This is a genomic window from Roseimicrobium gellanilyticum, from assembly GCF_003315205.1.
Lineage (GTDB): Bacteria > Verrucomicrobiota > Verrucomicrobiia > Verrucomicrobiales > Verrucomicrobiaceae > Roseimicrobium > Roseimicrobium gellanilyticum.
In genome coordinates this window covers 1-57671 of sequence record NZ_QNRR01000002.1, presented here as the reverse complement: position 1 = coordinate 57671, position 57671 = coordinate 1, and the positions used below count along the sequence as shown (strand labels likewise).

At 60.2% G+C, this 57671-nt stretch carries 45 protein-coding genes (1 of these 45 running past the window's edge); 30 read left to right on the top strand and 15 right to left on the bottom strand.

Features of this window, described 5'->3' with window-relative positions; all coding sequences use genetic code 11:
- Window positions 1-1014, bottom strand: the 5' portion of a protein-coding gene (locus DES53_RS05530; RefSeq protein WP_170156880.1) for a glycoside hydrolase family 10-like protein. 156 nt of this gene lie to the left of the window's left edge; the window shows 1014 of its 1170 coding nt (coding positions 1-1014); it begins with the start codon at window positions 1012-1014; the stop codon falls past the left edge of the window.
- A 225-nt stretch (window positions 1015-1239) separates the two neighbouring features.
- Between DES53_RS05530 and DES53_RS05525 the strand changes: the two genes are divergently transcribed.
- Complete coding sequence (locus DES53_RS05525) at window positions 1240-3612, top strand: FdhF/YdeP family oxidoreductase (RefSeq protein ID WP_113957243.1); 2373 nt, start codon at window positions 1240-1242, stop codon at window positions 3610-3612.
- 42 nt (window positions 3613-3654) lie between these two features.
- Window positions 3655-4521, top strand: a complete 867-nt coding sequence (locus DES53_RS05520) for a hypothetical protein (protein WP_113957242.1) — start codon at window positions 3655-3657, stop codon at window positions 4519-4521.
- Between the two features lie 80 nt (window positions 4522-4601).
- Here the strand turns inward: DES53_RS05520 and DES53_RS05515 are convergent, their stop codons facing one another.
- Window positions 4602-5693: a hypothetical protein gene (locus DES53_RS05515; RefSeq protein WP_113957241.1), complete on the bottom strand. Its 1092-nt coding sequence runs from the start codon at window positions 5691-5693 to the stop codon at window positions 4602-4604.
- 302 nt (window positions 5694-5995) lie between these two features.
- Between DES53_RS05515 and DES53_RS05510 the strand changes: the two genes are divergently transcribed.
- A complete protein-coding gene (locus DES53_RS05510) occupies window positions 5996-6451 on the top strand; it encodes a transposase (RefSeq protein ID WP_113957240.1) in 456 nt (151 codons plus the stop codon).
- A gap of 383 nt (window positions 6452-6834) precedes the next feature.
- Here the strand turns inward: DES53_RS05510 and DES53_RS33825 are convergent, their stop codons facing one another.
- The 6 genes from DES53_RS33825 to clpB form a co-directional block, all read right to left on the bottom strand.
- Window positions 6835-6969 (bottom strand): hypothetical protein, encoded by a 135-nt coding sequence (locus DES53_RS33825; protein WP_281270130.1) that lies wholly within the window; start codon window positions 6967-6969, stop codon window positions 6835-6837.
- Between the two features lie 3 nt (window positions 6970-6972).
- Window positions 6973-7830, bottom strand: a complete 858-nt coding sequence (locus DES53_RS05505) for a glycerophosphodiester phosphodiesterase (protein ID WP_113957239.1) — start codon at window positions 7828-7830, stop codon at window positions 6973-6975.
- 622 nt (window positions 7831-8452) lie between these two features.
- On the bottom strand, window positions 8453-10351 hold the full coding sequence (locus DES53_RS05500) for a hypothetical protein (RefSeq protein WP_113957238.1): 1899 nt from the start codon (window positions 10349-10351) through the stop codon (window positions 8453-8455).
- A 215-nt stretch (window positions 10352-10566) separates the two neighbouring features.
- Window positions 10567-10986, bottom strand: coding sequence for a hypothetical protein (locus DES53_RS05495; protein ID WP_113957237.1), 420 nt, complete (start codon window positions 10984-10986; stop codon window positions 10567-10569).
- Window positions 10987-11104: 118 nt separating this feature from the next.
- Complete coding sequence (locus tag DES53_RS05490; protein WP_170156879.1) at window positions 11105-12100, bottom strand: glycosyl hydrolase; 996 nt, start codon at window positions 12098-12100, stop codon at window positions 11105-11107.
- A gap of 470 nt (window positions 12101-12570) precedes the next feature.
- A complete protein-coding gene (gene clpB, locus DES53_RS05485) occupies window positions 12571-15144 on the bottom strand; it encodes an ATP-dependent chaperone ClpB (RefSeq protein WP_113957235.1) in 2574 nt (857 codons plus the stop codon).
- Between the two features lie 471 nt (window positions 15145-15615).
- On the opposite strand from clpB, the gene fabF reads away from it, so the two are divergent.
- The 23 genes from fabF (at window position 15616) to DES53_RS05375 (ending at window position 45533) form a co-directional block, all read left to right on the top strand.
- Window positions 15616-16860 carry a beta-ketoacyl-ACP synthase II gene (gene fabF / locus DES53_RS05480; protein WP_113957234.1) on the top strand — a complete coding sequence of 415 codons (1245 nt, stop codon included), beginning with the start codon at window positions 15616-15618 and terminating at the stop codon, window positions 16858-16860.
- A gap of 106 nt (window positions 16861-16966) precedes the next feature.
- Window positions 16967-17578, top strand: coding sequence for a hypothetical protein (locus DES53_RS05475; protein WP_113957233.1), 612 nt, complete (start codon window positions 16967-16969; stop codon window positions 17576-17578).
- 84 nt (window positions 17579-17662) lie between these two features.
- A complete protein-coding gene (locus tag DES53_RS05470) occupies window positions 17663-19090 on the top strand; it encodes a phytoene desaturase family protein (protein WP_113957232.1) in 1428 nt (475 codons plus the stop codon).
- A 232-nt stretch (window positions 19091-19322) separates the two neighbouring features.
- On the top strand, window positions 19323-19976 hold the full coding sequence (locus DES53_RS05465; protein WP_113957231.1) for a carboxypeptidase regulatory-like domain-containing protein: 654 nt from the start codon (window positions 19323-19325) through the stop codon (window positions 19974-19976).
- A gap of 50 nt (window positions 19977-20026) precedes the next feature.
- Entirely contained in the window at window positions 20027-21988 is a 1962-nt protein-coding gene (locus tag DES53_RS05460) for an adenylate/guanylate cyclase domain-containing protein (protein ID WP_113957230.1), read from the top strand.
- A 22-nt stretch (window positions 21989-22010) separates the two neighbouring features.
- Window positions 22011-23219 carry a transporter gene (locus DES53_RS05455; RefSeq protein ID WP_113957229.1) on the top strand — a complete coding sequence of 403 codons (1209 nt, stop codon included), beginning with the start codon at window positions 22011-22013 and terminating at the stop codon, window positions 23217-23219.
- A gap of 539 nt (window positions 23220-23758) precedes the next feature.
- Window positions 23759-24796 (top strand): LLM class flavin-dependent oxidoreductase, encoded by a 1038-nt coding sequence (locus DES53_RS05450; RefSeq protein ID WP_113957228.1) that lies wholly within the window; start codon window positions 23759-23761, stop codon window positions 24794-24796.
- A gap of 91 nt (window positions 24797-24887) precedes the next feature.
- Window positions 24888-26153 carry an epoxide hydrolase family protein gene (locus tag DES53_RS05445; RefSeq protein WP_211325456.1) on the top strand — a complete coding sequence of 422 codons (1266 nt, stop codon included), beginning with the start codon at window positions 24888-24890 and terminating at the stop codon, window positions 26151-26153.
- Window positions 26154-26214: 61 nt separating this feature from the next.
- Window positions 26215-27420, top strand: coding sequence for a hypothetical protein (locus DES53_RS05440; RefSeq protein WP_113957227.1), 1206 nt, complete (start codon window positions 26215-26217; stop codon window positions 27418-27420).
- Between the two features lie 36 nt (window positions 27421-27456).
- A complete protein-coding gene (locus DES53_RS05435; RefSeq protein ID WP_113957226.1) occupies window positions 27457-27840 on the top strand; it encodes a hypothetical protein in 384 nt (127 codons plus the stop codon).
- A 43-nt stretch (window positions 27841-27883) separates the two neighbouring features.
- Window positions 27884-28348 (top strand): hypothetical protein, encoded by a 465-nt coding sequence (locus DES53_RS32410; RefSeq protein ID WP_147263227.1) that lies wholly within the window; start codon window positions 27884-27886, stop codon window positions 28346-28348.
- Window positions 28287-28997: a phytanoyl-CoA dioxygenase family protein gene (locus DES53_RS05430; RefSeq protein ID WP_113957225.1), complete on the top strand. Its 711-nt coding sequence runs from the start codon at window positions 28287-28289 to the stop codon at window positions 28995-28997. The genes DES53_RS32410 and DES53_RS05430 overlap by 62 nt, the downstream gene beginning before the upstream one ends.
- A 44-nt stretch (window positions 28998-29041) precedes the next feature.
- A complete protein-coding gene (locus DES53_RS05425) occupies window positions 29042-29485 on the top strand; it encodes a hypothetical protein (RefSeq protein WP_113957224.1) in 444 nt (147 codons plus the stop codon).
- A gap of 93 nt (window positions 29486-29578) precedes the next feature.
- Complete coding sequence (locus DES53_RS05420) at window positions 29579-30082, top strand: hypothetical protein (RefSeq protein WP_113957223.1); 504 nt, start codon at window positions 29579-29581, stop codon at window positions 30080-30082.
- Between the two features lie 53 nt (window positions 30083-30135).
- Window positions 30136-30717 (top strand): GNAT family N-acetyltransferase, encoded by a 582-nt coding sequence (locus tag DES53_RS05415; RefSeq protein ID WP_113957222.1) that lies wholly within the window; start codon window positions 30136-30138, stop codon window positions 30715-30717.
- Window positions 30718-30769: 52 nt separating this feature from the next.
- The gene (locus DES53_RS05410; RefSeq protein ID WP_113957221.1) at window positions 30770-32200 is read left to right on the top strand and encodes an FAD-dependent oxidoreductase; all 1431 of its coding nucleotides are present in this window, start codon (window positions 30770-30772) and stop codon (window positions 32198-32200) included.
- A gap of 219 nt (window positions 32201-32419) precedes the next feature.
- Window positions 32420-34114, top strand: coding sequence for a tetratricopeptide repeat protein (locus tag DES53_RS05405; protein ID WP_113957220.1), 1695 nt, complete (start codon window positions 32420-32422; stop codon window positions 34112-34114).
- 119 nt (window positions 34115-34233) lie between these two features.
- Window positions 34234-36894, top strand: a complete 2661-nt coding sequence (locus DES53_RS05400; RefSeq protein ID WP_113957219.1) for a ligand-binding sensor domain-containing protein — start codon at window positions 34234-34236, stop codon at window positions 36892-36894.
- Between the two features lie 170 nt (window positions 36895-37064).
- Window positions 37065-39053, top strand: coding sequence for a metallophosphoesterase family protein (locus tag DES53_RS05395; protein ID WP_113957218.1), 1989 nt, complete (start codon window positions 37065-37067; stop codon window positions 39051-39053).
- A gap of 49 nt (window positions 39054-39102) precedes the next feature.
- Window positions 39103-40590, top strand: a complete 1488-nt coding sequence (locus tag DES53_RS05390; protein ID WP_113957217.1) for a sulfatase family protein — start codon at window positions 39103-39105, stop codon at window positions 40588-40590.
- A gap of 54 nt (window positions 40591-40644) precedes the next feature.
- Entirely contained in the window at window positions 40645-42498 is a 1854-nt protein-coding gene (locus DES53_RS05385; protein ID WP_113957216.1) for an arylsulfatase, read from the top strand.
- Between the two features lie 36 nt (window positions 42499-42534).
- Window positions 42535-44049: a sulfatase family protein gene (locus tag DES53_RS05380; RefSeq protein WP_113957215.1), complete on the top strand. Its 1515-nt coding sequence runs from the start codon at window positions 42535-42537 to the stop codon at window positions 44047-44049.
- Window positions 44046-45533 (top strand): arylsulfatase, encoded by a 1488-nt coding sequence (locus DES53_RS05375; protein ID WP_113957214.1) that lies wholly within the window; start codon window positions 44046-44048, stop codon window positions 45531-45533. The genes DES53_RS05380 and DES53_RS05375 overlap by 4 nt, the downstream gene beginning before the upstream one ends.
- A 9-nt stretch (window positions 45534-45542) precedes the next feature.
- Here the strand turns inward: DES53_RS05375 and DES53_RS05370 are convergent, their stop codons facing one another.
- The gene (locus DES53_RS05370; RefSeq protein WP_113958105.1) at window positions 45543-45980 is read right to left on the bottom strand and encodes an HIT family protein; all 438 of its coding nucleotides are present in this window, start codon (window positions 45978-45980) and stop codon (window positions 45543-45545) included.
- Between the two features lie 98 nt (window positions 45981-46078).
- Between DES53_RS05370 and DES53_RS05365 the strand changes: the two genes are divergently transcribed.
- Complete coding sequence (locus DES53_RS05365) at window positions 46079-46498, top strand: DUF2721 domain-containing protein (protein ID WP_113958104.1); 420 nt, start codon at window positions 46079-46081, stop codon at window positions 46496-46498.
- 62 nt (window positions 46499-46560) lie between these two features.
- Here the strand turns inward: DES53_RS05365 and DES53_RS05360 are convergent, their stop codons facing one another.
- Window positions 46561-48084 (bottom strand): sulfatase, encoded by a 1524-nt coding sequence (locus DES53_RS05360; protein WP_113957213.1) that lies wholly within the window; start codon window positions 48082-48084, stop codon window positions 46561-46563.
- Window positions 48085-48320: 236 nt separating this feature from the next.
- Window positions 48321-50021: a sulfatase family protein gene (locus tag DES53_RS05355; protein WP_113957212.1), complete on the bottom strand. Its 1701-nt coding sequence runs from the start codon at window positions 50019-50021 to the stop codon at window positions 48321-48323.
- A gap of 148 nt (window positions 50022-50169) precedes the next feature.
- Here DES53_RS05355 and DES53_RS32810 point away from each other — a divergent pair, with 148 nt between their 5' ends.
- Entirely contained in the window at window positions 50170-50316 is a 147-nt protein-coding gene (locus tag DES53_RS32810; RefSeq protein ID WP_170156878.1) for a hypothetical protein, read from the top strand.
- A gap of 12 nt (window positions 50317-50328) precedes the next feature.
- Here the strand turns inward: DES53_RS32810 and DES53_RS05345 are convergent, their stop codons facing one another.
- Entirely contained in the window at window positions 50329-51717 is a 1389-nt protein-coding gene (locus DES53_RS05345) for a sulfatase family protein (protein WP_113957210.1), read from the bottom strand.
- A 400-nt stretch (window positions 51718-52117) separates the two neighbouring features.
- On the opposite strand from DES53_RS05345, the gene DES53_RS05340 reads away from it, so the two are divergent.
- A complete protein-coding gene (locus tag DES53_RS05340) occupies window positions 52118-52456 on the top strand; it encodes a hypothetical protein (protein WP_113957209.1) in 339 nt (112 codons plus the stop codon).
- Between the two features lie 364 nt (window positions 52457-52820).
- Here the strand turns inward: DES53_RS05340 and gatA are convergent, their stop codons facing one another.
- The 3 genes from gatA to DES53_RS05325 all read right to left on the bottom strand — a co-directional run bounded on the left by gatA (window position 52821) and on the right by DES53_RS05325 (window position 55847).
- Complete coding sequence (gatA, locus tag DES53_RS05335; protein ID WP_113957208.1) at window positions 52821-54293, bottom strand: Asp-tRNA(Asn)/Glu-tRNA(Gln) amidotransferase subunit GatA; 1473 nt, start codon at window positions 54291-54293, stop codon at window positions 52821-52823.
- A 61-nt stretch (window positions 54294-54354) separates the two neighbouring features.
- Window positions 54355-54648, bottom strand: coding sequence for an Asp-tRNA(Asn)/Glu-tRNA(Gln) amidotransferase subunit GatC (gene gatC / locus DES53_RS05330; protein WP_113957207.1), 294 nt, complete (start codon window positions 54646-54648; stop codon window positions 54355-54357).
- Between the two features lie 194 nt (window positions 54649-54842).
- Complete coding sequence (locus tag DES53_RS05325) at window positions 54843-55847, bottom strand: M20/M25/M40 family metallo-hydrolase (RefSeq protein WP_113957206.1); 1005 nt, start codon at window positions 55845-55847, stop codon at window positions 54843-54845.
- Window positions 55848-55888: 41 nt separating this feature from the next.
- Between DES53_RS05325 and DES53_RS05320 the strand changes: the two genes are divergently transcribed.
- On the top strand, window positions 55889-56851 hold the full coding sequence (locus tag DES53_RS05320; protein ID WP_170156877.1) for a lysophospholipid acyltransferase family protein: 963 nt from the start codon (window positions 55889-55891) through the stop codon (window positions 56849-56851).
- The last annotated feature ends 820 nt before the right edge of the window (window positions 56852-57671 follow it).

Here is a 57671-nt window from a genome sequence, read left to right as displayed (position 1 = left end):
GCTGCCGCCCATGCGGTCGGCGGCGATGCTGGGGATGATGGGCACGCCGCGGGGATTGGCCTGCGGGCTACGCCACCACCGCAGGAGGGCGGAGTAGCTCTGCGGACCGGCATCGGCCCAGTAGAGCTGCGGGGAGAGGTAATCAATCCAGCCCTCGCGCATCCACACGAGCGGGTCGGAGTAGATTTCCATCACCTGGTCGAGCTGGGCATCCACGCCGGGGGGCACATTCGGACGCCAGATGCCGAAGGGACTCACGCCAAAACGTTTGCCCGAGCCGGAGACCACCCCGTGCAGATCGCGCACGAGGGAGTGCACGTTGTTACGACGCCAGTCGCCGCGGCTCTGGCCCTTGCCATACTTCGCATAGGTCGCGTCATCGGGGAAGGTGCCACGCGGGATGCCGCTGCCGGGGTAGGGATAGAAATAGTCATCAATCACCACGCCGGCCACGTCGTAGCGATTCACGATGTCCTGCACCACGCGCACCACATGCTGGCGCACGGCGGGCTCGCCGGGGTCCATCCAGAGCATGGAGCCCACGCGGCGCACCGCGCCGGGCATGGTATTCGTGATGTGATTGCGCGCACGCGTCACTTTGCTGCTGGTCGCTGCGCGGTAGGGATTGATCCACGCGTGAATGGCGATGCCCTTCGCACGTCCCTCGGCGATGAAGGTGGCGAGTGGGTCATAACCCGGATCCACCCCTTGGGCTCCCGAGACGAAGCGGCTCCACGGCTCAAGGCGCGAACGATACAACGCATCCCCTTCTGGCCGCACCTGGACCATGAGGGCATTCAACCCGCTCGCCTCCGCCAGGCTCACAATGCGGCGAATCTGCATCTGCTGGGCTTCGGCGGGAAGTGCAGCCTCGGAGGGGAAGTTCAAGTTGTGTACGGAGGCGACCCAGGCGGAACGCATCTCGGCGTGGAGGGATGCGGAGGGTGCAGCTACCGCGAGGAGCAGCGTGGCAACCAGGGCGCGGACGGGGTTGGGAAGGGTTCGGGCGAGCATAGGGGGTGGGACGCAATGCGGTGTCCAAGTATTCGCGGTTCGGGCTATCCTGCCAGCAAGACCTTGCAAAGAAACACCATCTCCCCGCGCATTCCCGCCCCTTCTTCCCTGCATGCTCCCCCGTTGCCAAGCGTATCTCTTTCTGCGAGACTAGACTGTAGCGGCAGGCCCGATTCCCGCTCTTTGCCACTGACCCACCGCTCACCGTCGCACCGCTCACCGAAAATGTCTTCCCGCACGCCAGCCGAATCCGAGACCACCAGCGAGCCAGCGCCCGCTTCGCCGACGCCACCCGCTGAGGGACTGCCGAACGCGCTGACGCCGGAGGAGCACACGGGCATTCGCGTCGGCTCGCCCTCGCATGCGGCGGCAGGGGTACCGGCGGTGCTGTCCTCGCTGAATCATGTCTTCACCCAGGCGGGCGTGGTGCGTGGCACGCAGGCCATGCTGAAGCTGAACCAGAAGAACGGCTTCGACTGCCCCTCCTGCGCCTGGCCGGACCCGGATGACCATCGTGCGCCCACCGAGTTCTGTGAGAATGGGGCCAAGGCCATCGCCGCCGAGACCACGCTGAAGCGCGTGACGCCGGAGTTCTGCGCGCAGTACAGCGTGCGTGAACTCGCGGAGCAGTCCGACTACTGGCTGGAGCAGCAGGGCCGACTCACCCACCCCATGCTGCTGGAAGCTGGCGAGGGCGCCACGCATTACAAGCAGGTGTCCTGGGACGAGGCCTTCAACATCATGGCGGCCGAGCTGAACAAACTCGCCTCGCCGGATGAGGCCGTCTTCTACACCAGCGGACGCGCCAGCAATGAGGCAGCGTTCCTCTACCAGCTCTTCGTCCGCCAGTACGGCACGAACAACCTGCCCGACTGCTCCAACATGTGCCACGAGTCGAGCGGCGCTGCGCTGAAGGAAACGCTCGGCGTGGGCAAGGGCACCGTGAAGCTTGCCGATTTCGACAAGGCGGACACCATCATCGTGGTCGGCCAGAATCCCGGCACGAACCACCCACGCATGCTCAGCGCCCTGCAGAGCGCCGTGCGTCACGGGGCGAAGATCATCTCCGTGAATCCCCTGCGCGAGGCGGGCCTGCTGGGCTTCAAGCATCCGCAGGAAGTCATCGGCATGATGGGCCTCGCCACGAAGCTCACCAGCCAGTATCTCCAGGTGCGCATCAATGGCGACATGGCCCTCTTCCGCGGCATCGCGAAGGCGCTGCTCGGCATGGAACGGGAGAACCCCGGCAAGGTGCTCGACCAGACCTTCATCAAGGATCGCACCATCGGCTACGAAGCCTATCGCAAGCAGGTGGAAGCCACGAAGTGGGAGGAGATTGAAAAACACAGCGGCATTGAGCGCGCGGAGATCAAGAAGGCCGCACAGCAGATTGCCTCCGGCTCGCGGAAGTTCATTTCCTGCTGGGCCATGGGCCTCACGCAGCATCGCAATGCCGTCGCCACCATCCAGGAGGTCGTGCACGTGCATCTCATGCTCGGCGCCGTGGCACGCGAGGGCGCAGGCCTCTGCCCCGTGCGCGGCCACAGCAATGTGCAGGGCGACCGCACCATGGGCATCTTCGAAAAGATGCCGGACTCGTTCCTGGATAGTCTCGGGAAAGTCTTCGGCTTCACCCCGCCGCGGCACCACGGCTGGGACACCTGCATGGCCATCAAGGCGATGCATGAGGGGCAGGGAAAGTTTTTCCTCGGCCTCGGTGGGAACTTCCTCTCCGCCACGCCGGACACCGAGTTCACCGCTGCTGCGTTGCGGAACTGCAATCTCACCGCGCACATCTCCACGAAGCTGAACCGCAGCCACCTCATCACCGGGAAGCGCGCCCTCATCCTCCCCTGCCTCGGCCGCTCGGAAGTGGACCTGCAGAATGGCATGGAGCAGTTCGTCACCGTGGAGAATTCCATGGGCATCGTGCACATGAGCCAGGGCCGCCTCACGCCGCCCAGCGACCAGTGCCTGAGCGAGACCGCCATCGTCGCCCGCCTCGCCGAGGCCACGTTGAAAGGCCGCAGCACCGTGCCCTGGCGCGAGCTCTACGGAAACTACGACCTCATCCGCGACAAGGTGGAGGCCGTGATCCCCGGCTTCGAGAACTTCAACGAACGCGTGCGCACGCCCGGCGGCTTCTATTTGTATAACGCCGCCCGCGAAGGTGTCTTCAACACGCCCACTGGCAACGGACGCGCCGTCTTCACGTCCCATCCCCTCACCTCCCTGGAGGCTGGCCCCGGTCAGTTGGTGCTGCAAACCTTCCGCAGCCACGACCAATTCAACACCACCGTCTACGGCCTGCACGACCGCTACCGCGGCATCAGCAACGAACGCCGCATTGTGTTCTTGAATCCGGAGGATATGAAGGCCCGCGGTATCGGCCCCGTAAAGCCCGTGGACATCACGAGCCACTGGAACGGCGAGACCCGAGTCGCGCGGAACTTCTTGGCGATTCCGTATGATATTCCGGCGGGCACAGCGGCGGCCTATTTCCCGGAGGCGAATGTGCTGGTGCCGGTGGATAGCACGGCGGAGGTGAGCAATACGCCGACGTCGAAGGGGGTGTTGGTGACGGTGGAGAGGGTGTAAATAACGCGCATCAAGACAAAAAGCACACTATCACCTCCGCTGATGACCCCACTAGGATTGGCAAAGCGCAGCGAGAACCCGGGCAGGGTCTTTGTCGTGATCCGGTCCTATCTTTTAGAAGCCACAGCAGGACAGGGCACGGTTATTCTCCAGTTACTGTCCGATCACTTTGATAAAACGTTTGGAAAGACGGGCCGCATCCCAACACCATTGTTTCTCAATGACCTTCACTATTTCTTTTGTGGCACAGGAAGGATGAAGGCCAATGCGACGGCACAACGGAATGCACTTCTCGTTCCATATCAGGCGCCCGCTGATTCTAAAGAGCTACGACTTCGAGAATGCGACAAGAATGTCGAAACCATTACCCAGCATATGAGAGAAGACATTCGTGAAATTGCTGAAGAGTGCCTAGCCGACATGGTCCATGAAAATCTGCGAGAACAGACACAGTCATTCTTCCGGTCTTGCCTCGCGGAGTTTTTCAAGGAGGGCCCCGTTCAATTGCTGCAACACACCTTAATTCGAGAAATAAAAGACTCAGTCAGCTCCGACTTCCGCACCCTACTGGCTGAGACCGCGAAGGACGAAAGAATTCGAATCCAAGAAGCACTCACCCAACAAACGGTCCAATCCCTTCGCGAAGATCTACAAGCAGGCATATCCGCCATGTTCAAAGGGGCAATGCCTACAGACCTACGAGAGACTGTGCGAGTCGAGTTTAGAGATTGGCTGATGCGTGCGCTTCAAGAAGAGCGCGACACAATTCGTGAACACTACATGGAAGAGGTTCGACAAGAATTGCGGGAGGAGATCCGTGAAGAAGTTAGAAACGAAGTAAAACAAGAACTCATACAGCGTCTACTTGCGAATCCCGACTCCATTAAACAGTTACTTGCCCCTTCTTGAGTATACCCGCCAGAACTCAGGCCAAGCCCATCGAGATCAGATGGTTCAAGAAGAGATTTTGCCCTCACCATTCGCACTTCCTACTGCCGCTCGAGCACTCTAGGCAAGATTGCCTCGTCCGGATTTTTGAGAGCTGACAGAATATTCTCCGATATCTTCTCGACGAGCTTTTGCCCCCAAAATGGGTCAGTCATGTCATAATAGATGACTCTAATATGCCTTAGGTCGAACGGCACGTCCTGGTCTGAACAGGCCACCAAAACGACTGGTTTTTGCAAAGCATGAGCAAGCCCTAGCTCATAAAAGACATTGGGATTTCGGTTGGTTAACTCGGCTACCAATACGCGCGCCTTGTTGATTCCACTCCAAATCTGCTCAATGATTTTACCCGTACCAAAAATATCATTGTCTGCACGAACGGGAGTCAGTCCAGCCTTGCGAATCGCTGGATCATAAATCTTCTCGTAATAACTTCCGATGGGCGGGGCGAACGGCATCATTACGAAGCAACTGTCCGAAGTTGAGACATGGACCTCACGACCCAATTTCTTTAAACGTCCCGCTTCATCGCCGATTGTCGCTGTATCACTCACATCCAACAGCCGTATCCTGTCATCAACTCGTTGAAGTAATCGGGCAGATTCTAGCGTCTGCTCAAAAATTGTAATAAAATCCAGCGTTTTATCCGATGGAATCCTGAACTTATCCTGCAAGGCATTTTCGAAAAACTTGGGTTCGGGCAGATTCTCACCTCTGTAGTGTTGATAGACCTCCGAAATTTGAGGTGCTTTTAGCACAGACTCTTGAAGAGCCCGAACATCATCACCAGGACTTTGCGGCCTTATCGCCCTGCGAGCAAGCTCCGTGATCCCTACTTGACTTGGACCTGGGCGCTCCAGAAGTCCGAATTTCAAACATGAACTGATCTCAAGTCGAAATGGACCTCCAAATCCAACTCCGACAAAAGTTGCGGCCTCCTTTTCGCTACATGGCTTCCCCGCATTTTGTTCTAGGATGGCGGTTGGAATCCGCAGTGACTTTGACAGGCTGTGGCGCGGATAAGCGGCTGTGCCTCCACCCTCTGATATATTCTTAGGCTTCTTACGACCCTTTTTCTTGGACTTTGGTCGCTTGGCCGCAGTCGCTTTTTGAGGTTGTTCAGACTCAGACATTGAATGGAAAAGGTGCTGATGCCTCAACCCATGCTTCTAACCAAGACTGGATGCTGAAACACAGGCACTTTATCAATTGTTCAGTTACAAGGAGAAAAGTCAACCTCCAAACAGCCATCGTTTCCTGACCTAGGAGGATGATGTTTCGGGTCTACACAGCAATGAATCAACCGTGTCATCCTCTACGCCGAAGGCGTTGCACATTGTGCAGCCCAGGGTAAGCACGCGAAGCGGGCGCCACCTTGGGTTTGGTCGAGAAATTAATTGAACTCTGAAAGAGTTCCACAAAAAGTCGGCTCAAGATGTCCCAATCCATCAGCCGCGATTTCCAGCATTTCGTGTTCTCCACGAAGGAGCGTGCCACCTTCCTCACGGACGCCACGTTCCGGCGCGAGACGCATGCGTACATGGCCGGGGCGTGTGAGAACATGGAGTCACCGTCGGTGGTCATCGGCGGGGTGGCGGATCATGTGCATGTATTTTGCCGGTTGTCCAGGAACCTGTCCCAGGCGGCGTTCGTGCGGGATTTGAAACGCGAGACCACCAAGTGGATCAAGGTCACCAACCGGAACCTCCGGGATTTCCGGTGGCAGGCGGGTTATGGGGCGTTTTCCGTGAGCCCGTCCCACATCGATGCGCTGGCCAAGTACATCCGGAATCAAGAGGAGCATCACCGGAAGGTCGGATTCCAGGATGAGTTCCGCCGCTTGTGCAAGAAGTACGGCGCGGAGTTAGATGAACGGTATGCGTGGGATTGAAGCGGGTGGGCCGCCCGGGAACGTTGCGCAACGATGCCGGTGAATGGCAGCCGTTTGTGGAACACCTACGGCGTTCAAGTTTCATTATCAGCTACCCAAGGTGGCGCTTGCTTCGCAAGCTGACCGTTGGGCTGGACGATGTGCAACGCCTTCGGCGTAAGGGCGTCTTCTTGGTTATGGTGTTGGGAGTATGGTGAATCAGGGATACTGCCACGGTTCACGCTGAGGGCAGCGTGAGCCACTTTGGCAAAGCCTCGTCTCTCCCACAATCACCCATCGCCATCTCACAACGGCACTACCAAAGCTCAACCTCTGCGAACCCTATGACCACCTCCGGATCGAAGCTCCTACACCGAAGGTGTTGAACATTGTCCAGCCTGGGGTCAGTCCGCGAAGCGGACGCCACCCCAGGTGGCTGCAAAAGAAGCTTGAACGCCGTAGGTGTTCCACAAGTGGGTGGCCGTCACGCTGAGGGATGAAATGTGCCATCGTGACGCCACGGCCACACGGTCGCTCATTCCTTACGGCACCGCATCCTTGCTCTTCACATTCGCATTCCCACTCTCCTTCCCCACCAAATCCCCCGGCACGTCCGTGCACAAAATATTCGCTCCCATCATCACGGCCAAATCCGCGTCGGCTTTGCTTTTGATGGGCCAGAGGGACACCTGAAGGCCGGCGTCTTTGACTTCGCGGGCCATCTTGCGTGAGGTGGCGTCGAGGGAGACGGAGAGGCGGGCGCAGTTGAGGGCTTTAGCTTCGGTGATGAGTTCGGGTGTGGGGAAGGTGCTGGTGAGGAGGCCGGTGGGGACGTCGGGCTGGAGGCGCTTCATGATGGTGAGGGAGCGCTTGTCGAAGGAGGTGAAATGGTAGGTGCCGCTGGGGAGGAGGTTGCGCGTGGCTTCGTCCAGCAGGCGGCAGTAGATGGCGAGGCGGTCTTCGGTGTAGACCTTTTCCTCCTTGGTCTTCATCTCGAGGAGGAAGAGGACCTCGGGCTTGTCCTTGAACCAGGTGAAGAGGTCGGTGACGGAGGGCACCGGAACGCCGCTGCGGGTGGTGCGCAGGGCCTGGATCTCGGCAAGGGTGAGGTCTTCGATCTTGCCCTTGCCGTTCGTGGTGCGGGCGGTGTCCGCGTCGTGCATGAGGACGAGGTGGTTGTCCTTGGTGAGGCGGATGTCCACCTCGTAGCCGCGGATGCCTTTGGCATAGCTGTGCTTGCAGGCTTCGACGGTGTTTTCATCGAACTCGAAGCCGGCACCGCGATGGGCGATGATGCGGACGCCCTGGTAGAGGCCGGTGACGGTAGTGGGCTCGGAGGCCGGGGCAGTGAGGTGGCTGGCTGCCAGGGTGAGGAGGGAGAGGAAGGCGAGGCGGAGCATGGGGGAAGGCGTGAGGCGTGAGGTGGATGAGAACGCGGTGGGAAGGCGGGTTGGATCAGGGGAGTTGGGGAGATTTGGTGAGGTTGTGTGGCCGGAACCTACGGGTGCGAGGCGAGGTGCATTGGATTCAACACGGAGACACGGAGACACAGAGGAACTTCGGAGACTGAGGGGGAGCAAGGCCCAGGAACCAGCCACGTTTTCTCCATACTCGCACACTTACGTGGCGAGCGCCTGTATCTGGTAGGGTGCTGCTGCGTCGGCACCCTAGTCAGGTGGGGCTTGGGGAGGCGCGGAGCTGGTGGGTGGGTGGCAAGGCCTGTAAGACGCACGCAACAAAGTTCCACGCCGCTTCCGCCCACGGAAATTTGGGTGCCGACGCAGCAGCACCCTACCGAAATCTTCGAATGGGCGCGCGAAGCGCAGGAACTTACCGGGCAGGGAACGTGCAACGTCCAAATGGGGGCAAGAATGCCCCACTCCTTGAGGATACGCTGTGCGCTGAAGGCGTGTCGCGTCAGGAGACGTGCTCGCGTGAGAGGTTTCTGGAGAAGCCTTCTACACTAGGTTCCTTGGCTGCTTCGCTGCTTTGCGTTGCCCCCTTCACAGCGGTGCCGACGCCTCACGGCACCGTATCACCACTACCACCGTTCAGCTTGGTCACCTGGCGGGTGATGCCTTCGCGGGCGAATTGGCTCGGGGGATATTGGGTGCGGGCCTTGAGGTACCAGGCGAGGGCGGAGCCGGTTTGCTGGCGGTCCTCGTGTTGCTTCGCCTTTTGCAGGGCGCCAACAAAGTCGGTGGCCTTCACACTGAAATCAGAACGCAGGCGGGCGACTTCGGGATCTTCGGGAAACTCAACGTAAGCCTGCTCGATGGACTCCCAAGCGCCCGCCATATCACCACCTTGGGAGCGGCTCGTCGCGCCGGCGATGATGAGGTTCACCTTGTTCATGTCGGTGAGCACCTTCTTCAAAGATTCCTGGCGGATGGGGTCATCGATCACCGCAGCGAGATAGCGGCCTTGGTCGTTATAGATCTGGCGGTAGTTTCGCTGGCTGAGCAGGCGATCCAGGTCGAGCGCGGTCTGTGTTTTAATATCGGCGTTGTTGCCGATCATGTTGGTGAATTCCTTCAGCTTCGGATTCGTGGGCCAGATGGTGGCGGCCTGGGTGAGCGAATCCGTGCTGCCCTTTTGATCGCCCTGCATGGCGGCGACCTTGGCCTTGTTCAGATGCATGTCGCTCACGGTCCGCGCCGTCTCGATCATGGCGGTGGGCTTGCTGTAGTCGAAGTCCTTTGCGAGCGTACGCAGCTTCGTGACCAGCGTCTCCGCAAGCGTGTAGTCCTTCATCTCCATGGCAGACACGAGCTGGTTCGAGTCGCGGGTGAAGTCGAGCACCATCATCTTCCGCTGAATGGGCACGCGGCGCACGCGAGGAAGGTATTCGCCGACCATGAAGGCCTCGGAGATGCGCTGGGAGGCGCTGGCCATATCGCCACGCTCCACGAGATAATCGAAGGCCTGCACCGCCTCATCCACATCGCGAATGGCTTCGTTCGCGAACGAATCGAGCGCGCTGATGGTGGGTGACGTGCCGAGGCTGGAGGCGAACATCTTCTCCGCATCCGATCCTTCCTTGAGGTTCAGGATGCCGGAGGGATCCGCGAAGATATGACGGTAGAAGCGGCACGCGAGCACCACATGCTCGAAGCGACGCTGGATGGCGAACTGGATGATGATGGCCTGGAACTCCGCCTTCGCCGTGACCTGCGCCGTGGCCATGGAGAGCTCGGCAGCCTTCATCTTGGCTTCGAGCTCCACGATGTCCTTGGTGTACTGGGCTACATCACCGAGCTGGGCCACCGCCTGCTGGGGTGTATTCTGCTGCTGACCACCGCGATTCGTGGTGCTGCCGGCGGCGGGGCGCTGGACAGACATGGGATCCGACGCGTGCTTGCCAAAGAAGTGGCGGTTGTTCCGCTGGCGTCCCATCTCTTCCGTGGTGGCGCGAAGGCTGGCCACATTCTTCTGGGAGAGCCACACACCGTAGATGGCGTTCGCGAGCGTATCGCACAGCTTCGCGTCAATCTTGTGCTGCGCGGCAATGGGCAGGAGCGCCACCGCGCCGGGGAGGCTGGGCTTGCCACCGTTGTGGGTGGGGGCAAGCAGCGTGGTGATTTCGTCCAGAATCTTCCGGTACTCTTCATCCTCCGGTGTATTGGCCTCGGGGGAAGCGAGGTACTTCTCCAGGCGCGCGCGGAACATGCGATTGTTCGTCACGTTCCACATCTTGCCATCCCAGGCCACGGTCTCATTGCCCACGTCCATGAAAGGCAACGTGTTGCCCAGCATGGAGTTCTGCTGCTGCGATTGATTGGACTGCGTGGGCGGCGGGGCACTGCTCTGCTGGCTCGCGGGAGCGCCGCCGCCTCCACTGGCCGGCAGCACCTGGCCGTGCGAAAGCGCCAGGGGAGAAATGAGGCACGCGGCGGGAAGCAGAAGCAGCTTGGTCTTCATTAGAAAAAAGCATAGTCGCTGCCCCTTAATTGACAAGAAAGGGATGAGACACGGCGAAAATAGCCCGTGACATGGCAGAGAGCGGGCGTGGCAAATCTCCGTCCCACCCGGACCATGATGGACTCCATGCCTCCGAAGTCACAGCAGCACCAGCAGCACCCTTTTCCCTTCCTTTGCCAAGGCCACGCACTCTCCCCTCTCTTTCGACGAAAAGCCTACGCCTTCGTCAGGTCCATCACTTCCAGCATGCCGGTGCCGGACTGGACGGTGACCTTGAACTTGAAGCGCTGACCGCGCTGGATGTTGGTGCCATTGAACTTCGCAGGCACCACCACGCCCACGGAGCCACGCTCCGGGCCATCATCCACCATGACTTCGAAGAGCCTGCCACGACTGGAGGGCCAGTTGTTATCAAGACGGTCCGCGATGGTGCCCTCAATGCGGTAGGTATTGTTGGAGAGGGCATTGGAATTTTCCATGTACTCACGAATGTCCAGGTCCGTGGCATCCGCAAAGCCGGTGCTGGCGCCGGTACCCTGCAACACCTTGAACCCGATGAAGGCAATGAGGCCAAAACCCGCAAGAACGGCGATGAGATGAAGGGGAGTGAACTGGGATTTTGCGCGACGGGCCATGCAATTTCGGGGGAGCGGAAATTCGTGCTGACGGGATTTAATTACAGGTGGGACATGCGGGGAACGCAAGCGCCTTTGTGGTCAGACAGGAGGAAAGTGCAAGCCTCCGCGCAGGCCCTCACTTCGCGGCTTCCTGCTTTACCCCGGAGGCTTTGCCAAAGGCTGCCTTGAAAGCGGCCGTGGTCGCAGGCCACTCCGCATCCCGCGTGTGAATCTCACCCGGATAGGCCAGGTCGGAGTTCCAGTAAGTGTGTGAGCGAACGTCATGTTCCTTGAGAAAAGCAGCCATGCCCTCGACGAATGGCCCTGCATTCGGCCCCCACACGCCCCATTCATCGATCTGAAAGGGTTTCCCCTTCGCTTTGGCAAAGGCCAGCATTCCGCTCACGCACCATTCATTGTAGCCGTTGGTCGCGCGCAGTTTCCACGCCTCGCGGGGATCGTCCGTTTCCCAACCTTCACCGCCCATGCTCTTCGGCTTCCAGTAGAGGTCATACCCTACGAGATCCACATATGCATCCCCAGGCCACATGGGACGCGGATCGCTCGCGCCCTCGGAGACAGAGAAGCTGAACTGGAACCTCGACCCGCCCTGCGCTCCGCGGAGCACGCTGTGAAAACGCTGCCACGATGCGATGAAATCCGGAATCATGGCGTGCCGTGATCCGCCCACGCCCCATACGAACCACTCGCCATTCATCTCATGGCTGGGCCGGATCACGATTCCGTAGTCGCCAGGGTTGTTGGCAATGATGGTCTCCGCGAGGCACTTCCAGTGCTCATCATACGCGCCCGTCTTGGCTTCAGCGTAGCTTGCACCGTTGATGATGATAGGCACGTCATACACCAGTCGCCGATTGCCCCGGGTGCCGTACACCGTGTTGCTCAGCCAGTCGGAGTAGCGGTAGTTCTCCCACTTGTGGAAATCGATGGTGCACAGGATGACATCCACGGGCCTGCCCAGCCATTTTTCGAAGGCCAGCACGCGTTCCATGGAGTTTTCACCGTACACGCCGAGCAACGGCTCGCCTGCTTGAGATTTGGGGGTGAAGGCGACAATCGCCGCTGCACAGGCAAGACTCGCGAAACCACGGACAAGGGAGGGGGAAATCATCAGGCGCGTCCTGTACATCAGGATCGCGAGTGTGCCTCTGAAATTGCTACCTGAAGGGCAGCGAGAGCCGCAAAGCGCATGTGCGTCAGGTTGGGGGATGGAGTCCTGTGAGCCGTGTCAAACAACGACTCTTGTTCACGTTCATCTGGCATTCGGAAGAAGCGCTTTGCGTCGTGGAGTGCGTGTGGCAAAGGCCTCCCTTGAGGCCGCGACACCGCTTTGACGGAGGGCATGAGCATCGCGAATCGAGATCACGGTCCAATCCCCCAAGATGCATGTCCCCAAGGGGAAGCTGCTGCTGGATTTCAATGAAGTTCTCCGTTACATCTGGGCCAGATCACTTCGTTTAACGCGGTGTGGCGGCCTCAAGGGAGGCCTGTGCCACCGCACTCCACGACGCAAAGCGACCTGGTCCATGAAGTTGGCACGCAATGCGCCACTTCCCTATTTATCTAAACGCAGGTTCCCATCTACACCTTGGTCACAAACTCCAGCTTTCCATCCTTCACACGTCCTTCGACATGGGCGCCGTCGGTGAACTTGCCTTCCAGCATGTCCAGCGAGAGCGGGTCGAGGATGAGCTTCTGGATGGCGCGCTTCAGAGGACGCGCGCCGAAGACGGGGTCGTAGCCTTCATCCGCCACACGGCGCACGGCATCGTCCGCGAGATGCAGGGTGATGTTCTGCTTCTTCAGGCGATCCACCACGCGCTGCACCTGGATTTTCACGATCTGGTCGAGGTCCTTCGCATGCAGTCGATCGAAGATGATGATCTCATCCACGCGATTCAGGAACTCGGGGCGGAAGAACTGCTTCAGCGCATCCTTCACGAGAGCCTCGCGTTGCTCGGCGTTCTCCTCATTCTGGATGAACTGGCTGCCGATGTTGCTGGTCATGATGAGGACCGTGTTGCGGAAGTCCACGGTCCGCCCCTGGCCATCCGTGATACGGCCGTCATCCAGCACTTGCAGCAGGGTGTTGAAGACATCCGGGTGCGCCTTCTCGACTTCATCGAAAAGGACCACGCTGTAGGGGCGCCGACGCACGGCCTCGGTGAGCTGGCCGCCTTCTTCATAACCCACGTATCCGGGAGGGGCGCCGATGAGGCGGGCCACGCTGTGCTTCTCCATGTACTCGCTCATGTCGAGACGGGTCATGGCATTTTCATCATCGAAGAGGAACTCGGCGAGCGCCTTGCTCAGCTCCGTCTTGCCCACGCCGGTGGGGCCAAGGAAGAGGAAGCTGCCGATGGGGCGGTTCTCGTCCTGAAGGCCGGCACGCGCACGACGCACAGCATTGGATACCGCACTGATGGCGCTGGTCTGGCCGATGACGCGATGACGCAGACGCTCCTCCATGTGCGTGAGCTTGCTCCGCTCACCCTCCTGGAGGCGTGAAACGGGAATGCCCGTCCAGCTTGCGACGACCTTGGCAATGTCATCGTCCGTCACCTCTTCTCGCAGGAGCGTGTGGCCACCCTGTGCCTCGGCCTTGCTGGCATCGGCGATTTTCTTCTCGAGATCTGGAATGAGACCATACTGGATCTCACCCGCGCGGGCGAAGTCGCCGCGACGCTGCGCCTGCTCCTGCTCGGTGCGGAGGCGATCGACCTCCTCCTTGATCTTGCGGCTCTCCTGCACGGATTCCTTTTCCTTCTGCCATTGGGCCTTGAGCGCGGTGCTCTTTTCCTTGAGGTCCGCGATCTCCTTCTCCAGTCGCGCGAGGTGCGCGCGGCTGCCGGGGTCGGTTTCCTTCTTCAGCACCTGGCGCTCCATCTCATGCTGCATGATGGAGCGCTCCAGCACATCAATCTCCGTGGGCATGGAGTCGAGCTCAATCTTCAGGCGGCTCGCGGCTTCATCCACGAGGTCCACGGCCTTGTCCGGCAGGAAGCGGTCGCTGATGTAACGATGGCTCAGCGTCGCCGCAGCGACGATGGCGCTATCCTGAATCCTCACACCATGATGCACCTCATAGCGCTCCTTCAGGCCGCGCAGGATGGCGATGGTGTCCTCCACGCTGGGTTCACCCACGTACACCGGCTGGAAGCGGCGCTCGAGAGCAGCATCCTTCTCAATGTACTTGCGGTATTCATCCAGCGTCGTGGCGCCTACGCAGCGCAGTTCACCACGGGCGAGCTGGGGCTTGAGCAGGTTGCTCGCGTCCACCGCGCCCTCGCTCTTGCCCGCACCCACGATGGTATGCAGCTCATCAATGAAGAGAATGATCTGCCCCTCGCTGGAAGTCACTTCCTTGAGGAAGGCCTTGAGGCGTTCTTCGAACTCACCACGGTACTTCGCGCCGGCGAGCATCCCGCCGAGGTCCATGCTGATGACGCGCTTGTTCTTCAAAGAGTCCGGCACATCACCGGCCACGATGCGCCGGGCCAGGCCTTCCACGATGGCGGTCTTCCCCACCCCGGGCTCACCGATGAGCACGGGATTGTTCTTGCTGCGGCGACTGAGCACCTGCATCACGCGGCGGATTTCCTCATCACGGCCGATCACGGGGTCGATTTTCCCCTGCCGGGCACGCGCGGTGAGGTCCGTACCATACTTCTCCAGCGTCTGGTACTTGCCCTCCGGATCCTGGTCCGTCACGCGCTGGGCGCCACGCACCGAGGTGAGCGCCTGCAGGAGTGTCGCATGCTTGATGCCGGCCTGCTTCAAGACGCCTTCGATGTCTGTGCGGGTCTTCGTAAGGGCGAGGAGGTAGTGCTCCACACTGAGGTAGTCATCCTTCAGCGCGTGCTGCTCCTTCTCCGCGTTCGCCATGGTCTCGCGGAGGTCGCTGCTCATGTGCTGCGGACCGCTGCCGCCGGAAACTTTCGGCTGCTTGGCGAGGTGGACCTCGACGGCGGATTTGATGCTGGCGGGTGAGGCGCCCACCTTTTCCAGGAGGGGTTTGGTCACGCCCTCAGTCTGCTCCAAGAGGGCAAGGAGGACGTGGGAAGGTTTCAGCTCAGCGTGCCCGTAGCGGGCCGCGATGGATTGTCCGGAGGCGAGCGCCTCCTGCATTTTGAGGGTAAAACGGTCAGGGTTCATGCGGTGTAAAGAATGAGAAAGCTGAGAGTACTCATGCAATTGGCATGCCGAGATAACCAATACATTAAAACACTAGTCATGAGCGCTTTAACCGGAAATACCACGCAACAAACGTGAGACATTATAACTCAATAGCGGCAAACAGGTGCGAACCACTGCGGGCAAAAAGCGCCATCTTGACACTGTAGACCCAACCCAATACGGGTTCGCAGACGTTCGCTCGGGAGTGAGTGAGGGGGCAGGCGTGCTGAGTTCATCCCACTTCATGACTCGGCTGGGACACGGAGCTTGGCCGCACCATACGTGCAAAACGCCAGCCACGTAAAGCCAGAGCAGCGAGATTCGGTGGGCCGTCCCGTATGGAGATGGGCACGCACCATGGATGACTGCAGGGGCGTGGCTTTTCCCTTGCCCCCCTCCCCGTTTCGTGGATTGTCGCCCTCCCTATTCTTCAGTCTCACCACCTTACTCATGTCCGACCGTCGCGTTGTCATCACCGGAATTGGCGTTGTCACCCCTGTGGGGAACAACAAGGATGAATTTTGGAAGAACCTCGTCGCGGGTAAAAGCGGCATCCGGAACATCACGGCCTTCGACACGACGGAATACGGCACGCACTTCGGTGGCGAAGCGGTGGGCTTTGAGCCCAAGCAGTATTTCAAGGACTTCAAGGACGCCCGTCGTGCCGACCGCTTCACCCAGCTCGCCATGGGCGCGGCGAAGATGTCCGTGGCAGACAGCGGCCTGGACCCCGACAAGCTAGATGTCACCCGCGTGGGTGTGATGGTCGGCTCCGGCATCGGCGGCCTCATGACGCTGGAAGACAACCACGAGCTCCTGCTGAAGAAGCACCCCAGCCGTGTGTCCCCTTTCACGATCCCGATGATGATCAGCAACATCGCCAGCGGGATGATCTCCATGGAGTACGGCTTCCTCGGGCCAAACATGTGCATCGTGACCGCCTGTGCGACCTCGAACCACTGCATTGGTGAAGCCTGGCGCATCATCAAGTTCGGCGACGCGGATGTCATCGTGGCCGGTGGCGCGGAGGCGAGCATCTCGCCGATGGGCCTCTCGGGCTTCGGCAACATGAAGGCGCTGAGCACGCGCAACGACGCCCCGGAAAAGGCCAGCCGCCCCTTCGATGTGGACCGCGATGGCTTCGTGATGGGTGAAGGCGCTGGCGTGGTGATCCTGGAAGAGTATGAGCACGCGAAGAAGCGCGGCGCGCATATCTACTGCGAGCTCGCCGGTTACGGCCTGAGCGCGGACGCCTACCACCTGAGCGCTCCCCTGCCTGATGGCTCCGGCGCAGCCCGCTGCATGAACATGGCGCTGAAGCATGCCAAGCTGAACGCCGACCAGATCTCCTACGTGAACGCCCACGCCACCAGCACCCCGGTGGGCGATGTGTGCGAAACGCAGGCGATCAAGAAGACCTTCGGCGACTACGCGACGAATGGCCTCCTCGTGAGCGCCACGAAATCCATGACCGGCCACCTCCTCGGCGCTGCCGGCGGGGTGGAGCTCGCGGCCAGCATCCTTGCCATCCGCGATCAGATCATTCCTCCGACCATCAACGTGGAAAACCAGGACCCTGCCGTCGACCTCGACGTCGTGCCGAACGTGGCCCGCGAAGCCAAGGTGACTGCGGCGCTGAGCAACTCGTTTGGCTTCGGTGGACACAACGCGGCGGTGCTGGTGACGAAGATCTAGTCTGACTCACCCGCCAAAATCGCCGGGCGAATATCTCAAGAGGCAGTGCTCCTGTGTAAAGAGCCTGCCTCTTTTCTTTTTCCGCGGAGTGTTGTAGATCCACCTTATGAGCCTCTCTTCTCGCTGCGCTTCTCTCATGATCGTGTTTGGGTTCGTGGCGCTCCAGAGTCCAGCATCTGAGCCGAAGACTCCCATCATGGAGAAGAAGAGCGAGGTGGCGAAGGCTTCCACACCAGCGCTTCCCTTTGACCGCGACGCGGTGGCCCGGGTGGAAGCCATCCGCTTCAAGCTGCCGGAAACAACGCTCAAAAATGGCGAGAAGGTAGAAATGGAGGACTTTTCCTTCCTGAATGGAGGGCACAAAGTGGACCTCTCCCGGCTGGAGGAACTGTCGGTAAAGAAGGCCGAGCTGACTCCAACGCAAATTGAGACACTCATCCAGGCCATTTATGGCAAGAACAAGAAGATGCCCTCAGCGGCGTGCTACTCTCCGCATCACCTGTTCCTCTTTTATGATGCGTCAGGCAAACTCATCAACTCGGTGGAGCTTTGTTTCTCCTGCACGGGCGTGGTGACAAGCCCGGAACTTCCTGAGAAACACTGGTACCGTCATGACTTCCGCAAACTGGCGAAACTCTGCGAGGAATGCGGCATTGGGTTGCACGCCACCACTCTCAAACAGTTCAACAAGGTGATGGGCACTCGGGAAGCCAACTAAAGGGCTGACCACTTCTTCCTGAATCCGGGTTGCGACAGGACCTCGCTTCGCTGATGGAAGCCTTCTTCCACCATCTGCTTGCTCATGCCTTCCGCTTCCCACGACGCCATCATCATCGGCTCCGGTCCCAATGGACTCGCGGCGGCGATCCGTCTGGCACAGAAGGGCAGCAAGGTGCTCGTGCTCGAAGCGGCCAGCACCACGGGCGGCGGCACGCGAACGAAGGAACTCACGCTTCCAGGTTTCCGCCACGACGTGTGCTCGGCGGTGCATCCCATGGGACTCGGCTCGCCCTACCTGCGCGAGCTTGGGCCGGACCTGGAAAAGCATGGCCTGCGTTGGATTCAGCCAGACCATCCGCTGGCACATCCATTGGATGGTGGACGCGCAGCGGTGCTGCATCGCTCACTCGACGAAACAGCAGATTCACTCGGCAAGGATGCCGGACGGTACCGCCTCTTCTTCAAGACTCTCGTCGAGCACGCGCATGAGCTGTATGGCGATATGCTGGCGCCCGCAGGTTTCCCAAAGCATCCCTACCTCATGGCAAGGCTTGGCATGGGAGCAGGACTGCCAGCCACATGGTTCGCGAAGTACTTCTCCACTGAGGAAGGCCGAGCCCTCTTCGGCGGATGTGCGGCACACTCCATCATGGCGCTGCATCTGCCGCTGACCTCGGCGATTGGCATTGTGCTCCAGCTCAGCGGGCACGCCGTGGGCTGGCCCATTCCGGAAGGCGGCTCTCAAAGAATCACGGATGCCATGGTGGGCCTGCTGCGCTCGCTTGGCGGTGAGGTACAATGTGATACACCCGTGAAGTCCCTTGCGGATCTGCCTCCGGCCAAGGCGTACCTCTTTGACCTGAGCCCGAAAAACGTCTCGCATATCTGTGGTGATGCCCTGCCTGCAAGCTACCGCAGCAAGCTGGAGCGCTTCCGCCATGGACCCGGCGTTTTCAAGGTGGACTACGCGCTCAATGCGCCGATTCCCTGGGCAAATGCCGAGTGCCGCAAAGCCGGCACCGTGCACGTGGGCGGCACCCTGGCCGAGCTGGTCACCAGCGAACGCGATGCCTGGGAGGGGCGTCTGAATGATAAGCCCTTCGTGCTGGTCGCGCAGCCGAGCATCCACGACGCAACTCGCGCTCCGGCAGGCAAGCACGTCGCGTGGGCGTATTGCCATGTGCCTGCGGGTTCCACGGAGGACCGGCTGGAAATCATCACGAGGCAAATCGAGCGTTTTGCCCCCGGCTTCCGCGATTGCATCATGGCACATCACACCATGAACTGTGCCGAAATGGAGGCCTACAATCCCAACTACATCGGCGGGGATGTCATCGGCGGCGTCACGGACTGGCGGCAGCTTTTCACGCGTCCCGTGGGCATGTTTGATCCCTACGCCACGCCGAACCGCAGAATCTTCCTCTGCTCCGCCTCCACCCCACCCGGCGGCGGCGTGCACGGCATGTGCGGCTACTGGGCAGCGGAGAGCGTGGTGAAGAAGATGCGGTAGGACCTACGTACCTCGCGTTAGCGAAGCCCGACGAAGGAGGAATCCCTTCGCGAATCAGTGTACCGAAATTCACAAAGCAGGGCAATTCCCGCGCTATCCATTGGAAGGAGGAGTTTCTGAATCGTGAGTGCTTCTGGAATGCAAGTCTCGCGAAGGGACTCGCGAGCTACGTTGAGAACGCGGCCATCTCTCCGCAGTTGCAGTCACAGGGGCCTTCCACTAGCATCTGCGCATGTTCCTCCAACGGATCTGGTATTGCCTGGCGCTTGGCGCGGGATTGGTCGTCTGCGGACCTAACACGAAAGCATCCGCCCAGGTCACCATCGAGGGTACCGTACCCATCACGGGCGCGGCCATGTCGCCACCTCCCTCGCCCAAGTATCAACTGAAAGCCGGCTCCGTTGCGCCCTCGCCCCGGCAGGTGGCAGTGGTATATCTGGAGGGAAAGTTCGGCGCGCGTACAGGGAACAAGCCCGTGACATTTGGCCAGAAGGGGTATCAGTTCCATCCTGGAGTGATTGCCGTACAAACAGGCACACAGGTGTCGTTTCCCAACTTTGACGACGACTACCACAACGTGTTCTCCTACTCCAAGACCAAGCGCTTCGACCTCGGGCGGTACCGCAAGGACGAGACACCACCCGCTCTTGTCTTCGACAAACCCGGGATCGTGCGTTTGTACTGCGAGATTCACGAGCACATGCGCGGCGTGATCATCGTGGTGGATACACCTCACTTCACCACCAGCACTCCGGAGGGAAAATTCAAACTCACCGGCCTGCCTGCGGGCAACTATGTGCTCAAGGCATGGTTGGATGACAAAACCACGCTGCAACAACCGGTGACCTTGAAGTCCGGCACGCTCAAGGTGGACTTCAAGAAGTAAGCACCTCATTCCACTGCTCGCGCGGGCGCCGCACTTCCCCAGCTTTCCCCATGCCCCTCCCGAAGCTCCGCTCGCCCTCCTTCCGCACGAAGCTGATCGTCGCCATGACTCTGGTGGTGGCAGGAGTCACCGGGGCGACTTTATACGTGGCGAGCAAGCGCGTGCAGAGAACGTATCAGCACCAGTTCGAGCAGCAGTTCCAGCAGCAGCTTGCCTACTTCTCCGAAGTGCGCCTGCGCCAGCTCAATGACCTGGTGCGCAAGTGCGAAGCCCTGGGCAAGTCCGTGCGTCTGGCCAGCGCGCTTGAAACCGCCATCGAGGACAACGACCCGGACTTCGTGTATGACAACCTCAGCACCGAGATCGATGTACTGGTAAAGGCCACGGAAACCACCAATCCAGCCCTCACCAAGTTGCGCGAGGCATTGCGGCGTGGCCCGCAACGCGGAACTCCGCAGCAGCGTGAGCGTGATCCCAATCGCGAGCGTGAAAGAGACCGCGACCGTGAGCGCGATCGCTTCCAGAGCAATCTCTTCAACTTCGCCGTGGTGGACGCCGAGGGACGCATCCTGGTCCCTGAAACCAAGCGGGCCACCTTCATGTTCAAGCCGGACATGAAGAATCGCACCGAGCTCTTCTCCCTTTTCAAGGAACATCCCGCGGCAGAAGTGCTCAAGGAGCAGGAAATCGGCTACCTCCCAATGCGAAAGGAGATGGACAATGCCCAACTCCGTGAAGTGATTCTCACACCCCTTGTGAATCAAGGCACGGGCGAGACCATTGGTGCACTCATCATGGGATTCCCCGTACGGGACTTTGGGGAGTCGGCCATGTACCAGTTCAGTGAAAAGGCCCTGCAAAGCGGCATCTGGCTGGGAGGACGCGTGTACTCCAAGACCATTCCAGAGGAAGTCCATGATGTCGTCTCCTCACGCATCCATGACGTGCTCACCAACAGCTCCATTTCCAGCACGGACGTGATTGACGTGCAGGGAGTGCCGCACCGCCTCATCTACAAGGTGCTCAATCCGGACTCTCTCTTCCCCCCCGCCGTGCAGGTGGGTCTCTACTCCATGCATGAAGTGCTGGCGGAGCAGACGGACCTGCGCAACAAGGCCATGGGCTTCGGCACCGTGGCCCTGCTGATTGGCATTGGATTCATCTTCCTCATTTCGCACGGCTTCAGCAAACCGATCGAGCAGCTCGTGGAAGGCACACGCCGTATTCAGGATGGCGACTACACGGTGAAAGTACCCGTGGCATCGAGGGATGAAATCGGCACGCTGGCAAAGTCCTTCAATGAAATGGCGGAGGAACTGGCCCTCAAGGAGCGCTACAAGTCCGTGCTCGCCCAGGTGACCGACAAGCAGGTCGCTGAAGAACTCATCAATGGACGCCTGACCTTGGGAGGTGAAGTGCGCCAGGTGAGCGTGCTCTTTTGCGACATCCGCGGCTTTACTGCACTCACGGAAAACATGCCTCCCTCCGAGGTGATAGGCATGCTCAATGAGCACATGAGCGCGATGAATCGCATCGTGTACCAGCACTACGGTGTGGTGGACAAGTTCGTGGGAGATCTCCTCATGGCTGTCTTCGGCGCGCCCAAGTCCTATGGCAACGATGCCCTGCACGCCGTGAAGTGCGCCGTTCGCATGATCGAGGAGCGCTCGAAGCTGAATGCCACCTCGCGATACAAATTTGATGTTGGCATCGGCGTCGCCACCGGCGAGGTCGTCGCAGGATTGATGGGTTCAGATGACCGGCAGAACTACACCGTGCTGGGTGAGCGTGTGAACCTGGCCTCGCGCTTGTGCTCCAAGGCGGGCAGCTCTGAACTGCTCATCGATTCCACTACGCATGCCCAGCTTCCCGAGGGCTTCACCGTGGAAGCCACCGAACCGCTTCCGCTGAAAGGGTTCAGCCTGCCTACACCTGCCTACCGCCTTGTCTCGATGAGCGAGGAAGTGGGCGCCCCACCCACTGGACTCAGCACTGCACGGCTCCAGCCTTGAATCGTTGCCTCTTCACTCTCCCATGAACCGGTGTCCGTTCATCCATTCCCTCCTGTCACTAGCCGTCTGGTGCACATGCAGTGGGAGCCTTCTCGCGTTTGACCTCACGCCTCCAGATTCACCCGTGCACGCGAGCCTGAGGGGCACATTGGATGCGGAGTTGTATGTCACGGACTCCCCTGCCCCAGGTCTGCTCTTCAGCGATGACGAGGCGTTCTTCAATCCGCGTGCGACACTCTTCCTGGATGTGAACGCAGGCACTCACTTCTTCGCCTCCGTGCAGGCACGATTCGATCGGGGCTTTGATCCCGGCGTGGAGGAGGATGGCTCCGCACGTCTGGACGAATATTTCATCCGCTGGACTCCAATGGACTCTCCTGTGGTGAACATCCAGGCAGGCAAGTTCGCCACGGCCTTCGGCAACTGGGTGCCGCGTCATCTCTCCTGGGACAATCCGTTCATCAATGCCCCCGTGCCATACGAGAATGTCATTGGCATGACGGACCTTGCCGCACCACTCACACGAGCAGCCTTCCTCAATCGCAAGAATTTGGCCGACAAGAAGCGCGAATGGCTCGTGCCCATCTGGGGTCCCTCCTATGCGCATGGAGCGTCTGTGTTCGGGCGCATCGAGGAATTTGACTACGCCTTTGAAATCAAAAGCGCCGCGCTTTCCTCACGACCCGCTGCCTGGGAAGCAAGTGATACGGAGTTTGACGAGCCCACCTTCACTGGGCGAATCGGATGGCGGCCGAATGCCTCATGGAATGTGGGCACCAGCTTCAGCACCGGCGCCTACATGCAGCCGGATCGCGATCTGCTGTTGCCCCGCGGCACGGAACGTGGCGACTTCACGCAGGATACGATTGGCTTCGACGTGAGCTATGCCCGCCATCGCTTTGAATTGTGGGGCGAACTGATTCTATCACGCTTCGAAGTCCCTCGCGTGGGTGATGCAGACACGCTCAGCTACTACCTTGAGGCCAAGTACAAGCTCACCGAAAGCCTCTTCCTTGCGGCACGATGGAATCAGCAATTCTTCGATGATGTGGGAGATGGCCAGGGCGGCTCCACATCCTGGGACCGCGACCTCTACCGCGCTGACCTGGCCGTGGGTTATCGTTTCAACCGCCATGTGCAGACGAAGCTACAGTACAGCTATGGCCACGAAGGTGGTGAGAATGCAAATGCTGACCACCTGCTGGCGGCGCAAGTGACGGTGAGGTTTTAGGCCTAGACCCTAAGTTGATAGTCTATTGTTGATGGTTGATAGCCTGACACTGAGTTTGCAGAATGAGTCCAAATAATCCACCTTGCGGGTGAAGACCAGGTCGTTTGTGAAGAGTTCGGGTTCAGACTCTCGACACTCAACCAACAACTCTCAATTCGGTTTTTAAGCCAAATGAAATGCGATCACGGTTCCCGGCTGCTCCTACGCCGAAGGCGTTGCACACTGTCTAGCCCAGGGTCAGCCCGCGAAGCGGGCGTCACCCTGGGACAGCAGGAACATGCATGAACGCCGAAGGTGTTCTACAAACGCGTGGTGGGCCGGACAACGCTGCAGACCGGTAGATCGTCTTTGTAGAACACCTTCGGCGTTCGACTGTTTCTCACCGCCACCCAAGGTGGCGCTTGCTGCGCAAGCTGACCTTGGGCTAGGCAATGTACAACGCCTTCGGCGTAAATGCTTCACTCTATAGGGCGTCGGCGAACCACCGGCGCATTTTTTTTGGCGGCGTAAACTGAGGTCACACGCGTACTGACTCGTGCATGCAGATTGGAATCGATAGTTTCGTCGCCATTGACCCGGAGCACCAGCACGAAGGCTCGCCCAGTGCGGTGCAGCGCATGGCGAATATTCTGGAGGAAATTGAGCTCGCCGACCGCGTGGGGCTGGATGACTTCGGCATCGGGGAACACCACCGCACCGAGTACCTCGACTCCGCGCCTGCGGTCATCTTGGCTGCGGCAGCAGCACGCACGAAGCAGATCCGCCTGACCAGCGCTGTCACGGTGCTCAGCGCGGCAGACCCGGTGCGCGTGTTCCAGGAGTTCGCCACGCTGGACCTCATTTCGAAGGGGCGTGCAGAGATGGTGGTGGGACGTGGCTCCTTCACGGAAGCGTTTCCGCTCTTTGGCTTTGATGTGCGGGACTATGATTCGCTCTTCGCGGAGAAACTGGATCTGCTGCTGCGCATCCGGGATAACCCAGAGATTACGTGGACTGGCAAGCACCGCGCCCCGTTGCAGGAGCAGGGCATCTACCCGCGCCCCCTGCAGACTCCCATCCCCATCTGGGTGGGTGTGGGTGGCACCCCGGCATCGTTCGCTCGTGCGGGTGCGCTGGGCCTGCCGCTGGTGGTGGCCATCATCGGCGGTGAACCTCATCGCTTCCGCCCGCTCATCGATCTCTACCGCGAAGCCGGTGCCCGCGCCGGCCATCCACCGGAGAAGTTGAAAGTTGGCCTGCACATGATTGGGTTCATTGGCGAGACCTCGACTCAAGCGAAGGACGATTTCTTCACCGGCTACAAACGTGCCTTCGACAAGATTGGCGAGGAGCGCGGCTGGCCCCGCACCACACGTGCCCACTTCGAGGCTGGCTGCAGCCTGAAGGGTGCCCTCATGATCGGGGATGCAGAGTATGTGGCTTCGAAGATTCTGTACGTAAACGAGGCACTCGGCGGTATCGCGCGTCTGAACTTCCAGATGACCGTGGCCACCGTCCCCCACGCCCAAATGCTGAAGTCCATCGAGCTGCTGGGCACAAAACTGGCACCCATCATCCGCGAAAAGCTGCCGGGGTGATGCGCTTAGCTCAGTGGTAGAGCATTACCTTGGCACGGTAAGCGACTCATGAACCTTGCAAAAACGGGCAAGATAACCCGTAGCCACGATCATGAAGACGCTTCCGCTGACTCCGGCCGCACTGCTGGCCGTGGCGATGTTTTCCACCACCTTGTTGCAAGGCGCAGACGCAGCCCCAGAGATACGCCCCTTCACCATCCAGGTGGAGGACTCCGTGCTCAAGGACCTCCGCGAACGCCTGGAGAAGACCCGCTGGCCGGACCAGATCCCCGGCTCCAAGTGGGACCACGGCCCGGACGTCGCATGGATGCGTGACCTCTGCGATTACTGGCGCACCAAATACGACTGGCGCGCGGAAGAGAAAAAACTCAACGCCGTGCCGCAGTTCAAGACCGCCATCGACGGCATCGACCTGCACTTCATCCATGTGAAGTCGAAACACGCGAACGCCACACCCCTCGTACTCGTGCACGGATGGCCCGGCTCCGTGGTGGAGTTCATGAAAGTCATCGAGCCGCTGACCGACCCCGAGAAACACGGCGGCCGCGCGGAGGATGCCTTTCACGTCGTCGCGCCCTCGTTGCCAGGCTTCGGCTTCTCCAGCATGCCCAAGGAACCCGGCTGGAACTCCGGCCGCATGGCGGAAGTGATTGCCAAGCTCATGGCCCGGCTCGGCTATGACAAGTACGGCGCACAAGGTGGCGACTGGGGCGGCGGCATCGTGCGCTGGCTCGCCTCCACGGATGGAGCCCATTGCATCGGCGCGCACAGCAACTTCCCCGGAGGCAATCGTCCCGCGGATGAAACCGAAGCCAAAAAAGACGTGACCCAGGCTGAGTTGGACCGCCTGCAACAACGCAACGCAGAACTCGCCGACCACCGCGCCTACGGTGCCATCCAGGGCACGCGACCCCTTGCCCTCGCCTATGGCCTCAATGATTCCCCCGCCGGACTCGCCGCGTGGATCATCGACAAGTTCTGGGCATGGAGCGATCACGAAGGCGACCTGAACAACAGCTTCACCAAGGATGAACTGCTGACAAATATCATGGTGTATTGGGTCACGCAGTCGATGCCCTCCGCCACGCGCATCTACTACGAGTCCCAGCACAATCTGCCGCGCCCTGCTTCCATGTCGGCATTTCAAGGCGGAGGGAAACCCGCTCCCATAGGGTACGCACTTTTCCCCAAGGAAATCAACGTACCGCCCCGGGCGTGGGTCGCGAGGAACTCGCCCACCATGATTCACTGGACGGAGATGCCGCGCGGAGGACACTTCGCTGCGATGGAGCAGCCGGAACTGTTGGTGCAGGATGTGCGCACCTTCTTTGCCAGGGTGCGCACAGCAGCGAAGTGAAAAGCTCCGCGGAGAGTGATTGCACGTGAGAGAGAAATGCGGTCGCATCGTTAATCATTCAATGGACCGTCGCGATTTCCTGACCCGCACCACCTTCGCCGCCGCTGCCGCGGCAGCTTCCTCATTACAGAAATCCAGCCACGCTGCTACGATAGGTTTGCAGCCCGCTCCTTCGTCCAGTTGGGCCAAGCGCACTCTGGTGTATGAACAGAAGATCAGTGAGAACGCACGCGTGCAGAGCTTCACCTCACCTGCCGAGCCACTCTCCGGCAGCGCGTGGCGCATCTGGATGTCCACCTCTGGAGCAAATCATCCCGAGTTCAATGTGGGTTATCTCGAAGGAACACCGGGTGAAGAGCTGAAGGTGCAGTGGGCCGTGCTCTCCACCGGCGCACCTGCGGATGCCCCTCTCTCGCTCGGTGGTCTTCCCTCGGGCTGGCACCCCAAGCAGGGCGTGCATCTGCGCCTCAAGGATGGCCGTCATCGCCTCTATTTCTGGGCCCATGGTGAGGGCATCGTGCGTTACCTCGCTGCGGACAGTGAAGATGGCCGTCGCTACACCATCGTGAATGCCCTGAGCCCCTGCATCTACCATCCCGCCGACCGCACCGTAGATGGTACCGAGGCCGTGAAGGCAGGCTTCTCCCGGATGGCAAAGCGGAAGGCCAAAGTCGCGGCAGGCGAATCGCTCGCTCCGGCAGCACTCATCACCAATGACGCGACCAATGTGTATCAGCTTCCCGATGGATCGTTTGAGCTCTACACCGCCGCCCTCATGGAAGTGGGCAAGGACGACCCACGCTACATGCCGCACGATAACATCCCCGGACGCATCCGCGTGATTGATCGCTTCACCAGCGAAGACGGCCTGCGTTGGGAAAATCGCAAGCGCGTGATCCAGGCGGATGCCCAGGACCACACCGACCTCCAGCACTACTATCTCGCCGTGACCCACACGGAGAAGGGACGCATCGGCATGCTCGGTCACTATCGCTTGCAGGCGCAGACCATGGATATCGAGTGGTGCCACTCCGAAGATGGCGTGCAGTGGCACCGCCCCGCGCGCACCTCATGGCTGCCCCGCAGCGAGCCGCATACGCTGCCGGATAGCTACGGCGTCTACGCGCCGCACAACCTCGTGCAACACAACGGCCGCTGGCATCTCTTCTACACCGGCACGAATGACGCGCACAATCACAAGGACAGCCACGGTCCCTACCGCCGCGCCATCTTCCACACGAGCATTGACTCCCCCTGGCAGGTGTAGTTTGCCATCCCTTCCCGGTATCCTCACCAGCCGGCCATGCGCAAGCAGTACCACCTCCGCTCCTCACTCCGCGGCCTGCTCGCGTGGGATGTGCATCGTCTTATCGCACTCACGGAGACTCAGGCTTTGCCTCACGTCTCCATTCCACTATCCTCCATTCGTGAACTGGACGAATGCTTCTGGTTTCAAGACGAGAACAGCCCACCCACCTGCCGCGCCATCGCCGAACATGCGAAGCTCATCGCGGAGACCGACCTCGCCTACCCCCTCATCCTCTCCTCGGATGGTCGTGTCATGGACGGGATGCACCGCGTCGCGAAAGCGCTGATGCTCGGGCGCGAGCACATCACCGCCGTGCAGTTCACCGCAGATCCCGAGCCGGACTACATTGGCGTGCCTGAGGACAAACTGCCGTATTGACCCCGACAGTGAAGGATCCTATCCTGCGCTCAGACTTCCTTCCATGAACACGACACGACTCCCGGTGCAGCTTCAGGTGGTGGCTCTTATCTTTTTGCTCACCGGGCTGGTCAGCCTGTGGAGCATGGTTATTGTCGGCATTGGAGGTCCCGTGCGACTGAATCTGTCCCTGCTTGGCATTCCAATTTATTTCGGCCTTCGCAGACTATCTCCGGGCTGGCGTACCTGCGCGCTGTTTAGTTTGTGGCTTGCCATGATTGTTTGTGTCATGGGTGTGGCGGTGTGTCTCTCCACAAAGACACCGGTGGAGACGTTCATGTTTGGAGTCAAATTTCGTGAATTTAGTCGCCTTGAAACTGTCCTGGGACTAAGCGCCGCCTTTGTTTTTTTCTCCTCGCAATACCGGGTGCTGACCTCTCGCGTGGTACGCGCCCTTTTCTGTCGTCATGACAATTCCCGTTCCCCCACCCATCCGATTGGAGTTATCTCCCCTCGAGAAAATACGTGACCACGGATATGGCATCGCCCCTTCCGCTCTCTCCCCCGACGAATGCGCTGAGCTCATCGCCAATCTCGGCCCCACCTCTGGCCCCGGTCGCCGCGCGCTGTTGAACGATGAGCGCATCTCGTCATTGGCCCGCTCATCCAGGCTCCTCGCCCTCGTTGCACCTCACTTGCAGTGCGAGCATGCACCGCGCCCTGTGCGCGCCATCTACTTCAACAAATCGTCTGATACGAACTGGCTCGTCGCCTGGCATCAGGACCTGACCATCTGCGTTCAAGAGAAGATGGATGTCGACGGCTTCGGCCCATGGAGTGTGAAGCATGATGTGCCTCACGTGCAGCCACCCATCGCCATGCTGGAAAACATGATTACCATCCGCCTGCACCTGGATGACGCGGATGAAACCAACGGCGCTCTGAAAGTCCTTCCCGGCTCTCACGCACACGGGCGACTCTCCGCAGAAGCCATCCAGCATTGGCGTCAGCACACCCCCGAGCACCTCTGCACCGCACGCGCCGGTGACGCCCTCCTCATGCGCCCCCTCCTGCTCCACGCCTCCGGACGCTCCACCTCGGACAAGCAACGCCGCGTGCTGCACATCGAGTACGCCGGCTACGACCTGCCCACGGGCATGCAGTGGGCCGAGGGCTGATTGTTTGCTTGCCTCCCGAATCTCGCTCGCTGACGCGTACAACCATGGCTCACGGAAGAAAACGCTCCTGCCTCGGCGGCATGCTGCTCGGGGCCTTTTTCATGGCAGTGCTTGCGGCAATCCTTGTTTGGATGGCTGGCGACATTCTCTTTGAGCCACGACGCCCGATGCACATGGCGAGTGCCAAGGCCTCGGCATGGAACTGGGCCAGATTGCCTGCGCTGCTTGCGAAGGCACAAGGTATTCATCTCACCACGGACGGCAGCGTGTTCTCCAGAAGCTTCCGTGTGACGTTCTTCGGGGCTCCTGCAGACATCGCTGCCTGGGTGAAATCCTGCCCTGGGGTGGGTGATCCCGACTGCAAAAAGGAACCCCTCGAAGGCGGAGGGATGCGGTATGTCTATCCCGCTGGAGGAGGGGCCGCCTACGCTGAAATCGTGCATTTTCCCGCCCGCGGCACGGTGGAGATCTATACGTACTGGAGTTGAGCCGGACACCCAAGTCAGCAGACACTTCTCGCATGCACTTTCGCCTCGCCAGCAGGGTGCACCAGGAGTAATAATGGACTCGTATCCAACACCATGCCGCTAGACCGTTCCATCCCCATCGAAGCCGAGTGGCGCAGTGAATCCTGGGACATCGATGTGGACTCCGCCTTCGAGCACTTCGGCGGGAAGTCCAAGGAGGAGGCCATGAGTCTTTTTCAAAAGGATGCCGCGCGCTACCAGGAAGATCTGCTCTACACTCCGGCCGCCTGCTTTCCCTACTATCTCGATGCCTGCATGACCTACCTGCGCTCACGAGCAGCGGAGGGCGATGCAGAAGGCGCTTCAGGATTCATCTCGCTCATCACCGAGCGCGCCCGTGAATATCCGGATGAAGTCCGCGACCTCTGGCCGGAGATCTCCCCCACCCTCCGCCACATCGCTGTGAATCAGGAACACTTCGGCGCGGACGAGGAGACCTTTGGCAGCTTCCACGAGCAGATAGAATCCCTCTCCTGGCTGGGCCTGTCCGTGGATGAGATGGACGACGAGGAGGCCTACGAATACGAGGCCGAGGAGGAGAACGAGGAGGAAGATTGAGGTGACTCGGGCGCTTGCATTCCGGGAGCACCTGCGCTTCCCATTGCCCTCGCATGTCCCTCCTGGAATCAATCTCCTCCCATCTCACCGCGTGCACCATTCGTGAATACACTGCCGAGGACCTCCCGGCGTGCCTAGCGATATATCACTCCAATGAAGGTGTGTACTACCCCGCGGGGCACGTGGAAAAGTTCACCGACTTCCTGGAGCGCGGCACCTCCTACTTTCTCGTGGTGGAGCATGAGAGCGAAATTGTGGGCTGCGGTGGCCTGGAACTGAGTGGAGATGGCCCCTGGGCGTGGCTCGCCTGCGGCATGATTCACAAGGACCGCCAGAAGAAGGGGCTGGGCACCACGCTGCTGGCAGCACGTCTCTCCCTGCTGGAGCCGGAGGGCCGGCCCGTGCTGGTGCGGGTACGTACCGGCACCACAGCAGCTGCGTTCTATGATCGCTTTGGCTTTACCTTGCACAGCGTCGCGCAAAATCAATACGGCCCCGGCGAGCACGGAGGCAATCTGGAACTGCTCATCAGGCCGGAGGAAGTGGATGCCCTGCGTGCCACACTGGTGGAGCATGAGGTAAATCTCGTGCTCAACGATCTGCCTGCGGACGAGACCGTGGCAGAGCAGGACTGAAGCCCGACCGCCGCTGAAATCTTTCGCCATTCTTCTGCGTTCTCCTTTTCCCATGAAGCCTGCCTCCGTCTCCCGCCGCCACTTTCTGAATGCCGCCCTCGCAGGCACCGCACTTTCACAGGGCACCTCGTCAGGCGCGGAAATGAAGGAGACTCCCAAAGCCGACACCGGCACCTTCCACGACCCCGCACGCGACATTCCCCTCGCGGATGATGCGGACGTCATCGTGTGCGGCGCTGGCCCTGCCGGTGTGAGCGCCGCCATCGTCGCCGCGCGCGCCGGTGCGCGGGTGCGTTTGTTCGAATGGAGAGGCTGCCTCGGCGGCGTGTGGACTGCGGGATTGCTGGGCTACTTCCTCGACTTCGACAAGCCAGGCTTCGCCAAGGAACTGCGCGACAAGCTCGATGCCCGTGGCGCACGTGCCGGCTCCAAAGCCTCCGCCTTCTGCTACGATCCAGAAGCGCTGAAGCTCCTGCTGGAAGAACTCTGCGTGGAAGCCGGGGTGAAGTTCCAATTCCACACCCGTGTGGCCGCCGCCTTCCGCGAGGGGAACAAGCTCACCACCATCGTCACCGACTCCAAGTCGGGCCGCCAGGCCTGGCGCGCTCCGGTGTTCATCGATACCACCGGCGATGGCGACCTCGGCGCGCTCGCGGGTTGCTCCTTTGAAATCGGTGAGGCCAAGGACTGCCCTTGTCAGCCCATGTCGCTGAATGCGCTGCTGATGGTGAAAGACGCCGAAGCCCTCCGCGAGTTCGTGCGCTTCGGGCAGGCACTGCCGGGTGAAAACTCCAACAGCGACAAGAAGGAGCGCATCCGCGAGGCCATTGAGAAGACCGGCCACTTCCCCTCCTACGCTAGACCCACGCTCTGGCAGGTGAAGGACAATCTCCTCTTCGCCATGCTGAATCACGAGTATGGCATCAAGCCCTTCGACGCTGCAGAAGTCACCTCCGCCACCGTGCGAGCCCGCTCCGAGATGAACAAAATGGTGAATGGCCTGCGCGCCCTCGGTGGTCCTTGGGAGGGCCTCCAGATCGTGGCCACCGCCGAACAGATTGGCGTGCGTGATGGACGCCGCATCGCCGGCCGCTTCACCGTGCTGAAGGAAGACCTCATCAAGGGCGCACGCTATGACGATGGCGTGGCCCGCGTGACCTTCGGCGTGGACATCCATGCCACCAGCGCGAAGCACAATCGCAAAGGCTCCGCCACCATGCCCACCGACATCAAGGTGAAGCCGTACGACATTCCCCTGCGCGCCCTCATCGCAAAAGATGTGGATGGCCTCATGATGGCCGGTCGCTGCATCAGCGGCGACTTCATCTCCCACTCCAGCTACCGCGTCACCGGCAATGCCGTGGCCATGGGCGAAGCCGCCGGTGTCACCGCCGCCCTCGCCGCCCTCTCCAAGCGCCCCCCGCACGAAGTCGCCTGGACCGAAAGCGTCACCAAGCTGACCTCCATGGGCCTGCGCGCCTAGGGTCACGTTCGTCCCCCCTCCATCTCAGTTTCAGTCTCAGTCTCCGAAGTTTCCTCTGCGTCTCTGTGTCTCTGTGTTGAACACTCTGGACAAGACCACACCCACCGATACCGTACCCCGGCCCCCTCAATACCGTATTTTACCGGTCTTTTCTCCGCGGAGGACTGTGGAATCGTGAACCCTTGCCAGTCCGCTGGCATTTCACATTCCCCTCCTCAGATGAAAAAGAATACGTCACTGTATCACCCCCATCTCCTCGCGCGTCTCTTTGCCAGACTGTCGTGGAGCATGGCCCTCATCTTCACCCTTGCCCTGCAGGCAAAGGAAGCACCCGAGCCCTTCTACGAAGGCCTGGGCAGCTACAAGATTAAGGTCACTACGAAGTCCCCTGTCGCGCAAAAGTACTTCGACCAGGGGCTGGCCTTCCTCCATGCCTTCAATCACGGCGCAGCCATCCGCTCCTTCCGTGAAGCCGCGAAGCACGACTCCGCCTGCGCCATGGCCCACTGGGGCATCTCCTATGCCCACGGCCCACATATCAATTTCCCCATGGTCCCACCGGACGCCGCGGAGATTGCCTGGAAAGAACTGCAACTCGCCCAGAAGCACGCCGCGAAGGCCACACCCTTCGAGCAGCAGCTGATCTCCGCCCTGAGCAAGCGCTATGCGAATCCACAACCCGCAGACCGCGCCCCACTGGACCTCGCCTATGCAGACGCCATGCGTGAAGTGTGGAAGGGCTACCCGGACAACGCCGATGCCGGCAGCTTCTTCGCTGAAGCGATGATGAACCTTCGCCCTTGGGACCAGTGGACACCCGAAGGCGCCGAGCAACCCGGCACCGCCGAGATCATCACCACCTTGGATCGCGTGATTACGCTCAATCCGAATCACCCCCTCGCCAATCATCTCTACATCCACGCCGTGGAGGCCTCGCAAGAACCTGGTCGCGCCGATGCCGCCGCGGAACGCCTCCGCGCGTTGCAACCCGGTGTCGCACACAACGTGCACATGCCCTCCCACATCGACGTGCGTCGCGGCCGCTGGCAGCAGGCAATCGACTCGAACATCAAAGCCGTCGAAGCCGACCAGGCCTACCGCAAGAAAGCCGGTCCTCCCAAGGGCATGCTGAACATGTACGTGGCGCACAATCGCCACATGCTCTCCTACGCCGCCATGATGACCGGCCAACGCGACCTCGCCATGAAACACATCCGTTCCATGACCGCGGAACTCCCCGCCGACTTCCTCAAGGAATACGCCGGCATGGTGGAAGGCTACGCCGCCATGCCCATGGAGGTGATGATTCGCTTCGGCCTCTGGGATGACATCCTCGCCGAGCAGGAGAAGTACGAAGACCACATGCCCCTCTCCCTCGCCATCCACTCCGCCGCACGTGCTATCGCCTACGCTGCGAAAGGTGACACCGTGTCCGCACGCAAGGAGCAAGCCATCTACCTGAAGCGCGCCGAGCTCGTAGCGAAGGACGCCTACTTCGGCAACAACCTCGCCCAGTCCATCCTGACCGTGTCCACTCCCATGGTGGAAGGCGAAATCCTCGTGCGCGAAGGCAAGGTGGAAGAAGGCCTCGCCGCCCTGCGCGCTGCCGTAAAAGCAGAAGACCTCTTGCGCTACGATGAACCTCCCGGCTGGCTCGTCCCCGTACGCCATCCCCTTGGCGCCAGCCTCATGAAAGCCGAACGCTTCGCCGAGGCCGAGCAAGTTTATCGCGAAGACCTCAAGCGCCTCCCCGAAAACGGCTGGTCCCTCCGCGGCCTCGCCCAAAGCCTCCGCGCCCAATCCAAAAACACCGAAGCCGACGAAGTGGAAGCCCGGTTCCGCAAGGTGTGGGCAAAGGCCGACATGGAAATCCCCAGCTCCTGCATGTGCCAGAAACTGACAGCCAGGAACTGAAACAGCCCCGGACGGACCACGTGGGAACGCCGCCAGCGGACTTTCTCCAAGTGAGATGATATTCCATCGCACGAGCGAGACCGTGCGGAAGAACCGGAACTTCCCGGCGTTTCCACCGCATGAAAGTCGCGCTGCTTCTCTCGCCACTTCTGCTGCTGGCCTTCCTGACCTTGCTCGGTCAGGAGGGCGCTCCTTCACCAGACGCACCGGCAAATCCGGCGGCAGCGAAACCCAGGCGACCGGGCGCAGGAAAGCGCCCAGCCATCACGCAGCCCGAGCTCTTCGCACCGCTTTCAAACCGGCTCTCCATCGTCGACCCCAAGCTTCATCGTGACTTTCCGGATGTGTGCGTGGACAAGGGCGGTGGCCTGTGGGTGACGTACATCGAGCACGATGGGGTCGCGGACACCCTGCATCTCGCAAAGCGCGAGGGACGCCAGTTCACCCCGCAGGCCGTGGTAGCACAGCCGGGCGTGCTGCACCAGCCCACCATCACCGCGGATGGTGCTGGTGGGATATGGTGTATCTGGGCACAGGTGAATGCAAAAGACATCATGACCTTGCGGGCACGCCGGTTTTCCAAGGGTGCTCTGGAGGAGGAAAGTGAATTCGCCTCGTATGCAGATGCCGGGGCAAGCTTCGCGGATGCAGGCACAGATGCTTCAGGCCGTGTGTGGGTCACATGGCAGGAGGTAAGGCCGGGCGCTTCGCAGATATGGACACGTCATTGGAGTCCATCGGATTCAAAGTGGAGTGAACCAGTTCGCATTTCGACAGCCAGGGAAGGTGGAAACTGGGAGCCACGCCTTGCCTTCACCGATGGCGATGGCGCATGGATCGCCTATGACAACTCTGCGGGCAGCGAATTCAACCTTCGCCTCGCGCATGTGGACCTCAGCGGCAAGGTGAAGGATCGCGTGCTGCTGGAGACACCCGAATATGAAGCGCGCGCCTCCCTCAGCGCGGATGGAAAAGGCGGCCTGTGGATCGCGGCCGAGCGCGGTCGCCGACAATGGGGGCTGGACGCAAGAGGTCATGAGAATGCCATGGGCTTCAATGCACAGAAGCGTCTCCTGCTGGGCCGGTATGACATCGCCACGGAGACTTTCACCGAAGTGCCCGTGCCGCACAATGGCCGCCCCACACCCGCACCAGATCCGAGTCCGGGCTATGCCATCAATGTCCCCTCCGTGCTGGTGCGCGAAGGGCAGGTGTGGATCGCCTGCCGCTACTTCACCAGCGGCATGTGGCGGGGCATGCTGCTGCGGTACATTCCAGAGACAAAAACCTGGAGCATGCCGGCCGCTCTGCCGGACAGCTCCATGGGCCAGGATCGCCACCAGGAAATGTTTCTCGGGCCGCGTGGCGGACTTTGGATGACGTGGCCCTCTGACAAACGCGCAGGCAAGGAGTGCGGCATCGCCGGTGTGTATGTCAGCTCGGTGAAGACCGATGCGGAGCTTGCCACTCTTCCCGTGGAGCCTGATGCAGAAGTGGCGCGCACGCCTGAGATGGAGCCCTACTTGAATGAGTCCACACCACCACGCCCGCTGACGGAGCATCACACGTGGAAGGTCGGCGGCAAGACATACCGGCTCGTCTGGGGAGACCTGCATCGGCACACGGACATTTCCAATTGCCGCACCGCCTTCGATGGCTGCGTGATGGAAGCGTATCGCTATGCCTATGACCTCGCAGGTCTGGATTTCCTGGGGACCTCTGACCACACAGATGTGGGTAAGAAGTATGACCCGTACGAGTGGTGGCACACGCAGCGGCATGTGGATGTGTTCTTCGCGCCGGGCAGCTTTACGTCGCTGTACGCGTATGAGCGGGAGCAGCCCTTCCCGTGGGGACATCGCAATATCGTCTTCGCGAAGCGCGGCGGTCCGATTGTATACATCAATCGTGCTTTCTACCGCGAGTCCCAGTGGCAGGAGGAGCTTCCGGTAGCCGCAGGCATCCAGGCCATTCTTCCCACCGAACTGTGGGACATCCTGAAGCGCTACGATCATCCCTGTGCGGTCATCAGCCATACCGGTGCCACAGGCATGGGCACAGATTGGACAAGGTATCAGGGCGGCATCGACAACACGTATGAGAACACCGTCGAAATCTTCCAGGGAGCACGCGTGAGCTATGAAGGACCCGGTGCACCGCAGCCCACCGTCGGCCTGCGCCAGAAGGAAGCGTACACCCCGGCCAAGCTGGAGCCGAAGAATCAACCCATTCCTCCAGCCCCCATCACAGACTTCGAAGCAGGGAACAAGAATCCCGCCGCCTACAACAACGGCGTGTACCAGAAGGCGCTCTCCGAAGGTCACAAGCTGAGTGTCTTCGCATCGAGCGATCACATTGCCACGCACACCTCATTCGGAGGCGTGTATGTGGAGGAGTTCACTCGTGAAGGCATCATCGCCGGGTTCAAGGCACGCCGCACCTGTGCAGCCACGGACAAGATCTTTGTCGAGTTGAGCTGTGGCGAACACCTCATGGGCGAGGTGTTTGACTCAAAGGAGAAGCCCGCTCTCACCTTCCACGTCGCAGGCACGGCGCCCATCAAGCGCGTGACCGTGGTACGCAATGAGCAGGACTACCACCTCATGGAAGGCAACGACAAGGAAGCGCGCGCCACCTGGACCGATGCGAATCCCCTGCAAGGCGAGAACCGCTACTACCTCCGCATCGAGCAGACGGATGGGAACATGGCGTGGTCTTCACCCCTGTGGGTGAGGTATTGGGGGGAATTAGGACGAAGTGCTTCCGGGAATGCAAAGTGACTGAGGCTCGGCTCCGGCACTTTGCAGTTTTCATTTTGCATTTCTCACTTTGCATTGTTGGGCGAGGCGGCGGGGTCTATTGGCTTGCTGCGCCACTGACCACTGTGGCTTGGCGGACAACTTTGTTTTGATGAAATCTTGGGTGTGCGGATGCGTTTCCCGTGTCTCCCATGAAGCCGAAGAAAGCCACACGCTCCCTCACCCGTCGCGACGCGCTGAAGCTCACCGCCGCCGGCTTTGGGGGTGCAGCTCTGAGCAGTACAGGGACCTTGGTCGCTGCGGAATCCGCCCAACCCTTCGGCGCTGAGTTTCCCATGCTCGACTCCCTGGCCACGGGAGAATGGTGGGCAAAGGCACCCGCTGCCGGACCTCGCCGGCAGAATCCTCAAGCGCAGGCACGCGCCACCCAACCGCCACCCATGGACGTGCAACGCAAGGATGTCGTGGCTTTCGCCATCTACACGCACCAGAACGGCGTGCTGAAGATGACCGCTCAGCTCTACCCGCTGAAGCCAGATGAGCCCCGTGAGGCACGGCTGGAGGTGAAAGGCGAGGATGGGAAATGGCAGGAAATAGCCAGGTCACCCGTGCTCTATCCCGGATGGAGCGCTCACATCCGTGTGGAGAAATGGGATGCGACGAAGAACGTGCCCTACCGCGTGCGCCATGGGAAGGAAGCCGCGTTTGAGGGACTCATCCGCCGTGACCCAGTGGATAAGGACGAGATTGTAATCGCAAACATGTCGTGCAACTCCAGCCGCACGGCAGGCCTGCGACCGGAGATCATCGAGAATCTGAAACTACAGGACCCGGACGTTCTCTTCTTCGCAGGAGATCAGACTTATCGTCACACGGAGCACACCGCGGGCTGGATCGAGTTCGGCCTCCAGTTCCGGGACATCATGAAGGACCGTCCCACCATCTGCACCCCGGATGACCACGACGTGGGTCATCCCAATCTCTGGGGTGAGAACGGCAGGCTCTCCACACTCAAGGGGAATGCGGATGGCGGATACATGTTCCCCGTGGAGTATGTGAACCAGGTGCAGCGGCAGCAGTCGTGGAGCCTGCCGGACCCGGTGGATCCCACGCCCGTGGAGCGGGGTATCACGGTGTACTACACTCGATTGATCGTGGGCGGAGTCGACTTTGCCATTCTGGAGGACCGCAAGTTCAAGTCCGGCCCCGCAGGCAAGATTCCCCAGATGGGTCCACGCCCGGACCACATCAATGATCCTTCGTACGATCCAAAGACGATAGACCTGCCCGGTCTGCAATTGCTTGGCGAGCGCCAGGAGAAGTTCCTGCGCGATTGGACACAAGACTGGACCGGTTGCGAGATGAAGGCCGTGCTTTCGCAGACCGCCTTCTGCGGTGCGGTGCACATGCATGGGAAGCGGGATGAACGCCTGCTGGCGGACCTGGACTGCAATGGCTGGCCGCAGACACCGCGCAATCGCACTCTGGAAGAAATCCGCCGTGCATGGGCAGTGCATCTTTGTGGAGACCAGCATCTGGCCGTGACCGTGAAGCATGGCATCGCGGAGTTTGGTGACGGCCCCTACGCTTTCACCAGTCCGGCGCTGGTGAATACCATCTACGGTCGCTGGTGGCATCCCCTCGATGAGCAGCCGGGGCCCAACCCTGTGCCCGGCAGCCCGCTGCCGTGGACCGGTGATTTCAAGGACGGTCTCGGCAATCGCATCTCGATGATGGCCTATGCGAATCCGCCGGATATTTCGGATGAGAAGCAGCGCGCCGATGGCTATGGCCTCGTGCGCTTCCAGAAGTCAAAGCGCAAGATCATCTTCGAATGCTGGCCGCGCTTCTCGGATGCGAAGCAGGGCAACAAGGCACAGTTCCCCGGGTGGCCCATCACGGTGGACATGGACCAGAATGATGGACGCAAGGTGCAAGGCTATCTGCCGGAGCTGCTCTTCGAAGACGCGAAGGATCCCGTGGTCCAGGTCATCGCGGAGATGAGCGGTGAAGTCCTCTACACCGTGCGCGCGCGGGGAAATCGCTTCCAGCCACGTGTGTATGCGCCCGGGAAATACACAGTGAAGGTGGGTGCGTACAAGCCGGACAAACAATCACTCGCCGGACTGGAGGCAAAAGAGCAGACCGCAGCAGGCTCGCGCACGGTGAAGCTCTTCTAATCACACCTGCTTCTCACGCCTCACACCAGCTTCTTATTTCCCTCTCCCTATGAAACGCACCTTCCTCCTCCTGCTGGTCTTCATCAGTGCATGGCTTTCCGCCTCCGCCGCGGAGAATCCCAAAGTCAATGTGCTGCTCATCACCTCCGACGATCTCGGCGTGCAGGTGGGCTGCTACGGAGACAAGGTGGCACGCACGCCGAATCTCGACGCGATGGCAAAAAAAGGGCGCCTCTTTGAGAATGCCTACGTGGCCCAGGCCTCGTGCAGTCCTTCTCGCAGCGCAATGTTCACAGGCATCTATCCGCACGCGAATGGACAGTACGGTTTGGTGAATGGAGGCTTTGCCCTGCATGAGCCGTTGCGGGCACAGACCATTCCCGCACTGCTGAAGAATGCCGGCTACAGCACCGCCCTCCTGGGAAAGCTGCACGTGGCTCCCGAGAATACATTCCCCTTCGACCAGCGGCTCAAGTCAGACATGCGTGATGTGAAGAATGTGGCAAAGGTCGCCGGTGCCTACATCCGCGAGACGCAGGAGCCCTTCTTCTTCATGGTAAACTTCGCGGATCCGCACGTCATGGGACGCAGTCCCCGTCCGCCGGATGAGGCATTTCCGACGCAATATGAGGGCATCCCTGAAACTCCATTGAAGGTCGGTGAGGTGCCTCCCTTCCCATTCCAGAAGATCGATACTCAAGAACAAATCGAGCGTGTGACGCAGTACTACAATGCTGTCACGCGCATTGATGCCGGACTCGGCCTGCTCCTCGCTGAGCTGGAGGCCTCGGGCAAGATGAACAACACACTTGTGCTCTTCGTGGGAGACCATGGTCCGCCTTTTGTGCGTGGGAAGACCTCCTGCTACGAAGGTGGGGTGAAGGTACCCATGCTCGCGCTGTGGCCCGGTGTCTTCACTCCCGGAGAACGCACGCCTGCACTCGTGGGCACGGTGGACCTCTTGCCAACCATTCTGGACGCAACGGGACAAACCATCCCCGGGAACGTACAGGGCCGCTCGCTCCGCCACACCCTGGATGCCTCCCAGCATCGCCAGTACCTGGCCACCGAGTTTCATTTTCATGGTTCCATCCCTTTCTTTCCGCGCCGCACCATTCGCGACGCCCGGTACAAACTGATCCACAATCTGCTTGCCGGAAAGGCCAGGCCAAACTCCGGCATCGATGGTGACGCTGCTCTCGCGATGGCACGCAGTGAGAAGTTCTCTGGAACCGAGGTCGCCAAGCTCTTCGAGCTCGCGGCCAATCCACCTGAGTTCGAACTGTACGATCTGCAGACGGATCCATGGGAGTGGAAAGACCTAGCCTCGCAACCCGAGCATGCAGAAACGCTGAAGCGTCTGCAAACCGCCTTGTTGGAGTGGCGCGAAAACACCAAGGACCCGTTGCTCACTCCCGAGGGCATGGCCGCGATGAAGGCCATGGAGAAGCCCATGACTCACCTCAATACACCGGCGAAGAAGCCTGGCGCGAAAGGCAAAGGCAAAACAGCCCCCAAAAAGGATGCCGACGAGTGACGTCGTTCCCCAAGAATCACGCCGAGATCCACCTTCCTTTTGCCATCTTCCCACATGAAACTCCTCCTCACTCTTGCTTGCACATGGCTCTTGAGCGTCTCGCTGTCCCACGCTGCAGAGAAGCCGAACCTCGTCATCTTCCTCGCCGATGATGCCGGATGGGGAGACTACGGTCACTCGGGGAACAAGGCCGCCGTCACGCCAAACATCGACTCCATTGCGCAGAACGGCGTATCACTCGATCGCTTCTATGTCTGCCCGGTGTGCTCACCCACACGGGCGGAGTTCCTCACGGGACGATACCATCCACGTGGCGGAGTGAAGGGTGTCTCCACGGGACAGGAACGGCTCGACCTTTCTGAGAAGACGGTGGCAGATGCCTTCAAAGCTGCCGGCTATGCCACGGGCGCTTTTGGGAAGTGGCACAATGGCACACAGTGGCCCTACCATCCCATGGCACGCGGGTTTGACGAATATTTCGGCCACAGCTCCGGTCACTGGGGCGAGTACTTTGACGCGCCGCTGGAGGAAAACGGCCGCATGATTCGCACGAAGGGATACATCGTGGACGTCTGCACCGACCGCGCCCTCGGATTCATCGAGAAGAACAAGGACAAGCCCTTCCTCTGCTATGTGCCCTTCACCACGCCGCACTCACCGTGGTCCGCACCGCAGAAGAACTGGGATGAATTCAAGCAGAAGGAAATCACCCAGCGGGCCACGGATGAAAAGCAGGAAAACATCGATGAGACGCGTGTGGTGCATGCCATGCTGGCCAATCAGGACATGAATGTAGGCAGGGTGCTGGCGAAGCTGAAGGAATTGAATCTTTCTGAGAATACCATCGTGCTCTATTTCTCGGACAACGGTCCCAACTCCCATCGATGGACCGGCGGCATGAAGGGTAAGAAGAGCAATACGGATGAAGGGGGCGTTCGCTCCGTGTGTTACATCAGCTGGCCCGCGCAACTGCCCAAGGGACACACCGTTTCCTACATCAGCGGCGCGATCGACCTGCTGCCCACGCTTACGTCATTGGCAGGTGTGAAGCGAGTGGGAGACAAGCCGCTGGATGGATGGGACCTATCCCCACTACTCAAGCGCGAAAAGGTGGAATGGGTCGCCCGGAGCATCTTCTCGACTTGGGGAGGTCAGGTGAGTGTGCGCACGCAAGTCCATCGCCTGGACAACGCCGGGAACCTGTATGACATGACTACCGACCCCGGTCAGTCCACGCCCATCAATGACAAGGAACCGGCGCTGGCAGCCAAGCTCAAGGATGCAGTGAAGGCGTGGCGGCTGGAGATGTTCGGCACGGATGCCGCGCCAGCCTTGAAACCCAAGACCCAAGTTCAAGCCCAGGCTCAGGCCCAGCCCAACAAACCCAAAGGCGGCGGCCGGAAGAACAATCCCGCGAATGCCGTGGATCCGCGCCCCATCCCGGTGGGTTACCGCGAATTCCCCATCACCATGCTGCCGGCGCGTGATGGAGATCCACGTGGAGAAGTCCAGCGCAGCAGCAATGCGCCGAACTGCTCCTATTTTGTAAACTGGCGCAGCAAGGACGACTGCATGGTGTGGCTCCTCGATGTGCACACCACGGGAACTTATGAAGTGACCATCGACTACACCTGCCCGGAGTCGGACGCAGGTGCCACCGTCGAACTCAGCTTCAATGGCAGCTCGCACACAGGAAAGGTCTCGCCCGGATGGGACCCTCCGCTGAATACAAATCAGGACACCCTGCCGCGTCCACATGGCGAATCGCAGATGAAGGAGTTCCGCACGTTGAACCTCGGAAAGATGAAGCTCACGGAGGGACAGGGCCCGCTCACACTGCGTGCGCTGGAAATACCCGGCAAGTCCGTGATGGATGTCCGCCGCGTGACGCTCACATTGGCGGAGTAGCAAATTGAAGAGAACCCTCGCGCCTCATCCTCCCTCATGAATTCATGGCTCCTCTCCGCACTCGCTGTTGTCACATTGCCCCTGGGCCATGTTGCTGCGCAGGCGCCCTCACCCAGCTCTGCGTCAACGTCGAAGAGGCCAAACATCCTCTTCCTGTTTGCGGATGACCAGCGCTACGACACGCTTGGTTGCGCGGGACACCCGATCATCAGGACGCCCGCCATCGACGCGCTTGCGTCGGAGGGCGTGCGTTTCAGGAATGCTTTCGTCACCACCTCCGTGTGCTGGGTGAGCCGTGCCACCGTGCTTACAGGACAATGGGCGCGCACGCATGCCTTGCGTGACTCGCTGCCCACGGTGAAGCCAGAGTCGCTGGCACACACGTTCCCGGTGGAACTGCGCCAGGCGGGCTATCGCACAGGCCACATCGGAAAGTGGCACATGATGGCGCCTCCGGGATTCAAACCAGAGTCCCAGTACGATGTGTACGAGCCCGTTGGCCGGAATCCCTATCTGAAGAGCATGCCGGATGGCACCAAGCGTCATGAGACGGACATCATCTGCGATCGTGGCATTGAGTTCATCAAGGTCCAACCGAAGGATCAACCCTTCTGCCTGAACCTCTGGTTCAATGCCGCCCATGCAGAGGATGGTGACAAACGTCCGGGCATCGGCCACTATCCCTGGCCGCCATCAACCGATGGCATGTATGAGGATACAAAGATTCCCCCGCCACGACTCGGCGCTCCCGCCATCTACGAAAGCCAGCCGGAATTCCTCAAGCAATCCATCAATCGCGAACGCTTCTTCTGGGGCTATGACACGCCGGAGAAGTACGAGATAAATGTGCGCGCGTACTTCCGCATGATCAGTGGGATTGATAAGGCCATCGCCCGAGTGCTTCAGGTCCTGCGAGACGCCGGTCTCGCGGACAATACCATCATTGTGTACACCGCGGACAATGGCTACTACCTCGGTGACCGGGGTTTCCAGGGGAAGTGGTCACACTATGATGAATCCCTGCGTGTGCCCATGATCATCTATGACCCACGTCTGCCGAAGGAAAAGCGGGGGCGCGTGCTGGATGAAATGGCACTGAACGTGGATCTCCCGGCGACTTTCCTTGATTGGGCAGGAGTGGCGAAACCTGCCGGCTACCAGGGCAGCAGCCTCGCGCCACTGGTGCGTGGAGAACAACCAACCACCTGGCGCGACCATTTCTTCTGCGAACACCTCGATCTCGCGCCGACACTCACCTGGGAGGGAATGCGCGGTCAACAGTACATGTATGCGCGCTACGTGGATCAGCCCGCACCCTCCAACGAACTGCTCTACGACCTGAAGGCGGACAAGGATGAACTGAAGAATGTGGCTGCGGATCCCGCCCACGCGGAGGCCCTCAAAGCCATGCGCGCCCTCTGCAATCAGGAGAGGGATGCCAGGGGTGGCGCCCTCCTGCCCATGGGAGAGCGTGGCTATCGCAAGAATGCCCCGGGGAAGAAGCCCGGTGGCAAGAAGGTCTCGACACCCACCGTTCCCACGCAGTCATGAAACGCATTTCCGCCCTCTGCTTCCTCCTCGTCACGGCCGTTGCATCCCCTGCGGCGGAGAAGTTGAATGTGGTCTTTGTCATCGCGGATGATCTGGGCTGGGGAGAACTCGGCTGCTATGGACAGGAGAAGATTCCCACGCCAAATCTCGACAAGCTCGCGAAGCAGGGAAGCCGTTTCACGCAGCACTACTCCGGAGCGCCGGTATGCGCGCCCTCGCGATGCGTGCTCATGACCGGCAAGCACCTAGGTCATGCAGAGATTCGCGGCAACATGCAGGCGAAGAAGCTTCTGCCGCGGTACGAGGAGGGGCAATATCCCATCTCGGAGAAAGCCCGGACGATTGCCCAGGTCTTTCGGGAGGCAGGCTACGCCACAGGTGCCATGGGAAAATGGGGTCTCGGACCCGTAGGCAGCACCGGGGATCCCAACACGAAAGGCTTTGATCTCTTCTTCGGGTACAACTGCCAGTCCGTTGCCCACAGCTACTATCCCTCCCATGTGTGGAGAAACTCCGAAAAGGTAGTCATCAATCAAAAGCCCATTCCCGGCCATGCAAAGCAACCGGAAGGCGAAGTAAAGTTGGAGGACTGGATTGGCGAAACCTACGCTCCCAAACTGATGATTGCCGAGGCGGAGAAGTTCATCGCGGACAATGCGAAGAAACCCTTCTTCCTCTACCTCGCCTTCATCGAACCGCACGTCTCCATGCATCCGCCCAAAGAAAGTGTGGAGAAGTTCCCCAAGGAGTGGGACCAGGAACCGTATCGCGGTGAAAATGGCTATGTGCCACATCCCCGTCCGCACGCCGGCTATGCTGCCATGATCTCGGATCTCGACAGCTATGTGGGCAGGGTGATGGACTCACTCGAAAAAGCAGGTGTCGCCGATCGCACCCTCATCATTTTCACCAGTGACAATGGCACCACCCATCCACGCAATGCGGACTCCAAATTCAGCGTGGGCGGCGCCGATGCAAAGTTCTTCAACAGCACCGCCGACCTGCGAGGTTTCAAGGGCAGCGTGTATGAGGGCGGCATCCGGGTGCCGATGATCGCGCGCCTGCCGGGCAAGATCCCCGCAAACGTGGTGAACGATTCGCCAGGCTACTTCGCTGATTGGTTCCCCACCCTGTGTGAAGCAACTGGACTCACCAAGCCCGAGGGCCTGGATGGTGAGAGCCTCTGGCCCGCCATCACCAGCGGCAAGAACACGGCACACACGAAGCCCATGCTCTGGCTCTTTCCCGAATACACCGGACAGATCGCCGTGCGCATCGGTGACAAGAAGGCCGTACGCCAGGGGTTGAAGACCAAGAAACCCGGCAACTGGGAAGTGTATGACATCGCGACGGATCGCTCCGAGAAAAAGGACATTGCAGCGGGCAGCGCGGACGTGATTCAACAGGCCGAAGAGCTGCTGAAGACGGAGGTGAGTGAGAACACCATCTTCCCCATGGAAAAGCCTGCGGTCGCGGGCAAGTAGGGTGACAGGTTACTCTGGCAGGGCTTCCCGAATCCGCTCTGCAATCCCGTCCAGGTGCATACGGCGGGATTCGTCCCAGGGCTCGCTGGCAACCTGCCCCCACCCGCCAGCCGCCAGACTGTCACCATGCAATCGTGGGATGACGTGCAGATGGCAGTGCATCACATCCTGACCTGCCGCCACGCCATCATTGAGTTTCAGATTCACGCCATCGCAGGGAATCCCACAGTTCTTGAGCGCAATCACGATGCGCCGCCCTGCGGCAAACATGGCCGAAGCAAACTCTTGGGGCAGCTCTTCGAGACTCGCCGCAAAGTGACGCGGCACCACCAGTGTATGACCTGCATTGTAGGGATGGATGTCCAGAAAGGCGCACACCTTCTCATTCTTCAGCACGAAGCTGGCAGGCAATTCCCCTTCAATGATTCGCTGAAAGGTGGTCTTCATGATGACGCCGAGTGTAGCCCATCGCCGCAAATGGTCCACACCCCGCGTCATGGGCATTGCTTGACCTCCCGTCCATCGGAGTGGAGTTTCAGCGCTTCATGGAGATCACCCTCGCCACACCGTCCTTGCTTTTCCCAGCCATCTCCCTGCTGCTGCTGGCCTACACGAATCGCTTTCTGGGCCTGGCATCCGTGGTGCGTGCGCTGCATGCCGCGCACACAGCGGCCCCGCATGAGATCTATGTGCAGCAGATTCAGAATCTTCGCACACGGCTCAAAATGATCCGCACCATGCAGTTCCTCGGAGTGGTCAGCATCCTGCTTTGCACCGTGGCAATGTTTTGCCTGTTCCTCGGTTGGCTGGAGGCTGGGAAGGCCACCTTCGGAGCGAGCCTTCTCTTCATGATTGCCTCCTTGATCGTCTCTGCCTGGGAGATTCAGATCTCCGTGCGTGCACTGGATGTGCAGTTGAAGGACATCGAACGCAGCGAGAAGGGCAGAGGAATTTTCACGCGGTAGGACGCAGCATCGTGCATCCCTCCGCGCGTCAGACAGGCGCCTGACCCACCAATGTCTACGCTCTACGGTTCCGTGAGGTTCGGCGGCCACATCACAGCCTCTTTGTCGAGCACAGGAATTTTGCCATCAGCAGGGAAGCTGCTTTTCACCGCGTCACGCAGTTGCCTGGAGAGTTCCTCAACCGTCTTCGCATGCTTCGGATCGTTCGCGAGGTTGGTGAGTTCCTCCGCGTCGCCTTCGTGGTCGTACAACTCGCGCCCCTTCTCTCCTTCGCCCCATTCCGTGTAGCGCCAGCGGTCCGTGCGCAGGCTGTAACCGAAGAAGCGATTCCCATTGTCGCCCGCAGCGGCACTGGCGCCCCCACGACGGAAACCTCCGCCACGCACCACCTGCGTCAGCGCCCAACCACGCCCCTTCTCCTTGGGATCCTGCAACATGCCCACGAGGCTCTGTCCCTGGATGTTTGCCGGCGCCTTTACACCACACAGTTCGGTGAGGGTCGGATACAGGTCGAGATGGCTCACTGGTGACTTCGCCACGCCACCCTTGGTTGCGCCGGGCGCCACGATCAGCAGCGGCACACGCGCACTGCCTTCGAAAACACTCTGCTTCTGCCACAGACCATGCTCTCCCATGTGATATCCGTGGTCGCTGGTGAAGACAATGATGGTGTTCTCAGAGAGTCCGAGCCGGTCGAGCGCATCCACCACGCGCCCCACCTGCGCATCCATGAAACTGATGCTCGCATAGTATGCCTGCAACGTCTGGCGACGGAGATCATCGGTGAGCTTATCCTGTTCCTTCTTGTAGCTGCCAAGGGCTGCAGGCGGCAGGTCCGCTTGATCTTCCTTCACCCCCTGCACGACTGGCATCTCGGACTCTGGATACATGTCAAAGTACGGCGTCTTCGGTGAGACATAAGGGGTATGCGGGCGGAAGAAACCCACGGCCAGGAAGAAAGGACGATCCTTCTCCTTGGCACAACGTTCCAGCACCCACTCCGCATCCTTGGCCGCGAGTCCATCCGTGTGAAACTCATCGCTCTTCGGCGAGGCGTACCAGCTCAGTGTGCCACCGAAGTTTCCGGGGATAAGCGAAAAGATCTTCGACTGATCTTCCAACCTATCCACCCCAGCACGATTCATCTCCAGTTCCCACGATCCGGGGTCGTCATGGCCATTCGTACCAATCGAGTTCGGCACATTGTAGTGATACAGCTTTCCAATGCGCGCCGCGAAGTAGCCATCCAAGCGAAATGCCTGCGGCAGGCTCCACTGCTTCGGAATGGTCTGGCGGAAAATCTGGCCGTTGGAGAGGATGCCCGTGCTGTTCGGATAAAGGCCCGTGAGCATCGAGTTTCTGCTCGGACCACACAACGGGAAGGTGCAGTAGGCGCGATCAAAACGCACCCCGCGCGACGCGAGCTTGTCGATGTTCGGCGTCTTCGCCCGCGGGTCCCCGTAGCAGCCGAGGTAATTGTTCAAATCATCCGAGATGAGGAAAAGAACATTCGGCTTCTGTGCCTGAGCCTTGGGCGCAAAAGGCAGCGAAGCCACCAACAGGAGTAGGATAAGGAACGTGCGCATGATGTGAGAGTCTGGAGGAATCGGAGGGCCTTGTAACGAAGAAATGGTCTACGTCTTACGCAAAGCGATACGCGAATTTGGACTGCTGGAGCTTGCTCCAGCTTTCCGCAGGCAGCCTGCTGCCGTGAGGTGACCCCTGAGTAAGAATCCTCTTCTGAGCTCCTGCCCAATCTTGGCTTCACGCGGAGCAAGCTCCGCTACCCAAAGCTGGAGCAAGCTCCAGCACTTCAAATCAGCTACTCCTGCGCCGCCGCCTTCTTCCCTTTCCCCTTCCCTCGCGCGCCCGGACCCGCGCCTCCCCTGCCCTCCGCATCATCAATCGGTCCCGCGAGCGGCGGCTTCTCGAAATAGGAACCATCATCCACCATGCGCGGATCACCCGTGCGCTTCAGTTCATCCATGAGACGCTTTTCCAAATCCGCCTTCACCTGGGCAAAGGCAGGATCCTCCGCCACATTCTTCGTCTCATCCGGATCATACTTCAGATCATAGAGCTCATACTTGGGCCTCTTGCCAAAGACCCAGTTGAAATGTTCCTTCCACTCCGGCGTGTTGCGCACGCTGACCAGCCACGCCTTCGTCGGGCCTGAGTCATCATCAGGCAAGGTCACGCGCGTATTCTCAGTCACCTCTTCCCGAGTGGGCTCCTGCTCACCTTCTCCAAGACCGTACGGATCACCCAGCGGCCAGCGCTCAGGATGGAAGTTCACAATCAACACATGGTCCTTCGTACGAATGGCTCGCTGCGGATACGGCGCATAGTCAGCGCGTGCATTCTCGACGTGACGCTCGCGTCCCGTGATCACAGATGTGCGCTTCTCATCGACTAGCCCACTCTTATCCGACTTCAACACGTTCCACAGACTGCGACCCGTCATCACCTCGGGCACAGAAACACCACCCGCTTCGAGGAAGGTGGGCGCGAGATCCGGCAGCAATACGAAATCATCCACCACACGCCCACCCTTCACGCCCGGACCAGCCAGTACCAGCGTCACATTCGTGCCGAAGCCATACAGGTTGCACTTCCCATGCGGGAACCCCGGCGCACCATGGTCACCGCTGATGGCGATGATGGTATTCTCCGCCTCGCCACTCTTCTCCAGTTCTTCCATCAGTTGCCCCACCGTCGCATCCCACGCGGCGATCTCGCCAAAGTAGTCGACAAGGTCTTCACGAACCTCGGGCACATCGGGAAGGAAGGCCGGCATCTTCCCCTTCAGCGCATCTGGCTCCAGTCCCCACAACGCCTTGCCACTGCCCTTGATCCACTTGCGATGCACATTCGTCGCACCAAACCAAAAGCAGAAAGGCTTGTCCCCTTCACGCGCCGCCAGGAAATCACGAAAATTCTGCCGCGCCTCACCATACAGCTCCTGCTTGGCCTGCTCCAGCGGCTTCCCCTTAGCCACCATCTCCGTGACGTTTTCAGAGAAGTTGTTGATACGGCCACCTGCCTTCTGATACGCATACTCCTGCTTCCCATACGGCGCATCGGACGGCGTGCCCGGCCCCCAGACTTTATACGATTTCCCAATGTGATAACCCGCATCTCGCATCAGCAGTGGATACGAGGGAATCTTCTCATCCCACACCGCGCCACGCAGAATCGCACCACGACCCGTGCGCCAGAAGTACTGCCCCGAGAGCAACGACGACCGGCAAGGCGTGCATGAGGGCGAGTTCACATGCGCATTGCGGAAGAGCACCCCACGCTTCGCAATCTTGTCGATGTTCGGCGTACGCACCACATCATTGATGCCCCCCTTCCCCTCCACCTCGGCATAGATGCTCGCATACTTGCCCCAGTCATCGGCGAAAAAGAAGAGGATGTTGGGCCGCTTCGCTTTGCCGTTCTCGGCAGCATGAATGTGCATCGGTGCCAGGAACGAACACGCTAGCAACGCGAAGAGGAGGTGGAGACGATGGAGTTTCATGATGGAATGCGTACGGCTGAAGTCAGACAAAATTGGAGGGGACGGCAAAGACAACGGATGGCATTTCATAGCCACCCATGAGTATAAAATCCGGAAGCCGAAGGCCTTGGACTGCGGCAGCCTGCTGTGGCGATGGCAACACTCGCACATGACACCACATCACGACAAAGTCTTCGCGGCTTCGCCGCTGAGGGACGCGCAGCAGGCTGCACTGGGGAAAGCGGCAGCAGGCTGCACGCAGTCCAAGGCCTTCGGCGCCGGCTTGTTTCGAGTTTGGTTCGCGAGCTTTGCATAGACACTACGAACCTCACTGTTCATCTGCTTTCTGGCCCTGACCTTTGTTTTTCCCCTTCCCCTTCGCATTGGGCTTCCCCGGCTTGGGCGCACCATTCTCCGCAAAGGCCCTGTCCAGCGCCTCCGGCCGCACATCCTTGTACTGGTCCAGCACCTTCTGAAGTTTCACCGCAGCCACAGCCGCATCACCCTGCAGTTCAGCCACCTTCATCGGCTTCTTCTCATCGAGATCTCCCGCAAGCGCGAAGAAGTCACCATTCTTGTAGAGCTTGTAGTGTTGGTCGAAGGCGCACTCACGCACCGCCAAATCCTTCGCCTGTCGTGGTGAGTACCACGTGTAGAGCCATTCACGCGGCGCGCCTTTCTCCCCACGCAACTGTGGCAGGAAGCTCACGCCATCCACCCCCTCCGGCACCTTCACGCCCGCAGCATCACAAATGGTCGGCAGGAAATCCGCACTACTGATGAGGCCCTTGCAGACACGTGCCTCCTTCATCACCGCAGGCCAGCTCGCGATCAGCGGCACATGCGTACCACGTGCATGGGTACTGCCCTTGCCACCGGGATAGTCGGCACCCTTGAACTTCGAACTCACCCCTTTGCCCGTGCCATTGTCTCCCAGGAAGATCACCAGTGTATTTTCGCGAAGGCCCAGTTCCTCCAGCTTCGTCACCACCTGGCCGATCATCTTGTCCATGTACGCCGTCATGTCCGCGAAGTGCTTCACGTTCTTCTTCGCCTGCTCACCCTGGGTCGCCGGGTCCCAGTCTTCGCTGTCCGGCGTGGGCTGGAAGGGATCGTGCGTGAGCATCATCGGATAGTACAGGAAAAAGGGCTTCTCCTTGTGCCGCGTGATGAAATCCAGCGCGAAGTCGTTCACCAGTTTCGGGCCATACTCGCCATTGGTGAAGTCCTTCTCCACCCCATTGTATTCCAGCCCCGGATTCGCATAGCGCGGCGGGCGGCGTGTGTGCTGCCAGAGACACGATTCATCAAAGCCGAAGTGCCGCGGCAATTCCTTGCCGCGGCCAAGCTGCCAGTTCCCGCAGATGCCAGTCGCATAGCCCGTCTCCTTCAGCACGTTCGCAAACGTCTTCTCACTTTCCAGCAGCGTGCCGAAGTTCAGGTAGTTCCGCACATTGTACTTCCCGGTCATGAGCTGCACACGTGTGGGCGTGCAGAGCGGCTGCACATGACATTGCTCAAAGCGCACCCCACCCGCCGCCAGCTTGTCCAGCACCGGCGTCTTGTACGACTCCCCACCATTTGCCGTCACACACTCATACCCGAAGTCATCCGCCATGATGAGGATGATGTTGGGCCGGGCGTTTTCAGCAAACACCGGCGCGGTCACTGAGACCAGCGACAGCAAGGCAAGGGCTGCAAAACGAAAGAAGCGCATACGGGATGCTGTCTGAACGTCGAGATAGCCCCCAGCTTGCCTAAATCTTGCGGAAGACATTGGGGATGCAGCGGACCTCACACCAGAGCCCGGATGCTGACGCGCGGCGTCCTTGGACTGCGCGCAGCCTGCTGCCGCTTTCTCCCAGTGCAGCCTGCTGCACGCTTCATCGCGACGCAGTCGCCAAACACTTCAGGACGCGTCATCCCATGAGCCAGACTCACCATCGCCGCAGCAGGCTGCGGACTCTTCAAAGCGGAAGCAGGCTGCCGCAGTCCAAGGCCTTCGGCACCCACTGCCACGCCACTTCGCCGTTTTCAAATCCCCCTGTGCCCCTCACACCGCCTTGACTCCCTCTTTACATGACGCACCTCAATGCTTCCGCTACCATCAACCTCCTATGAAAAGGCTGACCCCCTTCCTGCTGGGCATGATGCTTGTCACCCTCACCGGCTGCTCGGAGCCCCCATCGATAGATCCACAGCAGAACAACCAAAGCGCAGCCACCAGCAACGCACCCTCCATCGGCACCGCCAAGATGCGAACGGACGGCACCATCGAAATGCAACTCCGCGCCGAAACAGAATCCGGCTACGGCGACGGGAAGGGCATCAAAGGAGACGCCCTCATCACCTACGCCCCCGGAGACGCCCACTATGACGAGGTCTTGAAACACCTCGGCGGTCTCAAAAAAGGCGAGACCAAGCCCGTGCCACCGTGGCCAGAGAAGAAGGAGTAGCCAAATGTCATTGAGATGAGGCCCAGGCCACACAGGTACTACCGAATCTTGTCACGCACCTCCGGTCTATCGCTCTGCACACCCTTACACCGGTGGGGAGCCGCTGCGCCGGCTTCCTAACTAGAGAGGGCGGAGGCGGTGTGGAACTCACACGTGGCAAGCTATTGGTACCCCAAATGCCCCCCCGCCTCCGCCCACCTGATCAGGAAGCCGACGCAGCGGCTCCCCACCAGTGTATCTGGCGCGCGAGACAATAAACCAGACGAGGTCCTGAAGGAAAGGTCGAAGGTTTGCTCGACCACAACAGTATCAACACCGCTCTAGAACAAGCGACCAGTACAAATGGACGCAAGCTCTCGGTTGGCTACACCCCCGGCGCCCGCCTCTTATGCCACTCCGTCGCCTGCTCATACGCATGCGCCGCACGCAGCACCGTCACCTCATCCAGCGGCTTCGCCGTCAGGTGCAATCCCACCGGCAGCTCCACACCTTCATGCTGGATCATGCCACACGGCACGCTGATGGCAGGCAGCCCGGCGAGATTCGCAGGGATGGTGAATAGGTCCTCCAAATATAACGAGAGCGGATCATCGCGGAACGCACCAATCTTGAAGGGCGGCACCGGCGTGGTAGGAGACACCACGAGGTCCACCTTCTCAAACGCCTCGGTGAAGTCACGACGCACCAGCGTGCGCGCCTTCTGCGCCTTCACATAGTAGGCATCGTAGTAGCCGGAGCTCAGCACGTACGTGCCCAGCAGGATGCGGCGCTTTACCTCGGGTCCGAAGCCCTCGGAGCGGGTCTTTTGATAGTGGTACAGCAGACGCTTGTCATTCTCCACGTCAGCAGGCACCTCCGCACGATGCCCATACCGCACCCCGTCGAATCGTGCGAGGTTAGCCGAAGCTTCCGCCGGCGCGAGAATGTAATACGTCGCAATGCCGATATCCGTGTGCGGCAGCGAGATGTCCACGATGGTTGCGCCGAGAGATTCCATCTGCTTCACCGCCTTCTCCACCGCTTCGCGGATGCCGGGGTGAATGCCATCAATGAAATGCTCCTTCGCGATGCCGATGCGCAGGCCCTTGAGGTCCTGCCCCAGTGCGGAGGTGAAATCCGGCACCTCCACCTTCAACGAGGTGCTATCGCGCGCATCATGACCACAGAGGTGATTCAGCACCAGCGCGGCATCTTCCACCGTCTTCGTGATGGGGCCAATCTGGTCCAGCGACGAGGCAAACGCCACGAGGCCGTAGCGCGAGACACGCCCATACGTCGGCTTGATGCCCACATTCCCGCAGAAAGCAGCTGGCTGGCGAATCGAGCCACCCGTATCCGAGCCCAGCGCTGCCAGCGCGATATTCGCACCTACCGCCGTCGCCGAGCCACCGCTGGAGCCACCCGGCACACGAGCGAGATCCCAGGGATTGCGCGCCGGAAAAAAGGCCGAGTTCTCCGTGGAGGAGCCCATCGCAAACTCATCCATGTTCGCCCGGCCAAAAGGAATCGCGCCCCCCTTGCGCAGCAGGTCGATGCTCGTGGCGTTGTAGGGAGCCGTGTAGTTCTCGTCCAGAAACTTCGAGCCGCAGGTGCACGGCTGGCCCTTCACATTGATGTTATCCTTCACCGCGATGGGGATGCCACCGAGCGGGAGAGAGAGGTCCGCTGTCTCCGCCTCCTTCAGCGCCGCCTCCACATCATAGGAGATGTACGCGCCAAGCGACTCATTCACCTTCTCCATGCCCTGATGCAGATCCTTGATGATATCCGCAGGCGTGATGTCTCCGCTTTTGAGCTGCTTGCGAAGCTGGGCAATGGTGGATTCTGAGAGGGACACTGAGGGGGAAGGGATAAGTGAAATGGAAAAGGAGAAAAGGGAAGCTGCCAGCAGGTGCAGACTACTCCTCCACCACACGGGTGATGAGGAACTGGCCCTGCGATTTGCGAGGCGCATTGGAGAGCGCTTCTTCCGCGGTGAAGCCATCACGCGAGGCATCTTCACGCCAAACATCATACACCGGCATGGCATGCGCAGTCGGGTCCACCGCGGCCAGATCTTCATGCGCCTCCAGCACCTTCATGTAGTCCAGGATACCCGCAATCTGGGACTGGTACCGCGCCATCTCCTCCTCCGTGAGTTCGAGGCGGGCAAGCTTGGCGGTGTGCTGGAGATTGATTTCTGACTGCGACATGAATGGGGTCAAAGGAGACGCTGCAGGAGCAAAGTCAAACGAACAGGAAAGCAAGGCGCTCGAGCGCAGGCCGAGACCTAAAAAGAAAAGACACGGAAACCTCTATTCAGTCCTCCGTGTCTCCACCTCTCCACCTCTCAACCTCTCCGTCTCTCCGCGTCTTCGCAAAAAGCCCCAGCACGCCAGCCCGACGACTACGCCGTCATCTCCTCGTACTTCGCGTTCCCGATTTCGAGGTACTTCTTGTACTCCTTCATCCGGAGGTTCACTCGCTCTTCCAGGGTGCGCTCGCCGAGGCCGTCGTGCTTCGTAGCCACGAGGGCGACGATGAGATTGATCATCTGCTTCACGTCCTCAATGTCCACGTATTCGGACACGATATTCTGGTCGTCGTCCAAATTGTGATAGTTGCCCAGAGGCACGCTCAGCCCCACGCTGCGGATACCACAGGCTTGCAGGGCGGTGGCTTCACAGGCGCCAGCGTCGAGCAGGCAGCGCTGCACACGAATCCCCTGCTCCGCCGCGGTGCGCATCAGCACGTTGATGAGTTCATGGTCGAAAACAGAAAGGCGATCGCCCACACGGACAATCGGGCCATCCCCCATCTCCGCGCCATTCACCGGGCGGCTGGTTTCCAGCGAGAGGAAAACTGCGTCCTTGCCGAAGGGCCAGTGCTTGCCCAGATGCCAGGCACCGAGGAAGCCCACTTCTTCCGCACGGGTGAAGGCCGCATGCACCGTGGCATCCAGACCCAGACGGGACAATTCCTTGAACACAGCCACGATGATCGCGCAGCCCACCACATCATCACACGCAGCCGCGTGGACCTTGCCATCTTCAAACACGACCGGGAACCCCCACGGAGCGATATCGCCGCTTTCCTTGCGCAGAGCGATGTTCTCCTTCTTCTCCACGAGATTCTTCGGCACGCCGCCCAGGAATTCCCACTCATCCGTCTTGCCCGGCACCTTCACCCAAGCGGGGTGGTCCATGTGCGCACCCAGTGCCCACACCGGCGTGGATTTGTGTTTGCCCTTGCGATAGGTGGCCAGCAGGTTGCCGAATGCATCCGTGGAGAGCTCGACGTTGGGCACGTCCAGCAGGTACTGTTCAATCTGCGCCCGCACGTGATACTCGTGGAATGGCGCGGTGGGTTGATTGAGGAGCTTCTTGAGGATAGAGGTCAGCGTGTCTGCCATGGGCACATTGTAACTCGTTTTCGCACACTACCAAACGCCACGTGAAGAAGATTCGTCAAGCTCTGGAGACCCTGCTCGTCCATTTCGCCACCCGACTGCTGCCCCGCCTCTCCCGCCGCTCGATCCTTCTTCTGAGCAATGCCGTGGGTGCCCTCGCCTGCTTTTTCGACACGCGCGGGCGGGAGACCGCCCACGAAAACCTGCGGGTCGCCTTCGCCAGCGAGGGCATCACCCCCGGACAAATCTCCCGTATCACCCTCGGCTCCTACCAGACCTTCGCCCGCACCTTCTTCGACCTCTTCTGGTCCCTCCGCCTGACGAAGGAAAACTACACCGAGTACGTGAAGGTGACCTTCGCCAACCCCGCCTCCGAAACCGAAGCCCGGGAGCGCGGCTGCATCTGGGTCACGCCGCACTTTGGGAACTTCGAGCTTGTCAGCCTGGCCATGGGCTTCCGAGGATTCGCGTGGACCGTCGTGGCGCAGGACTTCAAGAACCCCGCCCTCACCACCATCTTCACCCGGCTGCGACAGGGCAGCGGCCACACCATCATTCCCCAGGAGGGTGCCATGCTGCGTCTGGTAAAAGAACTCAAACGCAAAGGCCACGCTGCCCTCCTCACCGACCTCACCATCCGGCCCAACAAGACCGCCGCCGCCATTGATTGTTTTGGCTTGAAAACCTGCGTTACCACCCTGCACGCCAGCCTCTCATGCCGCCTTGAGCTCCCCATCATCGCCGGCGTCTGCATCCCCATGCCCGACGGCACCTACGACGTGGAAGTCGAATCCCACTTCGAGCCGGAAAAGTTCCCCACCAACGCCTCCCTGACCCAGGCTGTGTGGGACAAATTCGAATCCCAAATCCGCAAACACCCCGAAGCCTGGATGTGGATGTACAAACACTGGCGCTACCTCCCCAGCCTCGACCAAAACCCCAAGTACCCCGCCTACGCCAACCCCAGCAAACCCTTCCGTGAACTGCTCGCCGAGAGTCAGGGGTGAAAGCAAGCCCGGAGGGAATGGCCGCAAAAGAACGCAGAGAACGCAAAAAGACGCAAAAAACTCAAAAAGAAGCGGCCTGCGTGAGTTGGCAGAGTGTTGGGTCGCTTCGTCCCCCTTCGCACACGTGCGTCAATTTATGAACTGCATGGTACCAGAGTAGATCGAAATACACACGACTGATCCAGATGCTGTGCCGCGAAGCGGCCTTGGACTGCGAGCAGCCTGCTGCCGCTTTCCAGAGTCCACAGCCTGCTGTGGCGATGGTGACACTTGCTCACAGGATAGCGTGTCCAGAAAAGCACCCCACACCCCACGCAGTCTCCCTCTCTCCTGCGCCTCTTGCGTCTTTTTGCGGCCAACCTTCACGCCCACCACCCCACCACTCCCAAAACCCACCCCCGACCCAATCACCCCACGCAGCCCCTCCCCTTTGCGTTCTCTGCGTTCTTTCGCGGCCATTCCTCCCCAGCCCGCACTCCCCTCTGGCACCACACCACCCAAGAAGCATCCCTGCGCGTCTCTGCCTCCTCCGCATCGAAGCTCATCCACCCCAAAGCACATCGCCTCTCCCAGCACCACCCCCTTCCCTCCTCTGCGTCCTCTGCCTCTCCGCCCCTCTGCGGTTAACCCAAATCGTCCCCACCGCCCACCACCCCACGCAACCCACCTCCCCCCTGCACCTCTTGCGTCTTTTTGCGGCTAACCCTTCCCCAGGTTCCAACACCACCACACCCAAGCCCCACCCCCCCCCCCCCCACCCCCCCCCCCCCCCCCCCCCCCCCCCCCCCCCCCCCCCCCCCCCCCCCCCCCCCCCCCCCCC

Excerpts from the sequence above, each read along its gene's own strand:
- DES53_RS05525 (WP_113957243.1), top strand. The coding sequence starts at position 1,240 with ATGTCTTCCCGCACGCCAGCCGAATCCGAGACCACCAGCGAGCCAGCG.
- DES53_RS05520 (WP_113957242.1), top strand. The coding sequence starts at position 3,655 with ATGACCCCACTAGGATTGGCAAAGCGCAGCGAGAACCCGGGCAGGGTC.
- DES53_RS05515 (WP_113957241.1), bottom strand. The coding sequence starts at position 5,693 with ATGTCTGAGTCTGAACAACCTCAAAAAGCGACTGCGGCCAAGCGACCA.
- DES53_RS05510 (WP_113957240.1), top strand. The coding sequence starts at position 5,996 with ATGTCCCAATCCATCAGCCGCGATTTCCAGCATTTCGTGTTCTCCACG.
- DES53_RS33825 (WP_281270130.1), bottom strand. The coding sequence starts at position 6,969 with ATGAGCGACCGTGTGGCCGTGGCGTCACGATGGCACATTTCATCCCTC.
- DES53_RS05505 (WP_113957239.1), bottom strand. The coding sequence starts at position 7,830 with ATGCTCCGCCTCGCCTTCCTCTCCCTCCTCACCCTGGCAGCCAGCCAC.
- DES53_RS05500 (WP_113957238.1), bottom strand. The coding sequence starts at position 10,351 with ATGAAGACCAAGCTGCTTCTGCTTCCCGCCGCGTGCCTCATTTCTCCC.
- DES53_RS05495 (WP_113957237.1), bottom strand. The coding sequence starts at position 10,986 with ATGGCCCGTCGCGCAAAATCCCAGTTCACTCCCCTTCATCTCATCGCC.
- DES53_RS05490 (WP_170156879.1), bottom strand. The coding sequence starts at position 12,100 with ATGATTTCCCCCTCCCTTGTCCGTGGTTTCGCGAGTCTTGCCTGTGCA.
- clpB (WP_113957235.1), bottom strand. The coding sequence starts at position 15,144 with ATGAACCCTGACCGTTTTACCCTCAAAATGCAGGAGGCGCTCGCCTCC.
- fabF (WP_113957234.1), top strand. The coding sequence starts at position 15,616 with ATGTCCGACCGTCGCGTTGTCATCACCGGAATTGGCGTTGTCACCCCT.
- DES53_RS05475 (WP_113957233.1), top strand. The coding sequence starts at position 16,967 with ATGAGCCTCTCTTCTCGCTGCGCTTCTCTCATGATCGTGTTTGGGTTC.
- DES53_RS05470 (WP_113957232.1), top strand. The coding sequence starts at position 17,663 with ATGCCTTCCGCTTCCCACGACGCCATCATCATCGGCTCCGGTCCCAAT.
- DES53_RS05465 (WP_113957231.1), top strand. The coding sequence starts at position 19,323 with ATGTTCCTCCAACGGATCTGGTATTGCCTGGCGCTTGGCGCGGGATTG.
- DES53_RS05460 (WP_113957230.1), top strand. The coding sequence starts at position 20,027 with ATGCCCCTCCCGAAGCTCCGCTCGCCCTCCTTCCGCACGAAGCTGATC.
- DES53_RS05455 (WP_113957229.1), top strand. The coding sequence starts at position 22,011 with ATGAACCGGTGTCCGTTCATCCATTCCCTCCTGTCACTAGCCGTCTGG.
- DES53_RS05450 (WP_113957228.1), top strand. The coding sequence starts at position 23,759 with ATGCAGATTGGAATCGATAGTTTCGTCGCCATTGACCCGGAGCACCAG.
- DES53_RS05445 (WP_211325456.1), top strand. The coding sequence starts at position 24,888 with ATGAAGACGCTTCCGCTGACTCCGGCCGCACTGCTGGCCGTGGCGATG.
- DES53_RS05440 (WP_113957227.1), top strand. The coding sequence starts at position 26,215 with ATGGACCGTCGCGATTTCCTGACCCGCACCACCTTCGCCGCCGCTGCC.
- DES53_RS05435 (WP_113957226.1), top strand. The coding sequence starts at position 27,457 with ATGCGCAAGCAGTACCACCTCCGCTCCTCACTCCGCGGCCTGCTCGCG.
- DES53_RS32410 (WP_147263227.1), top strand. The coding sequence starts at position 27,884 with ATGAACACGACACGACTCCCGGTGCAGCTTCAGGTGGTGGCTCTTATC.
- DES53_RS05430 (WP_113957225.1), top strand. The coding sequence starts at position 28,287 with ATGACAATTCCCGTTCCCCCACCCATCCGATTGGAGTTATCTCCCCTC.
- DES53_RS05425 (WP_113957224.1), top strand. The coding sequence starts at position 29,042 with ATGGCTCACGGAAGAAAACGCTCCTGCCTCGGCGGCATGCTGCTCGGG.
- DES53_RS05420 (WP_113957223.1), top strand. The coding sequence starts at position 29,579 with ATGCCGCTAGACCGTTCCATCCCCATCGAAGCCGAGTGGCGCAGTGAA.
- DES53_RS05415 (WP_113957222.1), top strand. The coding sequence starts at position 30,136 with ATGTCCCTCCTGGAATCAATCTCCTCCCATCTCACCGCGTGCACCATT.
- DES53_RS05410 (WP_113957221.1), top strand. The coding sequence starts at position 30,770 with ATGAAGCCTGCCTCCGTCTCCCGCCGCCACTTTCTGAATGCCGCCCTC.
- DES53_RS05405 (WP_113957220.1), top strand. The coding sequence starts at position 32,420 with ATGAAAAAGAATACGTCACTGTATCACCCCCATCTCCTCGCGCGTCTC.
- DES53_RS05400 (WP_113957219.1), top strand. The coding sequence starts at position 34,234 with ATGAAAGTCGCGCTGCTTCTCTCGCCACTTCTGCTGCTGGCCTTCCTG.
- DES53_RS05395 (WP_113957218.1), top strand. The coding sequence starts at position 37,065 with ATGAAGCCGAAGAAAGCCACACGCTCCCTCACCCGTCGCGACGCGCTG.
- DES53_RS05390 (WP_113957217.1), top strand. The coding sequence starts at position 39,103 with ATGAAACGCACCTTCCTCCTCCTGCTGGTCTTCATCAGTGCATGGCTT.
- DES53_RS05385 (WP_113957216.1), top strand. The coding sequence starts at position 40,645 with ATGAAACTCCTCCTCACTCTTGCTTGCACATGGCTCTTGAGCGTCTCG.
- DES53_RS05380 (WP_113957215.1), top strand. The coding sequence starts at position 42,535 with ATGAATTCATGGCTCCTCTCCGCACTCGCTGTTGTCACATTGCCCCTG.
- DES53_RS05375 (WP_113957214.1), top strand. The coding sequence starts at position 44,046 with ATGAAACGCATTTCCGCCCTCTGCTTCCTCCTCGTCACGGCCGTTGCA.
- DES53_RS05370 (WP_113958105.1), bottom strand. The coding sequence starts at position 45,980 with ATGAAGACCACCTTTCAGCGAATCATTGAAGGGGAATTGCCTGCCAGC.
- DES53_RS05365 (WP_113958104.1), top strand. The coding sequence starts at position 46,079 with ATGGAGATCACCCTCGCCACACCGTCCTTGCTTTTCCCAGCCATCTCC.
- DES53_RS05360 (WP_113957213.1), bottom strand. The coding sequence starts at position 48,084 with ATGCGCACGTTCCTTATCCTACTCCTGTTGGTGGCTTCGCTGCCTTTT.
- DES53_RS05355 (WP_113957212.1), bottom strand. The coding sequence starts at position 50,021 with ATGAAACTCCATCGTCTCCACCTCCTCTTCGCGTTGCTAGCGTGTTCG.
- DES53_RS32810 (WP_170156878.1), top strand. The coding sequence starts at position 50,170 with ATGACACCACATCACGACAAAGTCTTCGCGGCTTCGCCGCTGAGGGAC.
- DES53_RS05345 (WP_113957210.1), bottom strand. The coding sequence starts at position 51,717 with ATGCGCTTCTTTCGTTTTGCAGCCCTTGCCTTGCTGTCGCTGGTCTCA.
- DES53_RS05340 (WP_113957209.1), top strand. The coding sequence starts at position 52,118 with ATGAAAAGGCTGACCCCCTTCCTGCTGGGCATGATGCTTGTCACCCTC.
- gatC (WP_113957207.1), bottom strand. The coding sequence starts at position 54,648 with ATGTCGCAGTCAGAAATCAATCTCCAGCACACCGCCAAGCTTGCCCGC.
- DES53_RS05325 (WP_113957206.1), bottom strand. The coding sequence starts at position 55,847 with ATGGCAGACACGCTGACCTCTATCCTCAAGAAGCTCCTCAATCAACCC.